At 71.2% G+C, this 42956-nt stretch carries 46 protein-coding genes, 3 tRNA genes and 1 pseudogene; 35 read left to right on the top strand and 15 right to left on the bottom strand.

All coding sequences use genetic code 11. The features are described 5' to 3' along the window. Positions 1 to 130, bottom strand: a pseudogene (locus tag K228_RS30430) (IS5 family transposase); the annotation flags it as partial. Between the two features lie 322 nt (positions 131 to 452). Between K228_RS30430 and K228_RS0117685 the strand changes: the two are divergent. The 5 genes from K228_RS0117685 to arfB all read left to right on the top strand — a co-directional run bounded on the left by K228_RS0117685 (position 453) and on the right by arfB (position 4902). Next, complete coding sequence (locus K228_RS0117685) at positions 453 to 1499, top strand: AAA family ATPase (protein ID WP_025619638.1); 1047 nt, start codon at positions 453 to 455, stop codon at positions 1497 to 1499. A gap of 26 nt (positions 1500 to 1525) precedes the next feature. After that, a complete protein-coding gene (locus tag K228_RS0117690) occupies positions 1526 to 2512 on the top strand; it encodes a DUF58 domain-containing protein (protein WP_025619639.1) in 987 nt (328 codons plus the stop codon). Then, positions 2509 to 3468, top strand: a complete 960-nt coding sequence (locus tag K228_RS0117695; protein WP_025619640.1) for a VWA domain-containing protein — start codon at positions 2509 to 2511, stop codon at positions 3466 to 3468. The genes K228_RS0117690 and K228_RS0117695 overlap by 4 nt, the downstream gene beginning before the upstream one ends. Positions 3469 to 3520: 52 nt before the next feature. Then, complete coding sequence (locus K228_RS0117700) at positions 3521 to 4384, top strand: S1C family serine protease (RefSeq protein ID WP_025619641.1); 864 nt, start codon at positions 3521 to 3523, stop codon at positions 4382 to 4384. Between the two features lie 92 nt (positions 4385 to 4476). Beyond that, positions 4477 to 4902, top strand: coding sequence for an alternative ribosome rescue aminoacyl-tRNA hydrolase ArfB (gene arfB, locus K228_RS0117705; protein WP_018220777.1), 426 nt, complete (start codon positions 4477 to 4479; stop codon positions 4900 to 4902). A 9-nt stretch (positions 4903 to 4911) separates the two neighbouring features. On the opposite strand, the gene K228_RS0117710 is transcribed toward arfB, so the two are convergent. Beyond that, positions 4912 to 5793 carry a hypothetical protein gene (locus K228_RS0117710; RefSeq protein WP_025619643.1) on the bottom strand — a complete coding sequence of 294 codons (882 nt, stop codon included), beginning with the start codon at positions 5791 to 5793 and terminating at the stop codon, positions 4912 to 4914. A gap of 181 nt (positions 5794 to 5974) precedes the next feature. Between K228_RS0117710 and K228_RS0117715 the strand changes: the two genes are divergently transcribed. The 5 genes from K228_RS0117715 (at position 5975) to trpS (ending at position 9766) form a co-directional block, all read left to right on the top strand. After that, positions 5975 to 6577, top strand: coding sequence for a TetR/AcrR family transcriptional regulator (locus K228_RS0117715; protein ID WP_025619644.1), 603 nt, complete (start codon positions 5975 to 5977; stop codon positions 6575 to 6577). Between the two features lie 2 nt (positions 6578 to 6579). Next, positions 6580 to 7746: an FAD-dependent monooxygenase gene (locus K228_RS0117720; protein ID WP_025619645.1), complete on the top strand. Its 1167-nt coding sequence runs from the start codon at positions 6580 to 6582 to the stop codon at positions 7744 to 7746. A gap of 119 nt (positions 7747 to 7865) precedes the next feature. Beyond that, complete coding sequence (locus tag K228_RS0117725) at positions 7866 to 8342, top strand: hypothetical protein (protein WP_025619646.1); 477 nt, start codon at positions 7866 to 7868, stop codon at positions 8340 to 8342. Between the two features lie 78 nt (positions 8343 to 8420). Continuing rightward, positions 8421 to 8657 carry a hypothetical protein gene (locus K228_RS0117730; protein WP_025619647.1) on the top strand — a complete coding sequence of 79 codons (237 nt, stop codon included), beginning with the start codon at positions 8421 to 8423 and terminating at the stop codon, positions 8655 to 8657. Positions 8658 to 8707: 50 nt separating this feature from the next. After that, positions 8708 to 9766, top strand: a complete 1059-nt coding sequence (gene trpS / locus K228_RS0117735; protein WP_025619648.1) for a tryptophan--tRNA ligase — start codon at positions 8708 to 8710, stop codon at positions 9764 to 9766. A gap of 4 nt (positions 9767 to 9770) precedes the next feature. Here trpS and K228_RS0117740 read toward each other — a convergent pair whose 3' ends face one another. Then, on the bottom strand, positions 9771 to 11090 hold the full coding sequence (locus K228_RS0117740; RefSeq protein ID WP_025619649.1) for a hypothetical protein: 1320 nt from the start codon (positions 11088 to 11090) through the stop codon (positions 9771 to 9773). Between the two features lie 164 nt (positions 11091 to 11254). Between K228_RS0117740 and K228_RS0117745 the strand changes: the two genes are divergently transcribed. The 4 genes from K228_RS0117745 (at position 11255) to K228_RS0117760 (ending at position 12724) form a co-directional block, all read left to right on the top strand. After that, complete coding sequence (locus tag K228_RS0117745; RefSeq protein WP_080671627.1) at positions 11255 to 12058, top strand: fumarylacetoacetate hydrolase family protein; 804 nt, start codon at positions 11255 to 11257, stop codon at positions 12056 to 12058. Between the two features lie 102 nt (positions 12059 to 12160). Continuing rightward, positions 12161 to 12232, top strand: a tRNA-Gln gene (locus tag K228_RS0117750). Between the two features lie 101 nt (positions 12233 to 12333). Next, positions 12334 to 12406: transfer RNA gene (locus K228_RS0117755), tRNA-Glu, on the top strand. Positions 12407 to 12651: 245 nt separating this feature from the next. After that, a tRNA-Glu gene (locus K228_RS0117760) sits at positions 12652 to 12724 on the top strand. A 70-nt stretch (positions 12725 to 12794) separates the two neighbouring features. On the opposite strand, the gene K228_RS0117765 is transcribed toward K228_RS0117760, so the two are convergent. Continuing rightward, positions 12795 to 13481, bottom strand: a complete 687-nt coding sequence (locus K228_RS0117765; RefSeq protein ID WP_025619651.1) for an IclR family transcriptional regulator — start codon at positions 13479 to 13481, stop codon at positions 12795 to 12797. 49 nt (positions 13482 to 13530) lie between these two features. Between K228_RS0117765 and leuC the strand changes: the two genes are divergently transcribed. From leuC to K228_RS27400, 3 genes are all read left to right on the top strand, one after another. Continuing rightward, on the top strand, positions 13531 to 14976 hold the full coding sequence (gene leuC / locus K228_RS0117770; RefSeq protein WP_025619652.1) for a 3-isopropylmalate dehydratase large subunit: 1446 nt from the start codon (positions 13531 to 13533) through the stop codon (positions 14974 to 14976). Between the two features lie 15 nt (positions 14977 to 14991). Further along, entirely contained in the window at positions 14992 to 15579 is a 588-nt protein-coding gene (gene leuD / locus K228_RS0117775) for a 3-isopropylmalate dehydratase small subunit (protein WP_025619653.1), read from the top strand. 172 nt (positions 15580 to 15751) lie between these two features. Further along, positions 15752 to 16405 (top strand): HU family DNA-binding protein, encoded by a 654-nt coding sequence (locus K228_RS27400; protein WP_025619654.1) that lies wholly within the window; start codon positions 15752 to 15754, stop codon positions 16403 to 16405. Positions 16406 to 16454: 49 nt separating this feature from the next. Here the strand turns inward: K228_RS27400 and K228_RS0117785 are convergent, their stop codons facing one another. From K228_RS0117785 to cofC, 4 genes are read right to left on the bottom strand one after another with little or no spacing between them, the layout of a single operon-like run. Next, complete coding sequence (locus tag K228_RS0117785; RefSeq protein ID WP_029723714.1) at positions 16455 to 17324, bottom strand: bifunctional NUDIX hydrolase/histidine phosphatase family protein; 870 nt, start codon at positions 17322 to 17324, stop codon at positions 16455 to 16457. Positions 17325 to 17328: 4 nt separating this feature from the next. After that, the gene (locus K228_RS0117790; RefSeq protein WP_025619656.1) at positions 17329 to 19653 is read right to left on the bottom strand and encodes an RNA degradosome polyphosphate kinase; all 2325 of its coding nucleotides are present in this window, start codon (positions 19651 to 19653) and stop codon (positions 17329 to 17331) included. 53 nt (positions 19654 to 19706) lie between these two features. After that, complete coding sequence (locus K228_RS28910) at positions 19707 to 19904, bottom strand: hypothetical protein (protein ID WP_018740399.1); 198 nt, start codon at positions 19902 to 19904, stop codon at positions 19707 to 19709. A gap of 10 nt (positions 19905 to 19914) precedes the next feature. Continuing rightward, positions 19915 to 20550 (bottom strand): 2-phospho-L-lactate guanylyltransferase, encoded by a 636-nt coding sequence (gene cofC / locus K228_RS0117800; RefSeq protein WP_025619657.1) that lies wholly within the window; start codon positions 20548 to 20550, stop codon positions 19915 to 19917. Between the two features lie 136 nt (positions 20551 to 20686). Between cofC and K228_RS0117805 the strand changes: the two genes are divergently transcribed. From K228_RS0117805 to K228_RS0117820, 4 genes are all read left to right on the top strand, one after another. Then, positions 20687 to 21412 carry a lysophospholipid acyltransferase family protein gene (locus K228_RS0117805; protein ID WP_025619658.1) on the top strand — a complete coding sequence of 242 codons (726 nt, stop codon included), beginning with the start codon at positions 20687 to 20689 and terminating at the stop codon, positions 21410 to 21412. Then, complete coding sequence (locus K228_RS0117810) at positions 21409 to 22407, top strand: NAD(P)H-dependent glycerol-3-phosphate dehydrogenase (RefSeq protein WP_025619659.1); 999 nt, start codon at positions 21409 to 21411, stop codon at positions 22405 to 22407. Before K228_RS0117805 ends, K228_RS0117810 begins: the two co-directional genes overlap by 4 nt. A 4-nt stretch (positions 22408 to 22411) precedes the next feature. Further along, positions 22412 to 23527, top strand: a complete 1116-nt coding sequence (locus K228_RS0117815; RefSeq protein ID WP_025619660.1) for a cystathionine gamma-lyase — start codon at positions 22412 to 22414, stop codon at positions 23525 to 23527. A 101-nt stretch (positions 23528 to 23628) separates the two neighbouring features. Beyond that, entirely contained in the window at positions 23629 to 24636 is a 1008-nt protein-coding gene (locus K228_RS0117820; protein ID WP_025619661.1) for an ROK family protein, read from the top strand. Positions 24637 to 24700: 64 nt separating this feature from the next. Here the strand turns inward: K228_RS0117820 and K228_RS0117825 are convergent, their stop codons facing one another. Both K228_RS0117825 and K228_RS0117830 read right to left on the bottom strand, forming a co-directional pair. Further along, the gene (locus K228_RS0117825) at positions 24701 to 24901 is read right to left on the bottom strand and encodes a DUF397 domain-containing protein (RefSeq protein WP_025619662.1); all 201 of its coding nucleotides are present in this window, start codon (positions 24899 to 24901) and stop codon (positions 24701 to 24703) included. 4 nt (positions 24902 to 24905) lie between these two features. Further along, the gene (locus K228_RS0117830) at positions 24906 to 25751 is read right to left on the bottom strand and encodes a helix-turn-helix domain-containing protein (protein ID WP_025619663.1); all 846 of its coding nucleotides are present in this window, start codon (positions 25749 to 25751) and stop codon (positions 24906 to 24908) included. Between the two features lie 229 nt (positions 25752 to 25980). Here K228_RS0117830 and K228_RS0117835 point away from each other — a divergent pair, with 229 nt between their 5' ends. After that, complete coding sequence (locus tag K228_RS0117835) at positions 25981 to 26256, top strand: hypothetical protein (protein WP_025619664.1); 276 nt, start codon at positions 25981 to 25983, stop codon at positions 26254 to 26256. Positions 26257 to 26482: 226 nt separating this feature from the next. After that, the gene (locus tag K228_RS0117840; RefSeq protein ID WP_025619665.1) at positions 26483 to 27589 is read left to right on the top strand and encodes a D-alanine--D-alanine ligase family protein; all 1107 of its coding nucleotides are present in this window, start codon (positions 26483 to 26485) and stop codon (positions 27587 to 27589) included. Between the two features lie 63 nt (positions 27590 to 27652). Here the strand turns inward: K228_RS0117840 and K228_RS0117845 are convergent, their stop codons facing one another. Both K228_RS0117845 and K228_RS0117850 read right to left on the bottom strand, forming a co-directional pair. Then, complete coding sequence (locus tag K228_RS0117845) at positions 27653 to 28342, bottom strand: DUF3515 family protein (RefSeq protein ID WP_025619666.1); 690 nt, start codon at positions 28340 to 28342, stop codon at positions 27653 to 27655. Further along, on the bottom strand, positions 28343 to 28576 hold the full coding sequence (locus K228_RS0117850; protein ID WP_018218919.1) for an Lrp/AsnC ligand binding domain-containing protein: 234 nt from the start codon (positions 28574 to 28576) through the stop codon (positions 28343 to 28345). Between the two features lie 96 nt (positions 28577 to 28672). On the opposite strand from K228_RS0117850, the gene K228_RS0117855 reads away from it, so the two are divergent. Beyond that, positions 28673 to 29626: a thiamine-phosphate kinase gene (locus tag K228_RS0117855; protein WP_025619667.1), complete on the top strand. Its 954-nt coding sequence runs from the start codon at positions 28673 to 28675 to the stop codon at positions 29624 to 29626. 29 nt (positions 29627 to 29655) lie between these two features. Beyond that, complete coding sequence (locus tag K228_RS0117860; RefSeq protein WP_025619668.1) at positions 29656 to 30123, top strand: GNAT family N-acetyltransferase; 468 nt, start codon at positions 29656 to 29658, stop codon at positions 30121 to 30123. A gap of 117 nt (positions 30124 to 30240) precedes the next feature. Here the strand turns inward: K228_RS0117860 and rpmB are convergent, their stop codons facing one another. Beyond that, the gene (gene rpmB, locus K228_RS0117865) at positions 30241 to 30432 is read right to left on the bottom strand and encodes a 50S ribosomal protein L28 (protein ID WP_011905179.1); all 192 of its coding nucleotides are present in this window, start codon (positions 30430 to 30432) and stop codon (positions 30241 to 30243) included. Positions 30433 to 30639: 207 nt separating this feature from the next. Between rpmB and K228_RS0117870 the strand changes: the two genes are divergently transcribed. Both K228_RS0117870 and recG read left to right on the top strand, forming a co-directional pair. Continuing rightward, positions 30640 to 32280 (top strand): DAK2 domain-containing protein, encoded by a 1641-nt coding sequence (locus K228_RS0117870; protein WP_025619669.1) that lies wholly within the window; start codon positions 30640 to 30642, stop codon positions 32278 to 32280. Continuing rightward, positions 32277 to 34478: an ATP-dependent DNA helicase RecG gene (gene recG / locus K228_RS0117875; protein WP_025619670.1), complete on the top strand. Its 2202-nt coding sequence runs from the start codon at positions 32277 to 32279 to the stop codon at positions 34476 to 34478. Before K228_RS0117870 ends, recG begins: the two co-directional genes overlap by 4 nt. 134 nt (positions 34479 to 34612) lie before the next feature. On the opposite strand, the gene K228_RS0117880 is transcribed toward recG, so the two are convergent. Beyond that, entirely contained in the window at positions 34613 to 35800 is a 1188-nt protein-coding gene (locus K228_RS0117880; RefSeq protein WP_025619671.1) for a hypothetical protein, read from the bottom strand. 337 nt (positions 35801 to 36137) lie between these two features. Between K228_RS0117880 and rsmD the strand changes: the two genes are divergently transcribed. The 8 genes from rsmD to mutM all read left to right on the top strand — a co-directional run bounded on the left by rsmD (position 36138) and on the right by mutM (position 41500). Further along, positions 36138 to 36701: a 16S rRNA (guanine(966)-N(2))-methyltransferase RsmD gene (rsmD, locus tag K228_RS0117885; protein ID WP_025619672.1), complete on the top strand. Its 564-nt coding sequence runs from the start codon at positions 36138 to 36140 to the stop codon at positions 36699 to 36701. Beyond that, positions 36698 to 37186, top strand: coding sequence for a pantetheine-phosphate adenylyltransferase (gene coaD / locus K228_RS0117890; RefSeq protein WP_025619673.1), 489 nt, complete (start codon positions 36698 to 36700; stop codon positions 37184 to 37186). Before rsmD ends, coaD begins: the two co-directional genes overlap by 4 nt. A 212-nt stretch (positions 37187 to 37398) precedes the next feature. Beyond that, positions 37399 to 37896: an SPFH domain-containing protein gene (locus tag K228_RS0117895; protein ID WP_025619674.1), complete on the top strand. Its 498-nt coding sequence runs from the start codon at positions 37399 to 37401 to the stop codon at positions 37894 to 37896. A gap of 146 nt (positions 37897 to 38042) precedes the next feature. Next, positions 38043 to 38606 carry a YceD family protein gene (locus K228_RS0117900; RefSeq protein WP_025619675.1) on the top strand — a complete coding sequence of 188 codons (564 nt, stop codon included), beginning with the start codon at positions 38043 to 38045 and terminating at the stop codon, positions 38604 to 38606. A 5-nt stretch (positions 38607 to 38611) separates the two neighbouring features. After that, a complete protein-coding gene (gene rpmF / locus K228_RS0117905; RefSeq protein WP_012181392.1) occupies positions 38612 to 38785 on the top strand; it encodes a 50S ribosomal protein L32 in 174 nt (57 codons plus the stop codon). A 114-nt stretch (positions 38786 to 38899) separates the two neighbouring features. Next, the gene (locus K228_RS0117910) at positions 38900 to 39880 is read left to right on the top strand and encodes a fatty acid synthesis plsX protein (RefSeq protein ID WP_025619676.1); all 981 of its coding nucleotides are present in this window, start codon (positions 38900 to 38902) and stop codon (positions 39878 to 39880) included. Continuing rightward, complete coding sequence (gene rnc / locus K228_RS0117915) at positions 39877 to 40644, top strand: ribonuclease III (protein ID WP_025619677.1); 768 nt, start codon at positions 39877 to 39879, stop codon at positions 40642 to 40644. The genes K228_RS0117910 and rnc overlap by 4 nt, the downstream gene beginning before the upstream one ends. Continuing rightward, positions 40637 to 41500 carry a bifunctional DNA-formamidopyrimidine glycosylase/DNA-(apurinic or apyrimidinic site) lyase gene (mutM, locus tag K228_RS0117920; RefSeq protein WP_025619678.1) on the top strand — a complete coding sequence of 288 codons (864 nt, stop codon included), beginning with the start codon at positions 40637 to 40639 and terminating at the stop codon, positions 41498 to 41500. Before rnc ends, mutM begins: the two co-directional genes overlap by 8 nt. 84 nt (positions 41501 to 41584) lie before the next feature. On the opposite strand, the gene K228_RS0117925 is transcribed toward mutM, so the two are convergent. Then, positions 41585 to 42956, bottom strand: a 1372-nt coding sequence (locus tag K228_RS0117925; protein WP_025619679.1) for a CAP domain-containing protein, incomplete at its 5' end; no start/stop codon positions are given.

The raw sequence follows: 42956 nt of genomic DNA on the forward strand, positions 1-42956 counted from the left end.
GGTCGTGGGTGGGGGTACGTCCGCTGACGCCGGCGTCGGTGCGGGCTTGCCGCCAGGCGGTGAGGCGGGGTGCGATGAGGGCCCAGCGGGCGTCGGACAGGTCGGACGGGTAGGGGCGCCGTTCGGTCATGAAGCAGGCGTACGGTGTTGGGGCCTCGACCTGGCGGACGTCATGTCCGTCAGTGCGGGATGAAAGTGAACCAGACACGATCCCGGGGTGATATGCGCTGAAACCGGGTAGGCCTATGTCCACCGATATGTTTTCTTTCTAGGTCGGGTCGGGTATTTCGCGCTACCGAGGTCGAGGCGCGAATCGGCCATTACCGGCCCGAAGATGAAGCAAACGTCCAGTAACGAGTTGTTTGTTCGATACTGAGTGGAATAATGGATAGTGGGCTACTCAGTGCGGTAAGTCCGACGTTTGCCGACGGTCGGTGCGGGAAGCAAGCACCGTGACGGACATCTCGGACACCTTGGCCCCCGAGCCCAGCCCGGTCGATCCCGACGCAGCCGGCACCGAGTTACGACAGACTCTCGCCGAGGTCCGGCGCGTGATCGTTGGGCAGGACCGGCTGGTGGAGCGCCTGCTCACCGCACTTATCGCCGACGGGCACTGCCTCCTGGAAGGGGTGCCCGGCGTCGCGAAGACGCTCGCCGCGCAGACCCTCGCCACCGTTGTCGGCGGCAGCTTCTCCCGCATCCAGTTCACCCCGGACCTGGTTCCCTCCGACATCGTCGGCACCCGCGTCTATCGGGCCTCCCGGGAGACCTTCGATGTCGAGCTGGGTCCGGTCATGGCCAACCTGCTCCTCGCCGACGAGATCAATCGGGCTCCGGCGAAGGTGCAGTCCGCGCTGCTGGAGGCGATGGCCGAACGTCAGGTCTCGATCGGCGGGCGGAGCTGGGAGGTCCCGGCGCCGTTTCTGGTGCTGGCCACCCAGAACCCGATCGAGTCTGAGGGGGTCTACCAGCTGCCGGAGGCGCAGCGGGACCGGTTCCTGATGAAGGTGGTGGTGGACTACCCGAGCGACGCCGACGAACTCGCGATCCTCTACCGGATGAGCAGCGACCGGCCGACGCCCGAGCAGGTGCTCGACCCGCAACGGCTGCTCGACCTCCAGGCCCGGGCGAGCCGGGTCTTCGTGCACCACGCGCTGGCTGAGTACGTGGTCCGGCTGATCCTGGCCACCCGAGACCCGGGCCGGTTCGGCCTGCCCGACGTCGCCCCGCTGCTCGCCTACGGGGCGAGCCCGCGCGCCACCCTTGGCCTGGTCGCCGCCGCCCGAGCCCAGGCCCTGCTGCGCGGCCGGGAGTACGTGCTGCCCGAGGATGTCCGCGAGTTGGCGGCCGACGTGCTCGCCCACCGGCTGGTCCTCTCCTTCGACGCGGTCGCCGACGGGGTGTCGGCCGAGTCGGTCGTCCGGCGGCTGGTCAACGCGGTACCGCCGCCTCGGGTCGCCGGGGTAACCGAACCCGCGCCCAACCTGGCGGCGGCGTGAGGTGGCGCGGCCGGCCCGCCGGGCCGGTGCCGCCGGACCCCGGCCTGGCCGACCTGGCCGGGGATCGGCGGCTACGCCGGCTCGAGCTGGCCGTGACCCGGCGGCTCGACGGTCTGCTGCACGGCCGATACCAAGGGCTGCTCCCCGGGCCGGGCAGCGAACCGGCTGGCAGTCGGGAGTACCGGCCCGGTGAGGACGAGGTCCGCCGGATGGACTGGGCGGTGACCGCCCGGACCACCGTTCCGCACGTGCGTCAGCTCGACGCCGACCGGGAACTCACCACCTGGCTCCTGGTCGACGCCAGCGTCAGCATGGAGTACGGCACGGCCGAGCTGGACAAGCGGGAACTCGCGGTAGCCGCCGTCGCGGCGGTGGGCTTCCTCACCGCCGGAGTGGGCAACCGGCTCGGCGCGTCGGTGCTCACCCCGACCGGGCTCCGCCGACACGCCCTCGGCAGCGGCCGTACCCATCTGTTCGGGCTGCTCCGAATGTTGCTGGCCGCCCCCCGACACGGCGGCTACGACCAGGACACCGCACCGCTCGCGCCCCCCGATCTGGCCACCGCGCTGGACGGCGTACGCCGGGTGGCCACCCGCCGTGGGCTCGTGGTGGTGATCTCGGACTTCCTGGATGGCCTGCCCGAATCGCCCGGCCGACCCGCCCCCTGGGAACAGCACCTGCGGCGGCTCGCCGTTGCGCACCAGGTGCTCGCCGTGGAGGTAACCGACCCGCGGGAGTGGGAGCTACCCGACGTTGGCCTGGTCACCCTGGTTGACCCGGAGAGCGGCCGGCGGCGGGAGGTCTGGACCGGCGACCCCCGGCTGCGCCAGCGGTACGCCGCGGCGGCCACCGCCCAGCGGGATCAGGTACGCCAGGCGCTACGCCGTGGCGGTGCGGCGCACCTGCCGCTGCGGACCGACCGGGACTGGGTCGCCGACATCGTGCGGCACGTGCACCAACAACGCCGGCTGGCGACCGCTCCGGTCCCGGCCGGGAGGGGAGGTGGCGGGTGATCTGGCTCTCGCCGGCCCGGCTGTGGCTGCTGCTCGCCGTGCTCGGACTGGCCGCCGGCTACGCCCTGCTACAGCGCCGCCGGAGCCAGTACGCGGTGCGGTTCACGAACCTGCGGCTGCTGGACCGGGTGGCCCCACAGCGACCGGCCTGGCGCCGGCACGTCCCCGCCGGACTCTTCCTGGCGATGCTCGCGTTGCTGGTGGTCGGCTTCGCTCGGCCCACCGCCGAGGTGCGGGTCCCCCGGGAACGGGCGACCGTGATGGTGGCGGTGGATGTCTCCACCTCGATGCTCGCCGGGGACGTGGAGCCGGACCGGCTCACCGCCGCCAAGGAGTCGGCCCGTCGCTTCGTGGATGGTCTCCCCGACGAGTTCAACGTGGGCCTGGTCGCCTTCGCCGGCAGCGCCGCTGTCCTGGTGCCGCCCGACACCGACCGGGAGGCGCTGGACGAGGGGATCGATCGGTTGGTCGAGGGGGCGACCGGGGTGCAGGGCACCGCGATCGGAGAGGCGATCAACACCTCGCTCGGAGCGGTGAAGGCACTGGACGGCGAGGCGGCGACGGACCCGCCGCCGGCCCGGGTCGTGCTGCTCTCCGACGGGGCCAACACCTCCGGCATGGACCCGATGGAGGCGGCGGCCGACGCGGTGGAGATGGAGGTCCCCGTCCACACCATCGCCTTCGGCACCGCCTCCGGCTACGTGGACCGGGGTGGTCGGCCGATCCAGGTGCCGGTGGACGGGCAAACCCTCGACGCCGTCGCCCGCGAGACCGGCGGACAGTTCCACGAGGCGGTCAGCGTCGAGGAGCTGCGGGCGGTGTACGACGACATCGGCAGCTCGGTGGGGTACCGCACCAAGCGGCAGGACGTCTCGGCCCGATTCATCGGCCTCAGCCTGGTCTTCGCGCTGGGCGCGGCGGCCGGCTCAATGCGTTGGTTCTCCCGCCTGCCCTGAGCCCGCCGGGTGGCTGGGGCGCAGGTGGCCGATCGACACGAGGAGCGTACGTATGGCAGTGCAGAGCGGGCTGGGCGAACCGCGTGGCCCCTGGTTCATCTCGCCCGAGCTGGGCCCGGACGGGCGGCCCCGGCCAGACGAGTCCGGATCGGCCCGGGCGGGCGGGGCGCGCCGTTGGCACCACCGGCTGCTGGTCGGGTTGGCGCTGGTGGCCATCTCCAGCGTCTCCGGCGCCGCGGCCGGTGGTCTGGTGGCGAGCCAGGACGGGGCGCCCGGGGCAGCCTCCGCCTCGGCCGCGCCGGTGCCGGCGGAGCTGGTGACCGCCGCCGAGCAGACCGTCCCGGGGGTGGTCTCGGTGCTGGCCGCCGGCGCCGATGGCGCCTCCGCGACCGGCTCCGGCTTCGCGGTCGACGACCAGCAGCACATCATCACCAACGACCACATCCTGGCGAAGGGGGGAAGTGGTTCGGTGACGGTGGAGTTGCCCGACGGGCGACGGTTCGACGCCGAGGTGGCGGGCCGGGAGCCCCGCAGTGACCTCGCGGTGTTGCGGGTGCCGTCGTCCGCGGGGCTGGCGGCACTGCCGCTGGCCAAGCCGGGGACGACCCGGGTCGGTGAGCCGGTGCTGGCGGTGGGCTCGCCCCTCGGCCTCGCCGGCACGGTGACCGCCGGCATCGTGAGCGCCGTGGACCGGCAGGTGCGCCTCGGTGACAACCGGCACACGGCGGTGCAGACGGATGCCTCGATCAACCCGGGGAACTCCGGCGGACCACTGGTGAACGCCCGGGGTGAGGTAGTCGGGGTGAACACGGCGATCGCCACGATCGACGGCAACGGCTCGATCGGGATCGGCTTCGCCATCCCCATCGAGCAGGTTCAGCAGACCGCCGACACGATCATCGGTAAGGGTGGCTGAGGTCTGCGGGGCCGGCCCCGGAGCGACTCCGCCTGCCCCGGTTCACCTGCCTGCCCGGTGCGCCCCGGGGCCCAGGCGTTAGCCTCGGGAGCGTGGACAGTGGGCTGCGGGTGCACGATCGGTGGGTGGTGCCCGAGGCCGAGCTGCGGGAACGCTTCTCCCGGTCGTCCGGGCCCGGTGGTCAGGGGGTCAACACGACCGACTCCCGGGTGGAGCTGAGCTTCGATCTGGCTGCCTCACCGGGCCTCCCGGAGCCGCTGCGCGCCCGGGCCCTCGACCGCCTCGCCGGGCGACTCGTCAACGGCGTCCTCACCGTGACCGCCAGCGAGCACCGCGCCCAACTCGCCAACCGGGAGGCCGCCCGGGAGCGGATGGCGGCGCTGCTCCGCGCGGCGATCGCACCGCCGCCGAAGCGTCGTCGCCCGACCCGGCCCTCCCGCGCCGCCAAGGAGCGTCGACTGGCCGAGAAGAAGCGGCGGTCCCAGCGCAAGCGGGACCGCCGCGTTGACGGCGACTGACCGGATCACCTACGTGTCGCACCTGTCTATCGCCTCGAGCAGTTGGGCGCGCAGCTGGGCGGCTCGTCCGGCGAAACCGCGCTGGGCGGCCGCGTACTCCACCCGCCCCGCTGGGGTCTCGACCGCAACCGGGGGGTAGCCCAGCGCGGCCAGGTCGTACGGCGAGGCGCGCATGTCGAGGGCGCGGATCTGTCCGGCCAACTCGAAGCACTCCGCCACCAGCTCGGACGGAACCAGCGGGGAGAGTTTGTACGCCCACTTGTAGAGATCCATGTTGGCGTGCAGGCAGCCGGGCTGCTCCAGATCGTGCTGGCTGTCCCGGGTTGGCTGGAGGAGGTTCAGCGGCCGGGCCGGCGTGGTGAAGAAGCGGTACGCGTCGAAGTGGCTGCACCGCACTCCCCGCTCCTCGACGACCGTGGCGACCTGCGCCGGGCTCAACCGCAGCGGCCAGGCGTTGTGCCGGACCTCCTCCTGGGTCTGCCGGTAGACCATCGCCCACTCGTGCATGCCGAAGCAGCCGAACTGTGCCGGTCGGCCCGCCGTGGCGCTCAACAGGGTCCGGATCCAGGTGATCGATTCGGCCCGCCGGGCGCGTACCGCCGAGGTGTCGAGGGTGGCGCCGGCGGCGCTGGCGCGGTAGTCCGGCCCGAAGTCGGCCGGGTCCGCGGCGCGCAGCACCGCCCCCGCGCCGGGGTGCCAGCGGCGGAGCCGGGCCGGCCGGTACGAGTAGTAGGTGAAGAGGAAGTCCTGCACTGGATGCTTCTCGCCCCGGCGGCGGCGGGCCAGGTGTGGGGCCAGCCACGCGTCGATCCGCTCCTGGTGGGCTCGGCGCCGGGCCTGCCAGGTCGCCGGTTCGAGCACGGTGCCGAGTGCGGGGAGGGCGGCTGTCACCTGCCCAGGGTACGGCCGTCCCCGCTCTTGGGGCCGAGTGTGTCTACCCGCGGTCCGGCCACGCCGCACTCTGCCGCTACCGGGCCAGGTTTGTCCGCACAGCCGGTTGAGGGTTGCTGCCCCAGCGCGCCACGAGTAGTATTTGGTCGAGCGTCCAAGGCGATCGCCCAAGGAGGCCATCGTGGGTGAGACCAACATCGAACGGGGCCGAAACGCGCGAGCGCGCCTGTTGGCGGCCGCCCGGGAGCTGATCGGCGAGCTCGGTTGGAATGCGGTCAGCACCCGGACGCTGGCCGAGCGGGCTGGCGTCCGTTCCGGGCTGGTGCACTACCACTTCGACTCGCTGCAGGCGCTGCTGCGTCATGCCGCCCTGGCTGAGGTCCAACGGATGCTCGACGGCACCAGCGCGCTCCTTGCCGGGGCCGCGAGCCCGAGCGACGGCATCGAGCGGATGTTGCTCGACCTCGACCAGTACAACGGTTCTGACTCGGCGTCGCTGCTCTTCGTCGAGACCTACCTCGCCGCCACCCGCGACCACGAACTGCGCCAGGGGATGAGTGCACTGGTCGCCGACTTCCGTAGCTCGCTGACCGAAGCGCTCACCCGCTCCGGACACCCCAGACCGCAAGCCGCCGCGAGCATGGTATTGGCGCTCTTCGACGGCTTCGTCCTGCACAGGGGCCTCGACCAGGGCCTGTCCGCGGAGCACATCGCCCCGCTACTGCGCCGAATCACCAACACCGAAGAGAGTCGCATCACCAACACCGAAGAGGACGGAGAATAGCGATGAAAGCCTTCATCTGCGGCGCCGGCATCGCCGGGCTGGCCCTCGCCCACCGCCTGCACCACCACGGTTGGGAGGTCCAGGTCGTCGACCACGCTCCAGGGCCGCGCGAACAGGGGTACATGATCGATTTCTTTGGCCCGGGGTACGAGGCGCTGACAGCGATGGGTCTACGGCCGAACCTTCGGCGGTTCGCCAGTTCGGTCGACTCCTTCCGCTACATCGACTCCCGCGGCCGGACGACTGTCAGCGTTGACTACACGTTCTTCGCCCGGGCCCTCGACGGCGAATTCGCCAGCATCATGCGGCCTGCCATCGAACGCATGCTCCACGAATCGCTCAACGACCAGGTCGACATCCGCTACGGCGTCACGATCGACCGGATCAGCGGTAACCGGGCAGAGCTTTCCGACGGCACTGCTGTCGAGGCGGACGTGATCGTGGGCGCCGACGGCATCCACTCCCACGTCCGCTCGCTCGTCTTCGGCCCCGAGCGCAACTACCTCCGCTACCTCGGCATGCATACGGCGGCGTACGTCTTCGAGGATCCCGTGGTGTTCGAGCAGGTTCGGGGTCAGTTCGTGCTCACCGAGACCCTCAACCGTCAGCTGGGCCTCTACGGGCTCGCCGATGGCCGGGTCGCGGTGTTCGCCCTGCACCGAATGGATGACGCCCGCCTACCCGAGGACCCACGCGAGGCGTTGTATCAGACCTACACCGGCATGGGTGACCTGGTGGAGCGGGCCGTGGCCAACTGCCCACCGCCGGAGGCGGTCTACTACGACCAGGTCGCCCAGATCGACGCTTCGCGCTGGACCGATGGGCGGGTCGCGCTGGTCGGTGACGCCGCGCACGCGGTGTCCCTGATCGCCGGGCAGGGCGCCTCACTGGGAATCGCCGGCGCCTACCTGCTGACCGAGCGGCTGCATGCCACCGGGTCGGTCCAGGAGGGACTGGCCGACTACGAGCGCCGCTGGAGGCCGATCATCCGCACCACGCAGCAGGCGGCCCGAGATCGGGTCACCGAGTGGTTCCTGCCGACGTCGTCGGCCAAGCTCCTGGCCCGGCGCTGGGGATTCAGGGCGATGCGCGTGCCGGGCCTCGATCGACTTTTGGTCGGCACGCTGTTCCCGAAGAGCCACCGGAACATTGCCGAACTCGCGAGGTAGGAACCGCGAGTTCCCGAAGTGAGGCGGAAATCGGTCCTCCGGGTGTCAACCTTCTATGCTCGGTCGGTGGCGAGAAATGAGGGGGGCGCGAAATGGTAACGCCAGCAGACTACGTGGAAATGGTTCGGCAACGGCTGGTGGCCGACGGATGCGCGGTGACCGATGAGCGCCTTGGTGCTGACTCCGTGATGGTTGGTTACCGGGCTCATTTTCGGGCGTTGACCAGGATTCACTTTTTCACGGTCGTCACGAGGATGGATCAGGTTGTCGAGGAAGATCTACGATCCTTTGTCAACAATGTGGTAGGGCTGGGGCTGGAACGAAAAGGCCGATGGCTCGGCGTGCAGACGGGCATCATCGTGCTGCCGGTGCTCGTGACCGAGGCGGCGGACCCCGCCGCGACGGCGCTGACCCAGAAGGCGTACCGGCTAAAGCGGTCCGGCTTCGCGGTCATGACCCAGCCCACCATCGTGGACGTCAAGGCGGGCAAGGTCTGGACTTTCCGGGGTACCCGGGTCTGGGGTTTCGTCTACAACTCGTTGATCAAGAAAAAGTACGAGGCGTACCTGCCGGAGCCGTCGGCCGCGGCCGACTGATCCGTGGCCCCTGTGGGTCGATGAAAATCATCCGCACAGAGATCGATGTTGACCACCGAGAACGGCTACGGTGGTTCCATGGCACATCTCCGCACGCCGACGTCAAGACCCGATGCGGGTCGGGACGCGGCGGAGGCGCGCCGATCGCGGTCTGGGAGGTCGGACGCGGCCTTCTTCCGGACCGATCTCGGGGACCGGCAGGATCAGATCCTCGCTCTGCTGCGTGCCCGCGGGCTGCGGTTCCGGGACGGCTCGCGGTGGCGGGAGGCGACGAAGACCCAGGTCCATCGCATCGGCGAGGCGACCGTCGCCTGATTGGCGCCTGCGCCTCCTCGATCCGTCACTCCCGCGAAAGGCCCATCGTCATGACCGCTGCGCGGATGCTCACCGGAGACCGCCCCACCGGAAAGCTGCACCTCGGCCACTACGTCGGCAGCATCGCCAACCGAGTGCAGCTGCACCGGCGCTACGAGAGCTTCTTCATCATCGCCGACCTGCACATGCTGACCACCAAGAACACCCGGGACGACGTCGCGCGGGCCACCCAGAACGCCCGGGACATGGTCCTCGACTCCCTCGCCGCCGGAATCGACCCCGACCTCGCCACCTTCTACCTCCAGTCGGCGATCCAGGAGGTCGGAGATCTCAACACCCTCTTCCAGAACCTGGTCACCGTGCCGCGGCTGGAACGAGTGCCCTCCCTCAAGGAGATGTCCCGCGACGCCGGGAAGGACGAGATGCCGTACGGCCTGCTCGGCTACCCGGTGCTGCAGGCCGCCGACATCCTCTGCGTCAAGGCCAACGTGGTGCCCGTCGGCAAGGACAACGCCGCGCACGTCGAGGTCACCAGGGAGATCGCCCGCCGCTTCAACCATCTCTACGGCGAGGTCTTCCCCGTCCCCGACCTGGTCAGCGCCGAGACACCCACCCTGGTCGGCACCGACGGCCAGGCCAAGATGAGCAAGAGTCGAGGTAACGCCATCGCCCTCTCCGACGAGCCGGCCGAGGTTCGCCGCAAGGTCATGGGCATGTACACCGACCCGAACCGGGTACGCGCGGATGTGCCGGGCACGGTCGAGGGGAACCCGGTTTTCCAGTACCACGACGTCTTCAATCCGAACCGGGCGGAGGTCGATGACCTCAAGGGTCGGTATCGCGGAGGCAAGGTCGGCGATGTCGAGGTCAAGGAGCGGCTGGCGACCGCCTTGAACGCCTTCCTCGACCCCATGCGCGAGCGGCGCGCCCGCTACGAGGCGGACCGGGGTCGAGTCGACGAACTGATCGTGGAAGGCACGGAACGCACCCGGCGGGCGGTGCAGCAGACCGTCTTCGAGGCGCGGAAGGCGATGGGCCTCACCGGCGTCTACACCCAGCTGCGCCGCAAGGCCGAACGGTCCCGAAAATCCGCGGCCACGATCGGGTAGCGGGTCACGGCACGTCCACCCGTACCCCGGCGGAGAACACCCCACTGCGTAGCTCGAGTTGGGTCGGCGGCTGCTGGCCGTGCACGGTGAAGACCAGCGGGAGGACCATTCGGCTGCCGCCGGCCAGCGGCTTGGCGAACACGTCCCGGCCCTGGTTCGCCCGGCGGGTCGCCTGCTCGTCGGTACTGACGAAGTTGCCGTCGGCGAGGTACGCCCGCTGCAGTGGACCGTGCCAGCTCTGCTGTTCCGGGGTGCGGTTGTGGACCCCGACGGTCGCGGCACAGGTGTGTGCCGCCGAGGTCGGCTGGCAGCTGATCCGGTAGACGGTGAACTCGAACGCCGCCTCCCGGAGCGGCTCCCCGATCGCCCCGGCGGCTCCGGTGCCGACCCAGGCGCCGCTGGTGGGGTGGGAGTCGGTGTCGACGGCAGCGGCCTTCCGGGTGGCCGTCCAGGTCGCTGTGCCCACGGTGCCGGCCAGTACCACCGCGGCGACCGGGACGAGCAGCCAGGTCGAGGGCCGGCGGCGGCGCGCCGGCGTGGTCGGTGCCGCCGGTCGTGGATAGATGGTCCCGCGACCCCCCTGCGGGGGTGGTGGGAGCTGCGTCGGGCGTCGCCGCCGCTGCCAGGTCCACCAGCCGCCGACGGCGAGCGCGGCGAATCCACCGAGGCCGGTGAGGAGGGCCGCCGGCCGCTGCCACACCGGTGGTTCCGGCTCGGCCGCCGCTGGCGCCGGTGCCGACTGCCAGGTCGCGGTCGCGCAGTCGTACGGGCGCTCGCCGCCGACGGCGAAGGCGCAGGCGGGCGCGGTCAGGGGCGCACCCGGTGGCGCGGAGAGCTCGGTGCTGAGCGTGGTGGTACTCCGGGCGGGCAGCCGCAGGTTCCAGGTGACCTCTGTTCCGGCCGTGCCGCCGTGGTGGCTGGGTCGGCCGCCGTCGGTGATCGAGGTCGCCGAGGTGCCCGGCGGGAGTTCCTGACGGACGGTGGTGGCGATCGGCCGGTTCCCGTCGTTGCGGACCTGGATCCGGTATCTCGGCGCGGCGGTGTTCTCCGGCGCGACCTGTACGGTGACCGGCGGCTTCGGTGGTGGGACCGCCGCCCGGGTCGGGCGTGGCAGCGCCGGCGGCGCGGATGGTCGGCCCGGCTCTGCAGAGGCCTCGGCGGACGGCTGGCCGGCGGGTGCCGTGGCTGCCGCGGGCGGGGCCGGCGGTCGGGCGGCCGGCGGCTGTGCGGCGGCCGGTCCGGGTAGCGCCGGTACGGCGGCGAGTATGCCGAGGCAGTGGACGAGCACTGCGAGGGCTCTGTGGTGTCGTGTCGATGCAGGCATGCGAACGAACCTCCGGAGCCGACGTTAGGGCGGTGTCACGCCGGGCGGTAGGAAGTGGCGAAGCCGGCCCCCGCCGGGTGGTGATGGCGTAGGCTGCGCGGCGCGCCACGCGGCATCCGACCTGCGGCTGCGCCCGCACGGCAGGCCGGGGATAGATTGGCCCGGTGCGTATCGCTCGTTTCGCTCATACCAAGGGAATGTCGTTCGGAGTCGTCGAGGGGGAGCCGGAGGCGGGTCCGCAGGGGCTGACCGTCGCTGAGGTCGAGGGGCATCCGTTCGGACGGATCACCTTCTCCGGCGCGCGCTGGGCCCTCTCCGACGTCCGGCTGCTCTCGCCGATCCTGCCGAGCAAGGTTGTCTGCGTCGGCCGTAACTACGCCGAGCACGCGGCGGAGCACGGTGCCGAGGTGCCTCAGGAACCGTTGCTCTTTCTCAAGCCGTCCACCTCGGTGATCGGGCCGCGGGACGCGATCCGGCTGCCGGCGCTGTCGAAGCAGGTCGAGCATGAGGCCGAGTTGGCCGTGGTGATCGGGGCGCCCGGTGCCCGGCGGGCCGACCGGGCCGCCGCTGCCCGCGCGGTCTTCGGCTACACCTGCGCCAACGATGTCACGGCGCGGGACCTGCAACGGGCGGACGGGCAGTGGACCCGGGCCAAGGGCTTCGACTCGTTCTGCCCGATCGGTCCCTGGATCACCACCGGCCTGGACGTCACCGACCTGGAGATCCGGTGTGAGGTGGGTCGCGATCCGGAGGAGATGGAGGTCCGCCAGCTGGGCCGGACCCGGGACATGGTCTTCGACGTGCCGGCCCTGGTGTCGTACGTCTCACATGTGATGACGCTGCTTCCCGGCGATGTGATCCTGACCGGCACGCCGGCCGGGGTTAGTCCGCTCGTGGATGGGGATACGGTCACCGTGCGGATCGAGGGGGTCGGTCAGCTGACCAACCCGGTGCTGCCGGCCAGCTGATCCGGTGCGAGGTTTTCGCAGCTCAAGGGCGTTCTGTCGGGGGCGATTTGGCCCTGCGGCGGGAGGAGGGTAATGTTTGTGCCCGGCGCTGCGAGGCGCCGATGGGGTATGGGGTAATTGGCAGCCCGACTGATTCTGGTTCAGTTAGTCTAGGTTCGAGTCCTGGTACCCCAGCGCTGTCTCGGCTCGGTTGAGTCGTGACCGCTGGTTTTCAGCGGAGGTTCTGCCTCCGGTGGAAATGCTTCCCACCCATTGGGTGGGGAGCAGCAGGTTCTGGCCCCGTCGTCTAGCGGCCCAGGACGCCGCCCTCTCAAGGCGGTAGCGCCGGTTCGAATCCGGTCGGGGCTACAGAAGCGGTGTGAGCCCGTCCCGTTGCCGGGGCGGGCTTTTCCGTTTCCCGGACCGGGATCACCGTTCACCCCCCCCCCAGGGCCGGGTTTGCCCCGGCCGGGGTGTGCCCGCCGTGGGTGCGCCCCTCGCCCGGGGTGGCTGCCCCCAGCACGGGTCGTCCTGCCCCCGGCGTGGGTCGTCCGGCCGGTGCCGGTAGACTATCTCCGTACCGCTCAGCCGGGCGGTCGTTTGGGAAATTTCCTGGCCCCGTCGTCTAGCGGCCCAGGACGCCGCCCTCTCAAGGCGGTAGCGCCGGTTCGAATCCGGTCGGGGCTACTCATCCGCAACCGGCCCGTCTCGCCACGGCGAGACGGGCCGGTTGGTTTTGGGCCACCAGGGCGGTGGGCTACAGGCCGGAGAGCCGCTGACCGGCTCGGACGACCGCCATCGCGTGGCGCTCGCCGGGACGGCGGCCGAGCCGTTCGATGGGACCGCTGACACTGACGGCGGCGATGACTCGTCCGGTGCGATCCCGAATCGGCGCGGAGACGCTCGCCACCCCCGCCTCCCGTTCCGCCACGCTCTGTGCCCAGCCGCGGCGCCGGACCTCGGCGAGCGCCCGACCGGTGAACTTCGAGCGGGGCAGGAGCGGCATGATCGCCTCCGGCGGCTCCCAGGCCAGCAGGATCTGCGCCGCGGAGCCGGCGGTCATGGGTAGCACCGAGCCGACCGGCACGGTGTCCCGCAGGCCGCTGGCCCGCTCGGCGGCGGCGACGCAGACCCGCTCGTCGGCCCGACGTAGGTAGAGCTGTGCGCTCTCTCCGGTGGCGTCCCGGAGCGCGCAGAGCAGGGGCTCGGCCGCGGTCAGCAGCACGTCGGGCGCGGCGTTGGCCAGCTCCCCCAGGCGGGGGCCGGGGCGCCACCGTCCCTGGGTGTCGCGTACCAGCATTCGGTGGATCTCCAATGCCTGTGCCAACCGGTGTGCTGTTGCCCGGGGCAGCTTCGTGCGTTCAACGAGTTCGGCCAGGCTGGCGCCGTCCACGCAGGCGGCCAGGATGACCACCGCCTTGTCGAGAACGCCGACACCGCTCATACTGTGTCCCACAAACCGAAACCTACCTCCCAGAATTTAGGATGTCCAGATGGTGGGAGTCACTCCTGAGCCGAGGACCCTGGCCGAGAAGGTCTGGGCCTCGCACGTCGTCCGATCCGCCGCGGGCGAGCCCGACCTGCTCTTCATCGACCTGCACCTGCTCCACGAGGTGACCAGCCCGCAAGCCTTCGACGGGCTGCGCCTCGCTGGCCGCCGGGTGCGCCGCACCGATCTGACGATCGCGACCGAGGACCACAACACCCCCACCGGGTACGCGGACCCGTCGTATCAGTCCCGCCGCGGTGACCTGTTGACGATCGCCGATCCCACCTCTCGGACGCAGATCGAGACGCTGCGTCGCAACTGCGCCGAGTTCGGCGTACGGCTGCATCCGCTGGGCGACCGGAACCAGGGAATCGTCCACGTCATCGGCCCGCAGTTGGGCCTGACCCAACCGGGGATGACGATCGTCTGCGGTGACTCGCACACCGCCACGCACGGGGCCTTCGGCGCGCTGGCCTTCGGAATCGGCACCAGTGAGGTCGAGCACGTACTCGCCACCCAGACGCTGCCGCAGGCCCGACCGAAGACGATGGCGGTGAACGTCGTCGGTGAGCTCGCGCCGGGCGTTACCGCGAAGGACCTGGTGCTCGCGCTGATCGCCCAGGTCGGTACGGGTGGTGGCCGCGGGTATGTCGTGGAGTACCGGGGTGAGGCGATCCGGAAGCTGTCCATGGAGGGGCGGATGACCGTCGCCAACATGTCCATCGAGTGGGGCGCCAAGGCCGGGTTGATCGCCCCGGACGAGACGACCTTCGACTACCTCAGGGGACGGCCGAACGCGCCCTCGGGCGCCGACTGGGAGGCGGCGGTCGCGCACTGGCGGACGCTACCCACCGATGCGGGCGCGACGTTCGACTCCGAGGTGACCCTGCACGCCAGCCAGATCACGCCGTTCGTGACCTGGGGCACCAACCCAGGGCAGGGCGCACCACTGGACGCGCGGGTGCCGAACCCGGAGGAGTTTGTCACCGAGCCGGAGCGGGCGGCCGCCCGTCGGGCCCTGGAGTACATGGACCTCGCCGTGGGCACTCCGCTGCGGGACCTCACCGTTGACGTGGTCTTCGTCGGCTCCTGCACCAACGGCCGGATTGAGGACCTGCGGGTGGCCGCTGACGTGCTGCGCGGGCGCCGGGTGGCCCCGGGCGTACGGATGCTCGTCGTGCCGGGCTCCGCCGCGGTGCGGGAGAGCGCCGAGGCGGAGGGGCTGGACAAGGTCTTCACCGAGGCGGGTGCTGAGTGGCGCTTCGCGGGCTGCTCGATGTGTCTGGGGATGAACCCGGACACGCTCCGGCCGGGCCAGCGTGCCGCCTCGACCTCGAACCGTAACTTCGAGGGCCGCCAGGGCCGGGGTGGACGTACCCACCTGGTCTCCCCGCCGGTCGCCGCCGCCACCGCGGTGGCGGGCCGGCTGGCGGCTCCCGCCGATCTGTAGCAGGGGATACCACTGATGGAGAAGTTCACCATCCACACCGGCACTGCCGTACCACTGCGATTTTCTAATGTGGACACAGATCAGATTATCCCAGCCGTGCATCTGAAGCGGGTAACGCGAACAGGTTTCGCGGATGCCTTGTTCAGTGCTTGGCGGGAGGATCGGGCGTTTGTCCTCAATAATGAATCATATTCTGGTGCCTCGATTCTCGTTGCTGGCCCCGAGTTCGGCACCGGCTCCTCCCGAGAGCATGCCGTCTGGGCCTTGCGGGACTGGGGGTTCCGGGCCGTGCTGGCCCCGCGCTTCGGGGACATCTTCCGGGGTAACGCGCTCAAGGGAGGGCTGCTGCCGGTTGAGTTGGAATTGGAAGTGGTCGAAGAGATCTGGGGTCGCGTCGAGGCCGATCCCAGCACGCCGATCACCGTCGACCTCGCCGCCCGCCGGGTCCGGGTAGCGGATGCGACCTGGGCGTTCCCGCTGGACGAGTTCAGCCGCTGGCGGCTGATGGAGGGCTTGGACGACATTGGACTCACCCTTCGGCACGAACCCCTGATCGGTGCCTTCGAGGCATCTCGGCGGCCGTTCCTACCGACCATCACATAGCCGCCGCCCCGCCCCGCGAGGGAAAGTCGCCCCCACCGGCGTCGCTGGTGGGGGCGAATCTGTTGCGACACAAGGGCCTTTTTCTGTCGAATGTTTGTGTAGCGCCAGCGCAGGGCATAACGTGCGCGCAGAATGGCTCGCGTCGAGTCAGTTGCACAATCGGGAGGAAGTCGTGAACAAGGCCGAGCTTATCGAGACGCTCGCCGTTCGCCTGGGGGACCGGAAGACAGCGACGGCCGCGCTCGACGCGGTCCTCACTGAGGTCCAGGCGGCGGTTACCAAGGGTGAGAAGGTATCGATCACCGGCTTCGGAGCGTTCGAGAAGCGTGTCCGGGGAGCCCGAACAGCGCGCAATCCACGGACCGGCGAGGCGGTGAAGGTCAAGAAGACCTCCGTCCCGACGTTCCGCCCGGGTACCGGGTTCAAGGAGATGGTGGCCAGCGGCAAGGTGCCGAAGGCCACGGCGGCGAAGAAGACCACCGCCGCCAAGGCGGCCGGGGCCAGGACCACTGGTGCCGCGGCCAAGAAGACCACCGCGGCCAAGACCACCGCGGCCAAGAAGACGACCGCCGCGAAGGCCACCGCGGCGAAGAAGGCCACCGTGGCGAAGAAGACCACCGCGGCGAAGAAGACGACCGCGAGCAAGGCGGCTCCGGCGAAGAAGACCACCGCGGCGAAGAAGACCACCGCGGCCAAGACCGCTCCGGCGAAGAAGGCCACCGCGACGAAGGCCACGGCGGCGCGGAAGTCCGCGACGAAGAAGGCGGCACCGGCCACGAAGTCCACCGCGCGGAAGGCGCCGGCGAAGCGGGCGACCAAGCGCTGAGCCGGCACCGTCGGGGGCGTCCACCAGCACGGTGGGCGCCCCCGACGCGTTACAGGGGGTCGGGGGTGAGGAGAGCCGCGCCAGAGAAGGCGAGCAGCCAACCACCCCCGTGCGCGGTGGTGAAGTCCGCGCAGCGGCCAGAGAGGCGCCCCAGCGCCCCCGAAACTGTCGAGCCCTGGCTACACACCACGGCCGACGTACCGGCCGTGCCGAAGGCGGCCAGGCGGGCGGCAGCGGCCAACGCGCACTCGTCCGGGCTCTGGCCCGCCCGTGGCCCGTCCAGATCCCCGGTTACCGCAATGGGCAGGTCGAGAAGGTCCGCCACCGGGCTGAGGGTCTGGACGCAGCGCCGGGCCGACGCGGCGAGCAGGCGTACCGGCGCAACCACGGCCACCAGCGGCGCCAGCTGTCGTGCCTGGGCCCAACCGGCAACGGAGAGCGGCCGGCCGCTCTGGGACCCGGCCCAGCTGCTCCGTCCACCCGTGTCCGCATGCCGCACCAGCATGACCGTCGCGGTCACCGGTGGCAGGGCCGCGAACGCGCGCACCACCGCCGTGTCGTGTGGGTAACTGGCCAGCCGCACCGCCTTGTCCACCGCGAGCCAGCGCACCTCGTCAACCTCGGTGTCGGGTTGAAAGCCACCGGTCGCGACCGCCCGCATCGACCAGTAGCCGACCACCTTCGGCCGGTCCTGGCTGCGGTAGCGCACGCTCGGCAGCCGGGCCTGCGGCACCGCTCTCACGTCGGTCTCCTCGGCGACCTCCCGCAGGGCGGCGCGCAGCGGGTGCTCGCCCGGCTCGAGCTTTCCCTTCGGCAGCGACCAGTCGCCGTAGCGGGGGCGGTGCACCAGGCAGACCTCGATACCGCTCCGGCCCGGCCGCCAGAGGACCCCGCCGGCCGCTCGGATCCCGCTCGCCATCTGGTCAGCGTACGGCCGTGCCGCCAACCCGGCGAAGTAGCAACTCCTGCAGGTGCGCCCGGGGGGCGTCCCCGGTGCCGGAGCGCCGGTGCCAGTTGCCCTCCGCGTCCAGCTCGAACGCCTCCACGTCGGGGCTGAACGCGGCGGTCAGCACGTGATCCAGCTCGGCTCGAGCCACCGGGTCAGTGACCCGTACCAGCGCCTCGACCCGCCGGTCCAGGTTGCGGTGCATCAGATCGGCCGAGCCCATCCAGAACTCGGCGTCGCCGTCGTTGCCGAACCGGAAGATCCGTGAATGCTCCAGGAACCGGCCGAGGACCGACCGGACCCGGATGTTCTCTGACAGGCCCGGGACCCCGGGACGGAGCGTGCACATGCCCCGAATCAGCAGGTCCACGTGGACGCCGGCCTGGGAGGCCCGGTAGAGCGCGTCGGTGATCTCCTCGTCAACCAGCGAGTTCACCTTGAACTGGACCAGCCCCGACAGGCCGAGCCGGACATTCGAGATCTCTCGCTCGATCCGCTCGATCAGGCCGCTGCGGATTCCCTGCGGCGCCACGAGCAGCTGCCGGTACGCCGTCTGCCGGCTGTAACCGGTCAGCACGTTGAACAGGTCGGTCAGGTCGGCGCCGATCTCCGGATCGGCGGTGAGTAGGCCGAAGTCCTCGTAGAGCCGGGCGGTCTTGGGATGGTAGTTGCCGGTGCCGATATGGCAGTAGCGGCGGATCTGGTTGCCTTCCTGTCGGACCACCAACGCCGTCTTGCAGTGCGTCTTGAGCCCCACCAGGCCGTAGACGACGTGGCACCCGGCGCGTTCGAGCGTCCGCGCCCAGCCGATGTTGGCGATCTCGTCGAACCGGGCCTTCAACTCGACCAGCACCACCACCTGTTTGCCGGCCTCCGCCGCGTCTACCAGGGCGTCCACGATGGGGGAGTCCCCGCTGGTGCGGTAGAGGGTCTGCTTGATGGCCAGCACGTTCGGGTCCGCGGCGGCCTGCTCGATGAAGCGCTGCACACTGGTGGCGAAGGAGCGGTACGGGTGGTGCACCAGCACGTCTCCATCGCGCAGGGTGGCGAAGACGCTGCGCGGCACCTCGCCCTCGGCGAGCCGCGGGTGGGTGGCCGGCACGAACGGCGGATCCTTCAGGTCCGGCCGATCCGCCTCGCCGTAGAGCTGCCACAGCGCCGATAGGTCGAGTAGGCCGTTGACCCGCTGGACATCCTGGGCGTCCATGTCCAGTTCGCGGACGAGGAGCTCCAGCATGTGCTCGGAGATCGAGGCGGCAACCTCCAGGCGTACCGACGGGCCGAATCTACGCCGGGCGAGTTCCCGTTCGAGGGCCTGCAACAGGTCTTCGTCCCGGTCCTCGTCAACCTCCACTTCGGCGTTGCGGGTCACCCGGAAAAGATGGCACTCCACCACCTGCATCCCGGAGAAGAGCTGGCCCAGGTGCACCGAGATCAGATCCTCCACCGGCAGCACCTGGACGCCGGGCTGGTCGCGGTGGACGCGGACGAACCGGGGCACGTTGTTGGGCACCTTGACCCGGGCGAACAGCTCCGATCCGCCGTCTGGGGCGCAGACGGAGACCGCCAGGTTGAGGGAGCGTCCGGAGATGTACGGGAACGGGTGCGCCGGGTCGACCGCGAGGGGGGTGAGTACGGGGAAGATGTGCTCACCGAAGTAGGTGCGCAACCGGGTGTGTTCGGCGTCGGTCAGGTCACCCCAGCGGAGGATGCGCAAACCCGTGGCGGCCAGCTTCGGCAGGAGGTCGTCAACGAAGCAGGCGGCCTGTCGGGAAACCAGGGTGGCGGTCTTCTCCGCGATCAGCTCGAGCTGGGTGCGCAGCGGCATCCGGTCACCACCGCGGACCGGCAGCCCTGCGGAGAGCCGTCGCTTCAGCCCGGCGACCCGCACCATGTAGAACTCGTCGAGGTTGCTGGCGAAGATGGCCAGAAACTTCGCCCGTTCCAGCAGCGGGGTGCGCGGGTCCTCGGCGAGCGCGAGGACCCGCGCGTTGAAGTCCAGCCAGGAGAGCTCCCGGTTGAGGAACCGGTCGTCTGGCAGCGGTTGCGCGGCGGGCGGTTCGGCGGGCGGCGCCGACTGGTCTGGCGCCGGCTGGTCCGGCACCGGGTCGAGTACCTCCTCCAGACCGGCTGCGGTGTCGACCGGGTCGGCGCTGCTCGGCTCGGGCGGGGAGTCGGTGGTGTCGGTGCCCCGGGCGGACAGGAAGCGGCCGTTGGCCCCGCGGGCGCGGGAGCCGTTGTGGGATGGGACCGCCGGTTGGCCGGCGACGGAGTCAGCGGGGTGCTCGCCAGGGGTGCTCACCCGCCCATCTTGACCTGAGCCCGGTTAACGCCAAATGAACTTGGCCGGGTTGCTCAGCTCATCGTCGGCAACGTCACGCGAATCACCGTTCCCGCCCCGTCGGTCTCCACCCGCAGCCGTTGGCCGAGGCGGAGCAGCCGCAGGCCGGAGGCGTCGAAGGCCGGCGCCGGAAACGCCAGTTCGGTGCCGTCGTCGAGGAGGAGTACGCCGCTGCGGGTCGTCGCGTCGTAGGTGGCCACCGTGCCCTGCATGACCGGCACGCTACACCGGCCGGCTGGCGGTGGGGGTGGCCGTGCCGCACAGCGACGCGGTGCGCGCCCCCAGCCCGAGCCGGGTGGCCGCGGCCAGATCGGCGGCGGTGTCGACATCCCGACGCAGGCTCGGCCAGTCACCGAGCAGGGGGAGCGCGCCACTGGCCGCGTGGGCGGCCGCAGAGCTGCCACCGAAGCGTGGATCCAGGGGTACGCCGGGCGGCGTGGCCAGCAGCACGGTGCCGGTGCCGGGGGCGTCGGGCACGTACCGGCGGGTCGTGGGAGCGGACCGCGCCGCCGACAGGGCGGCCGCCAGCTCGACCGGGCGTAGCGCGGGAAGGTCCGCGGTGAGGCCCGCGACCCAGCCGGCCCCGGCAGCCGCCGCGCCGTATCGGAAGGCGGCGTTGAGCCCGGCGGCGGGGCGGTCCGGCACCACTCGGGCGCCGATCGCCGCCGTCACCGCCGGGTCGTCCGTCACCACCAGCACCTCGGCAACCACCGGACAGGCCTGTACCGCCTCGACCGTGTCGACCGCCAACGCCAGCGCCAACGCCGCGTGGGGGCGGCCTGGCAGCGCGCCGCGGAGCCGGCTCTTCGCCGCGTCCAGCCGCTTCACCGGCACCACTACGGTCCACACCTGGGTCACCCCGCCATCCTGCCAGCCCGGTGCCGGTACCCTCACTGGCCGGACCCGGGGGGAGCAGGCATGATTTCACCTCGCGGGCGTTGAACCGGGTGGGGCGTACCGGCGGGCCGGACGGTGGCGGTAGAAGGAGGCACGGGTGGCGCGGCGCAGGATCGGGTTCTGGCCACGGTTCGCCGTGGTGCTGGTCAAGTCCGTGATGACGATCTGGACGCGTCGGAGTTGGCGCGGCATGGAACACCTCCGTCGCTCCGGCGGGATGATCATCGTGCCGAACCACATCTCGCACGCCGATCCGCTGGTCGCCGCGCACTTCGTATACGACTCCGGGCGTTGGCCGCGGTTTCTCGGCAAGGCCAGCCTGTTCCGAATTCCGCTGGTCGGCCGGATCCTGCGCCGCTGCTGGCAGATCCCGGTCGAGCGCGGCACCGCGGCTGCGGTCCAGTCGTTGGACCTCCTGGTCGAGGTGGTGAACGGCGGCGGTGCGGTGGTGATCTACCCGGAGGGGACCACGACCCGGGAACCCGAGCTGTGGCCGATGAAGGCCAAGACCGGCGCGGCGCGGCTCGCCCTGGCCACCGGTGCCCCGGTGGTTCCGGTGGCGATGTGGGGGCCCGAGCGGATGTTCGATCCCCGGACCGCCCGGCTGAACCCGCGTCCCCGAATTCCGGTGACCGTCGTCGCCGGGCCCCCGGTCGACCTGGACCAGTGGGCCGGCGTCCCTCCGACGAAGGCGGTGCTTGAGGAGATGACCGAGGTCATCATGCTGCGTCTGCGCGATCTGCTGGCCGAGGTCCGGCAGGCCGCGCCGCCGGAGCTCTGGGAACGCCCCCGCCGCACCGAGCGCCCGGGAGCAGCGGCATGAGCGGGCACGTGGCGGTGTTGGGGGCCGGGTCCTGGGGAACGGCCTTCGCCAAGATCCTCGGTGATGCGGGCCGGGAGGTCACCCTCTGGGCCCGGCGACAGTCGGTCGTGGCGGCGCTGCGGGCCGAGCGGACCAACCCGGAGTACCTGCCGGGTCTGGTCCTGCCGGAGCGGGTAGCGGCCACCGGTGACGCCGGGGAGGCGATCACGGGTGCCGAGTTGGTGGTGCTGGCGGTCCCGTCGCAGACACTGCGCGGCAATCTCGCCGAGTGGCTCCCGTACCTGCACCGCGACGCCACGTTGGTCTCCCTGATGAAGGGGATCGAACTCGGCACCACCAAGCGGATGAGCGAGGTGGTCATGGAGACCGCCCGCGTCCCCGCCGACCGGGTGGTCGTGGTCTCCGGGCCGAACCTGGCCCCCGAGATCGCTGCCGAGCAGCCCGCCGCCACCGTGGTCGCCTGCCCCGACGTTGACCGGGCCACCCTCGTGCAGCGGTCGATCACCACCCCGTACTTTCGCCCGTACACCAACGACGACGTGATCGGCTGCGAGCTGGGAGGTGCAGTCAAGAACGTCATCGCCCTCGCGTACGGCATCGCCACCGCGATGGGCTTCGGCCACAACACCCGGGCGATGCTGGTCACCCGCGGGCTGGCTGAGACCGCCCGGCTCGGGGTAGCGCTCGGCGCCGACCCGCTCACCTTCGCCGGCCTCGCCGGCATGGGCGATCTGGTGGCGTCCTGCTCCTCCCCGTCGGCTCGCAACCGCACCTTCGGCGAGCACCTCGGCCGGGGGGCAACCCTGGAGGAGGCCCGGATCGCTACCCGGCAGACCGCCGAGGGGGTCAAGAGCGCGCTGGCCATCCGGGATCTGGCCCGGGCACACGAGATCGAGATGCCGATCACCGAGCAGGTCGAGGTGGTCTGCCACGAGGGTGGGGACCCGCGACGTGCGGTCGCGGCGCTGATGAGTCGTACGACGAAGCCGGAGTGAGGCGGTGCTGGCCGACCGCGACGGAACCCGCTGTGTCCGCGCCGGGCTGCCGGAGCCCGTACCCGGGGAGCCGTTCCTGCCCGGCCCGGTCTTTGCCGCGCCGTACCACCTCGACCCGTGGGCCGGGCCGGCGGGCACGCCGAACGGCTACGGTCGGTCGGACAATCCGACCCGGCGGCGGTTGGAGGCGGCGATTGGTGAGCTGGAGGGGGGCGACTGCCGGGTCTTCGCCAGCGGCCAGGCGGCGATCACCGGGCTGCTGCTGAGTGTGTTGCGCCCCGGCGACACGGTGCTGCTCCCCGCCGACGGCTACTTCTCGGTGCGGGCATTCGCGACCGAGACCCTGGCCGGCATCGGGGTACGGGTGCTCCTCGCGCCGACCGCCGGGCCGTATCCGGACCTCGCCGGCGTACGTCTGGTGTTGGTGGAGACCCCGGCGAACCCGGGCCTCGACGTCGTTGACCTGCCCGCGTTGGCGGCGCGGGCGCGGGCGGCTGGGGCCTTGCTGGTGGTGGACAACACCACCGCGACCCCCCTTGGGCAGCGTCCGTTGGAACTCGGCGCCGACCTGGTGGTGGCCTCCGGTACGAAGGCGCTCACCGGCCACTCGGACCTGCTGCTCGGCTATGTCGGTACCCGGTCGGCCGAGTTGCTCGCGGCGGTGACCCGGTGGCGGGACCACACCGGGGCGGTCCCGGGCGCCTTCGACGCCTGGCTGGCGCACCGATCCCTGGCCACCCTCGACCTGCGGCTGGCCCGGCAGACCGCGAACGCCGCGGCCCTCGCGGGGTTGCTGGCGAAGCAACCGGGAGTGACCGGGCTGCGCTGGCCGGGCCGGCCGGAGGACCCGGCCTACCCGGTGGCGGTGGCGCAGCTGCGCCGGATGCCGGGGGTGCTCTCGTTTGATCTCGGCGACGCCGACCGCGTCGCCCGCTTCGTCGCCGCGGCCCGGCTGGTGTCGGCGGCCACCTCGTTTGGCGGGCTGCACACCACGGCCGACCGGCGGGCCCAGTGGGGTGACGACACGCCGCCCGGCTTCGTCCGGCTCTCCTGCGGCGTCGAGGACACCGCCGACCTGGTAGCTGACGTGGCTGCCGCGCTGCGGGTCGTTGACGGCTGACCACTGCCGGTTTGCCGATGGCGGGTCACCGGCGCGGGAACTAGCCTCACGTCATCGTCTCCGGAGTGGGAGGGCGGAACGTGGGCAGCGCGGCAACGCCGGTGGTCGTTGGTCTGGACAACGGCGGCACCAGCAACAACGCCACTGTGCTGACGGTGGATGGACGCTTCCTCGTGGATGGGTTGCTCGAGAGCCCGAGCGAGGTCCAGGCCGGTCCACAGGCAGCGATCGAGGCCCTCGCGGATGCCTTTACCGGGGCATTGGCGTCGGTCGGTGTAACTCGGGATCTGGTCCGGGCGGTGGGGCTGGACACCCCCGGTCCGGCCAGCGCCGCCGGGGTGATCTCCTCGCGTGGTTCGACCAACTTCTCCCAGCCGCAGTGGCGGGGCTACGACGTGCGGGGTGCGCTTCAGCAGCGGCTCGGCCTGCCGGTGGTGTATCTCAACGATGGCAACGCCGCCGCCCTGTACGCGCACCAATCGCACTTTGGCGCGGACGCGGCGCATCGCTCGTCGGTCTCCGTGGTGGTCGGTACCGGCCTCGGTGGCGGGCTGGTCGAAGGAGGGCGGGTGATCGCCGGTGCGGCCGGCATGGCGGGGGAGTTGGGGCACGTGCAGCTACCACTGACCGGCCTGCTCGGCCCCGGCCAGCCGGATCCGGTCTGTGGCTGTGGGTTCGTCGGGGACGCGGAGAGCGTCGCGTCGCTGACCGGGATCGCCCGTAACCTGCTGCCGTACTGGCTGACCCGGTTTCCCGGGCATCCGCTGGCCACCGAGCCGCTGGCGCGGGCGGCGAAGCTGGTCCGCGGGCTTGGTGAGCGGGGTGACCCGCTGGCCCGGGAGATCTTCACCCAGCAGGCGAAGGCGATCGGCCGGCTGTTCACCCTCGTGGCGAATCTGGCTGATCCGCATGCGTACTTCGTCGGTGGGGGCGTGGTGGAGGCGGCTCCGGAGTTTCGCGACTGGTTCCTCGCCACCGTCCGCGAGCACACCGTGCTGCGGAAGGAACAGGCGGCGGCGACGTTTGCGCTGGTGCCGGAGCGGGACATGGCCGGGGCTCGCGGGGTGGCCCTCGCGGCGCTGCGGGTGTCGTCGGCACCGGGGCGATGACGGGTGGCCGGAGCTGGCTTCCGGTGGTCGGGCGACGGTGGGACCGGTACCGCCGCCCGACCGGTCACCGGCGGGGTGGCGCGGCGGCGAAGGTCGTCCAGGCTGCGGGGGTGAAGAGCAGCGCCGGCCCGCCTCGGTCCTTCGAGTCGCGCACGCCCACCGCCTGTGGCAGCGCCGCGACCTCGACGCACGCCCCCTCGTCTCCGCTGTGGCTGCTGGTGTGCCAGTGGGCCCGGGTCAGCTCCGCGCCGATCGTCGGGGTCATTGTCCTACCGTCCCTCCATGAGGTGCCGAAGCTGGTCCTGGCTGTCTGCCGGGCTGAGGGCCACGCTCCGCAGGTGTTCCATGATCTTGGTGCAGGTGCGGAGGTCGCCGGGGCGGTCGAGGACCATCTGGCCGGCGACCGTCTCCACCGAGGCGATGAAGGGGTCTTCGGGGTCCGCGAACTCCAGGATGTGTAGCGAGCCGCGGGTGCCACGGTGGTAGCCGGCGGCCAGTGGGATCACCTGGACGGTGACGTTGGGCAACTCGCTTGCCTTCAGGAGGTGGCCCAGCTGCGCCGCCATCACCGTCCGGTCGCCCACCGGTCGCAGTAGGGCGCCTTCGTCGATGATGGCGTCGAGGATCGGCGGGTGTGGTGCGGTGAGCCGCTGTTGTCGGTCGAGCCGGAGCTGGACTCGCTGCTCGACCTCGTCATCAGTCAGGGTGTGCGGGCCGCCCCGCATCACTCCGCGGATGTAGTCGGCGGTCTGGAGCAGGCCGGGCACCACGGAGGGCTCGAAGTTGGCGATCGCGGTGGCCTCGGCCTCCAGCGCGATGAAGTCGATGGTGCGTCGGTCGAGAAGGTACGAGTAGGAGACCCACCAGCCGGGCTTGCGTGCGTCCTTGGCGAGCTGCGTTGCGGCCGCGATCTCGTCTGGTGCGACCCCGTAAACGGTCAGGAGCGCGCGGACGACCGCCGGGCTCACCAGCGTCTGCGCGTTCTCGTAGCGGGACAGGGTGCTGCGGGTGCTGCTGATTTCGTCCGCCGCGGCCTCCAGGGTGAGGCCGGCGGCCTCCCGGTGCATGCGCAGGGCGATGCCCAGCCGACGGGCGCGGGCGGTTTTCGGGGCCATGTATCGATCCTTGCACATCTTTGGGAGGCGGTAAATGAGAGAACGTGGGTGAGAGTTGCATTCACGGCTGTCGCAGTGTCACCCTGTTGCAAGGTCCTCGCTGACGGTTGTCGTGGCGACGGTGGCGGCGAGCGACTCGGAGGGATGAGGCACGCGGTGGTCGGGTTACCTCCCCCGGACCCGGTTGCCGCGTGCCGCCCCGATGGCTCGCCGTTCGGAGGGACTCGACATGCGAACTGCCCAGCTGCCCCGACAGGGCCGCAGCGCCACCGATTCCGGCCCGGTGGCGCTGAACCGGTTCCTGGTGGTGCTCACCGATGTGCGCGCCCAGGACTGTGGTCGGGACGAACGGGCCAGCCCGGAGCGGCGTCGGCAGGTGGTGGGCGCGAGTAGCCGGGAGGCGGCCGAGCGCATCGCGGGAGCGTTCATGGCGCTGGGCATGGTGCGGGCGGGTCGGCAGCGGGTCAAACTGATCGCGATCGGCCGGCGGCGCGGTCGCCGATAGTCGACGGCCCGGCGGGCTGCCGGAAACCGGCGGGGGCCGTCTCCTTCCTGCCCAGCTAAACCGACACATCCCCACAATCCGGTTACCCACCGTATTGTGGGGCGGCTAGTTGCTCGGCCCGCGCGTTCTCAATGGGGTATCGCCCGCCGGCGTTCGCCACGCACAGTAAGGTCACCAAGGTGAGCGCCCCGGCAGATGCGACGAGCCGACGAAGAGGTGAGGGCCAGTGACCACCCCAGGCAAGACCCGCGTGGCGGTCGTGTTCGGCGGACGTAGCCCGGAGCACGGCATTTCCTGTGTTAGCGCCGGCAGCGTGCTGGCGGCGCTCGACCCCGACGAGTACGAGGTTGTGCCGGTCGGGATCAGCCGCGCCGGCCAGTGGGTGTTGACCGGAGGTGATCCGGATCAGCTCGCGATCGATGCCCGGCGGTTGCCGGAGATCACCGCGGAGTGCGGGGACGCCATCATGCTGAACGCTGACCCGAGCAACAGGGGGCTGCTGGTGCTCGACGCGGCCGCGGGGCCCCGGGCCCTCGCCGACGTGGACGTGGTGTTTCCGGTCCTGCACGGAGCGTACGGGGAGGACGGCAGTATCCAGGGAATGCTGGAGATGGCCGGCATCCCATACGTCGGGGCGAACGTCTTCGCCTCCGCCGCCGCCATGGACAAGGAGTTCACCAAGAAGCTCTGCGCCGCCGAGGGGATTCCGGTGGGCCCGTACGCGGTGCTGCGCAGCGGCATGACCTTGACCGAGCAGGAGAAGCAGCGCCTCGGCCTGCCGGTCTTCATCAAGCCCTCCCGGGCCGGCTCGTCCTTCGGGATCACCAAGATCAGCGACTGGGCGGACCTGGACGACGCGGTCGCCACTGCCCGGGAGATCGACACCAAGGTCCTCGTCGAGGGCGCGGTCGTCGGCCGCGAGATCGAATGCGGGGTGCTGGAAGGCGAGGCCGGTGGGGCGCCGGAAGCGTCCGTGCTCGCCGAGATCCGGGTGGTCGGGGAGCGCGACTTCTACGACTTCGAGGCGAAGTATATCGACGCTGATCTCTCATCCGAGCACGACATCCCCGCCGACCTGCCGGAGCGGGTGACCCGTCAGGTCCAGGAGTACGCGGTCCGCGCCTTCACCGCGCTCGACTGCGCGGGGCTGGCCCGGGCCGACTTCTTCATCACCCCCGAGCTGGATGTCTACCTCAACGAGGTAAACACGATGCCCGGCTTCACCCCGTCGTCGATGTTCCCGCGGATGTGGGCGGCCGCCGGTCTGGAGTACCCGAAGCTGATCAACCGGCTCATCCGGACCGCCCTGCATCGTGGGGGCGGCCTGCGTTGAGCCGGCTCGCCGCCACGCTTCGGGTTGCCGGTCCGGAGCGCGGCGGCGGCCCGTTGGCCGGGTCTACCCGGGGCGGCAGCCCGTCGGAGCGTCGTCGACGGAGGGGACCGTAGCGATGATCGTCTCCGAGATGGGGGAGACCCACTGGAGCGGCTGGTCGTAATCGTCGGGCACCCGGACCGTGACCGTCGTCTCCCGGTCGACGGTGCTCAGCACGGTACTGCCCGCCGCCTCGCTGCCGTACCAGCAGACCCGGTTGACCAACCAGAGCTTGTCGGTGTCGGCGAAGGTCGGTGCCGCGTCGCCGCAGGCCACAGTGAGGGCTGGGTCACCGTACGCGGCGTTCTGCTCGGGACCGGCGGTGACCGGACGCTGCGGCAGCTCCCGGATCGTCGGCGGAAGCTGGGAGAGCAGGGCGCGACAGACGGTGGCGGGACGCTCGGCCAGGGCCGGAGCGGCCATCTCCACCGCGGCGGTCGACAGCGGTGTGGGGGTCGTCGCCGAATTCGGCTCGGCTTCCAGCTGGTCCGGGGCGAACTGGTTGAACGCCAGGACGCCGGCCAGCACGGTCGCCGGGAGCGCGACCGCCGTCGCGATCAGGGCCGCGCCGCGGTTGGAGCGGTCCCGGCCGCCCTCCGGGGACCCGTCGGCGCCGTCGGTGGCCGCCTGGCGGGCAGTGGTGTCGTCCCCGGGGGCGGGTGCGTCGTGGCGGGCAGTGGTGGTGGTATCGGATGAGTCGGGCAGCCTGCTCACTTAGAGACGCACCACCGAACAGGTGAGGGTGCGGGTGATTCCGGGCACCATCTGCACCTTGCTGACGATGAGGTCGCCGAGTTCGTCCACGGTCGGTGCCTCACAGAGCAGCACCACGTCGTAGGGCCCGGTGACGGCGTCGACGCGGACAACGCCGGTAATCTTCGCGATCTGACCGGCCACGTCACGTGCCTGGCCGACCTCTGTCTGGATGAGTATGTACGCCTGTACCACGTTCGACCTCCCTCCGTCGCCGCTGAATAAGCGGCCCGAAGGGAGAAAATACCCTACCGACCAGGCCGGATTCCGATCGGCGGAGAAGGAGAAGCGGTGAGCGAACGCGGCAACGGCGTCGTGGGGCTGGGGGAGTTCGGTCTGATCGACCGAGTAACCGCTCGGTTGTCGTACGGACCGACCGTCCTGCTCGGCCCGGGGGACGACGCGGCGGTGGTGGCCGCCGCGGACGCCCGGGTTGTCGCCTCCACCGACGTGCTGGTGGAGGGGCGGCACTTTCGCCGGGACTGGTCCGCGGCGCAGGACATCGGCCACCGGGCAGCCGCGGCGAACCTCGCCGACATCGCGGCGATGGGTGCGCGCGCGACTGCCCTGCTGGTCGCCCTCTGCATGCCACCGGAGCTGCCGCCCGGGTGGGCGGAGGAGCTCGCCGACGGCCTGGCCGCGGAGGCCGCCATCGTGGGGGCCAGCGTGGTGGGCGGGGACATGTCGTCGAGTCCCACCCTGACCATCGCGGTGACCGCACTCGGTGATCTCGGCGGCCGGGCGCCGGTGACCCGGGCCGGGGCCCAGCCCGGCGACATTGTGGCTCTCGCCGGTCGGACCGGGTACGCGGCGGCCGGCCTCACCGTCCTGTCCCGAGGCTTCCGGACACCGCGGCTGCTGGTCGAGGCGCACCGACGACCCGAGGTGCCGTACCAGGCCGGACCGGCGGCGGCCACGGCCGGGGCGACCGCGATGATCGACGTCTCAGACGGGCTCCTCGCCGACCTGGGGCATGTGTCCCAGGCGAGCGGGGTGGCGGTGGATGTGCGGCGGGACGCCTTCGCGGTGCCCCGGCAGATGCGCGACGCGGCCCAGGCGCTCGGCGTTGACCCGTACACCTGGTTGTTGACCGGCGGGGACGACCACGCCCTCGCGGCGACCTTCCCCCCGACGGCGGCGTTGCCGGCGGGTTGGCAGCCGATCGGTGAGGTCACCGCTGGCTCCGGGGTGACTGTTGACCATCGGCCGTGGGAGGGCCCCGCCGGCTGGGACCACTTCCGGTAGGCACACCGGGACGGTCGTACCCTGCACTGGTGCGGAACCTGAAGATTTACCCCACCCGATTCGACTCGCCGACGGCACAGCGGCTGATCAAGGCGGCCCTCGCCGACCTGGGCGTGCGATACGGCGGCAGCGGCGACGAGACTCCGGTGGACGCCGCCGAGTTCGAGCCGCCCGGCGGGACCTTCCTCATCGCCCACCTCGACGGCGAGTCGGTGGCCTGTGGCGGCTGGCGCAGCCACGGTGGGTCGGTCGAGACAGCCGAGCTGAAGCGGATGTATGTGGCACCACACGCCCGGGGGCGGGGCGTGGCCCGAGCGGTCCTGGCGGCGGTGGAACAGTCCGCGCGCGAGCAGGGCCGTCAGCGGATTGTCCTGGAGTGCGGCGATCGGCAGCCCGAGGCGCTCGCGCTGTACCGTTCATCCGGCTACGCGCAGATCCCGAACTTTGGCTTCTACAAGGATGCCCCGGGCTGCGTCTCGTTCGGCCGTACGCTCTGAACCCGCGCTCCGCTCGGGAGGCGCGGCCCAGGCTTCGCACGGGTGGCGCCCGGCCCAGCAACGCAAAACCGGCGGACCCCAACGGGTCCGCCGGCTCGGTCGGGCTGGGTTCCCGCGTCAGGCGCGGGTGACCTTGCCGGCCTTGATGCAGGACGTGCAGACCTTCAGCTTCTTGGTGTTGCCACCACCGGCCGGGGTGCGCACCGACTGGATGTTCGGGTTCCAGCGGCGGTTGGTCCGCCGGTGCGAGTGGGACACGTTGTGGCCGAAGCCCGGCCCCTTACCACAGACGTCGCACACGCTAGCCACGGGATACTCCTGGGATTGATCCGTTCATGAGGTCGTCACCAGGCGCTGCCCGGGCAACCTGGCCAGGTTACCCGATGCCTGCTGGCGGTGCCCAACCCCCCTCCGACCCACCGGCCCGGCGCGGATTCGCCCCGGCCCTGCGGGGACACGCCCGGCGCGCGTCGCCGGACCAGACGCGGGTCGGAGCGCGCCAGTAGGCTACTTCCCGTGCTGGACACCCTCGATGCCGCCGCGGTCCGCCGTTGGTGCGCGGATGGGCTGGTCGCGTTGAAGCGCCACCAGGGCGAGATCGACCACCTCAATGTCTACCCGGTGCCCGACGGTGATACCGGCACCAACCTGGTGCTCACCCTCACCTCGGCGCAGCAGGCGTTGGCGATGGAGCTGGACACGCTGCCGGACGACGGACCCACCCCGCACGGGCAGGCACTCCGGCTGATGGCCCGGGGCGCGTTGCTCGGTGCCCGGGGCAACTCGGGGGTGATCCTGGCGCAGATCCTGCGCGGCTTTGCTGACGCGCTGGCCGCGGTTCCGGTGGTGCGGGGCCGGGCGCTGGCCACCGCCCTGCGCGCCGCCGCCACCGCCGCCTACGCCGCCGTCGCCGCTCCGGTCGAGGGGACGCTGCTCAGCGTGGCCGCCGCCGCGGCGCGTGCCGCCGAGCGGGCCGGCCGGGACGAGCTGGGCACTGTGGTCCGGGCCGCGGCCGACGAGGCCGCCCAGGCCCTCGGCCGAACGCCCCAGCAGCTACCGGCGTTGGCCCGTGCCAGCGTGGTTGACGCCGGTGGGCGGGGCCTCTGTCTGCTGCTCGACGCCTTGGTCGAGGTGGTCACCGGGGAGCGCCCGGCGCGTCCGGAACTAACCGGGGAGCGCCCGGAGCTCACCGACAGGTCGCTCCAGCTGCCGGCCGACGAATCCCGCGAGCGCAGCTGGTCGACGTACGCCTACGAGGTGCAGTACCTGCTCGACGCCGAGCCGGCGGCGGTGGCCCGGCTGCGTGAGGAGCTCGGTGCCCTGGGCGACTCGCTGGCGGTCGTCGGCGACGGCGCGGTCGGCACCTGGAACGTGCACGTGCACGTCGACGATGTCGGCGCGGCAATCGAGGCAGGAGTGGTCGCCGGTCGTCCGCATCGGATCGTGGTGACCCGCTTCGCCGACCTGCCCCGGTCGAGCGCCTCGCCGGATCCCGATCCGGCTCCGGACCGCCGGGCGGCGGTGGTGGTGGCCACCGGGGTTGGCATCGTCGAGCTCTGCACCGCGGCGGAGGCGACGGTGCTGGAGGGTGTCTCCTCCGCCGAGGAGCTGTTGACCGCGGTCCGTGCCACCGGCGCTGCCCACGTCGTGGTGCTGCCCAACGACCCGGACACCCGGGCGATGGTGAACGACGCGGCCCGGGCGGCGTCGCAGCTCGGCGTCAAGGTCAGCGTGGTCCCGACCCGGTCGCCGGTGCAGGCGCTCGCCGCGCTCGCCGTCCGGGACCCGGGTCGGCGCTTCGAGGACGACGTGATCGCGATGGCCGAGGCCGCCGGTGCCTGCCGGTACGCGGAGGTCTGCCACGCCAGCCGGGCGGCCCTGACCGTCGCCGGCCCCTGCCGGCCGGGAGACGTGCTCGCCCTGGTCGACGGTGAGGTGCACCTCATCGGGGCGGACCTGTTCGACACCTGTACCGCCGTGGTCGACCGGATGCTCGGCGGCGGTGGTGAGCTGGTGACCCTGCTGTTCGGGGCGGACGCCCCCGCCGGCCTGACCGAGGCGGTCCGTGAGCACGTGGTCCGCTCCTGGCCGTTCGTCGAGGTGCAGGTGTACCTGGGCGGGCAGCCGCACTACCCGCTCCTGGTGGGGGTCGAATGACCTCCGACCAGACCACCGTCGACACTCCGTTGGGTAAGTTGGTCGGGGCGAAGACGGCCAAGGCCCTGGCCACCCACCTCGACCTGCACACCGCGGGCGACCTGCTCTACCACGTCCCCCGCCGGTACGACGAGCGCGGTGAGCACACCGACATTCGGTCGCTTGATGTCGGTGAGCAGGTCACCGTGTTGGCCCAGGTGCAGCGTACCGCCGTACGTCCGATGCGCCAGCGCCGTGGAAATCTGCTGGAGGTGACGGTCGGCGACGGCTCGGGGGGCGCGTTGACCCTGACCTTCTTCGGTAACCAGGTCTGGCGTGAGCGGGATCTGCGCCCCGGCCGGTGGGGGCTGTTCGCCGGCAAGGTCACCGAGTTTCGGGGCCGCCGGCAGCTCAACGGCCCGGAGTACGTGCTTCTCGGCGCCGGTGACGAGGGTGAGGTGGCGGCCAGCGAGGAGGTCGAGGAGTTCGCGGGTGCGTTGATCCCGGTCTACCCGGCCGCCGCGGCGGTGCCGACGTGGGTGATCGCCCGGTGTGTGCGGGTCGTACTGGACACTGTCGACCCACCGGCGGATCCGGTACCGACTACCGTGCGGAGCGCTCGTAACCTGGTCGGCCTCGGCGTCGCCCTGCGCGAGGTGCACCGGCCCACCAGTAAGGAGGCGCTCTACCGGGCCCGCCGCCGGCTCAAGTGGGACGAGGCCTTCGCGGTGCAGCTCACCCTGGTGCGACGCAAGCGGCAGGCCGCCGACCGTCCAGCCCGACCACGACCCGGGGTGGACGGTGGTCTGCGGGACGCCTTCGACGCCCGCCTTCCCTACCAGCTGACCATCGGCCAACAGGAGGTCGGCACCGAGATCGCCACGGACCTGGCCACTGCCCACCCGATGCACCGGCTGCTGCAGGGCGAGGTCGGTTCCGGCAAGACGGTGGTCGCCCTGCGCGCGATGCTGCAGGTGGTGGACGCCGGTGGGCAGGCCGCGCTGCTGGCCCCGACCGAGGTGCTCGCCGCCCAGCACTACCGCGGCATCCTCGACCTGCTCGGGGCGCTGGGGCGGGCGGGCGAGCTGGACGCCGCCGAGCACGCCACGCGGGTGGAGCTGGTCACCGGATCGTTGGGTGCCGCGGCCCGCCGCCGGGCGCTGGGCGAGGTGCGCAGCGGCGCCGCCGGCATCGTGCTGGGCACGCACGCCCTGCTGTACGAGGGCGTCGACTTCGCCGACCTCGGTCTGGTGGTGGTGGACGAGCAGCACCGCTTCGGTGTCGAGCAGCGGGACGCGCTGCGGGCCAAGGCTCAGCAGCCGCCGCACGTGCTGGTCATGACGGCCACCCCGATTCCGCGTACGGTGGCCATGACCGTCTATGGAGATCTGGAGGTCTCCACCCTGTCGCAGCTGCCGCGGGGGCGTTCCCCGATCGCGTCGCATGTGGTTCCGGCCGCGGAGAAGCCGGCTTTCCTGGACCGGGCGTGGCGCCGGCTGCGGGAGGAGGTCACCGCCGGCCATCAGGCGTACGTGGTGTGCCCGCGCATCGGCGATGGTCCCTCCTCCGACGAGGAGGCGGCGCCGGCGGACGACGGTGCGCGGCGGCCACCGCTCGCGGTGACCGAGGTGGCGCCGCTGCTCGCCGAGGGGCCGCTGCATGGGCTGCGGATCGGGGTGCTGCACGGTCGGCTTCCCGCGGAGGAGAAGGACGCGGTGATGCGTTCGTTCGCCGCCGGTGAGCTCGATGTGCTGGTGGCCACCACCGTGGTCGAGGTCGGGGTGGACGTTCCCAACGCCACGGTGATGATCGTGCTGGACGCCGACCGGTTCGGGGTGTCCCAACTGCACCAGCTGCGCGGTCGGGTCGGCCGTGGCTCCGCGGCGGGGCTCTGCCTGCTGGTGACCGAGGCGGTGGAGGGCAGCTCGGCGCGGGAGCGGCTGGACGCGGTGGGGTCGACAACGGATGGTTTCAAGCTCGCCGAGCTCGATCTGGAGCAGCGCCGCGAGGGCGACGTGCTCGGCGCCACCCAATCTGGTCGCCGCTCGCACCTGCGGCTGCTGTCGCTGCTGCGGGACGCGGACCTGATCCGCGACGCCCGGACCGAGGCGATCAACCTGGTCGAGGAGGATCCGGAGCTGGTGCGCCATCCGGCGTTGGCGGCGTCGGTGGCGGCCCTGGTGGACGCGGACCGCGCCGAGTATCTGGAGAAGGGGTAGCCGCGCCAAAGCGGTGAGGCGCCGGGCGGGATCGGGTCTGCGGACGATCTGGTCGTGCTGCCCGGGCTGGCCCAACTACCAAGGGCGGGCCGACCAGCTGGTCGGCCCGCCCTCAGCGGTCAGTAACCCTTAGCTCAGGCGGTGAACCGGAGCTTGCGACGACGGGCCATGACGAACAGGCCGCCACCGACGGCCAGCAGCACGGCGGCGCCGGCGGCGATGCCGCCAGCCGCGGCACCGGTCAGCGGCAGGCTCGGCTCGCCGCCGCCCTCACCGGGGGTGCAGTCCGCGGGCTTCTCCCAGGCGATCGGCTTGGGGTCTTCGATGCCCTCGCCGCTCGGCGTGACGATCAGGCCCTCCTCGGCCGGGAAGGACACGGTGCCGCTCATGCCCGGCTCGACGGTCAGCGTCTGCGGCTCACCCTTGTTCGGGGTGAAGGTCGCGGTGGTGGTCTCGCCGTCCTCGGGGTTGTTGATCTCGAAGATCAGCTCGTCGCAGGTGGACTTGAAGGCGCCGGTCGGCTCGCCCGGCTTGACGCAGTTGTCGGCCGGCTCCGGATCACCCTCGAAGAGCGGGTCCTTGCTGCCGTTGACGGTCACCTTGATATCGGTCGCGTGCTCCGCCGGAACCTTCACCGTGGTGCTCTCACCGGGCTTGAGGCCTACCTTCTCGGTGAAGGCGCCGCCATTGGCTTCGACGGTGAACTTCGCCGGAGCGGTCGCGTCGTCGGCGTTGTTGAGGGTGACGTGGGCGACGCCCTCGCAGTCAGCCTGGATGCTCGCCGACGGGTTGGGGGCCGTCGGAGTCGGCGGCTCGGGGGTCGGCGTCGGAGCCGGCGGCTCGGAGGCCGACGGGCTCGGAGTCGGCTTCGGTGGCATGCAGGTGCTGCAGAACTTGACCTTGACCGGGCGCAGTCGGTCTTCGGCGAAACCGTTGTCCCACTCGACCCGGACGGCCAGCGACGCCTTGGTGACGTCGCCGTCCACCCGCTGGGTGGCGGTCAGCGTTTTCTTGACCGAGTGCGGGTACTTGTCGCCGTCGGTGACGGCGAGTTCGGGGATGGTGACCTTGGTGGCCTTCCCCCCGACGTAGGTCTTGGCGACCACCTCGACCAGCTTGAACTTCTTGACGTTCTTCGGGGTGCTTGCGCTCTCGACGTTCCAGGTGACAACCCACTCGCCGGCCTCGCACTTGGCCGTGCCCGTGACGTTGCTGTGGTGGGCGCTGGCGGGGGTGGCGAAGATCGCCACCCCGGTGAGACCGAGCAGTGTGCCAGCGGCGACGGCGCTGGCACGCCGGAATAGGGCATGGAGACGGTTCACGTCTGCTCCTGAATGAGGGATCGGACGACGTGCCGGGCGAAACGGGAGTTAGCGGCGATGTTGGCGTGGACCGCGGGCTCACGGCGCTCGCCTGGGCACAGGCTGCGCTCGCCAGAGCGGGCGCACAGATGGTGACTGTACTGGTTTGTGATCAATCTCGGGGGCCGAGATGAGGGGGTTCACATGATGTTGTCGATTCGTGATCATTGATTGGCGGAGGGTTGTCGAGTGATGACTGTCCGATGTGTGGGGTCAGGTGGCTTCTGGCCCGGTTCGGCCCGGAAGCGCTTGGCCCGGCACAGGTGACGTAGCGTCGCATCATGACCAGGAGCAGGCGTTGACGCGCATCGTGGCGGGCGCGTTCGGTGGACGCCGGATCACCGCCCCGCCCGGCGCCGGCACGCGGCCGACCTCCGACCGGGTCCGGGAGGCGCTGTTCAGTGCCCTTGAGGCGGCCGTCGACCTGACGGGAGTTCGCTTCGCCGACCTCTACGCCGGGTCCGGGGCGGTGGGGCTGGAGGCGCTCTCCCGGGGCGCCGCGCACGTGCTGCTGGTCGAGTCGAACCCGCGGGCCGCCCGGACGATCCGGGCGAACATGGCCGCCCTGCGGGCCGGTCCGGCTGCCCGCCTGGTAGCCGGGAAAGCCGCCACCGTGCTCGCCGCCGGCCCCGAAGGGGACCCGTACGACGTGATCTTCGCCGACCCGCCCTACCCGGTGTCGGAAGAGGAGGTCTCCGCCATGCTCGCCGCGCTCGTCGGCAACGGGTGGCTGGCGCCCGAGGCCCTCGTCGTGGTGGAGCGGTCGAGTCGCAGCGCCCCGGTCGGCTGGGTGCCAGGTGTCACCGGCGAGCGCAGCCGCCGGTACGGCGAAACCATTCTTTGGTACGGTCGCCGATCATGAGGCGTGCGGTCTGTCCCGGCTCGTTCGACCCGGTCACCAACGGTCATCTCGACATCATCGGCCGGGCCAGTCGGCTCTTCGATGAAGTGATCGTCGGAGTGTTGATTAACCAGTCGAAGACCGGTCTGTTCACCGTCGACGAGCGCATCGACATGCTCCGTGAGGTGATCTCGTCGTACGACAACGTTCGGGTGAAGTCGTTCCGTGGTCTGTTGGTGGACTTCTGTCATGCGCAACAGGCCAGTGTCCTGATCAAGGGGCTCCGGGCGGTCAGTGACTTCGACTACGAGTTGCAGATGGCCCAGATGAACATCGGTCTGGCCGGCGTGGAGACGCTCTTCATGCCGACCAACCCGCTCTACTCGTTTCTCTCCTCAAGTCTGGTCAAGGATGTGGCGAAGTGGGGCGGTGACATCTCCGCCCACGTGCCGGAGGTGGTCCGCGAAGCCCTGCTGGCGCGACTCGACCCGCCGTCGCGTCCCTAATCCGTCGTCGGTGTCCCGGTTTCGTCGTTGGCGTCCCGGTTCGGTGGTTGGTGTCGCGGTTCGGTCCGTGATGTCAACCCCTCCCGGCGACGCGCCGGGAGGGGGCATGATGCGCCGGTGGATGGCACAGCGCATCATGTGTGGGGGCGCCGAATCCAGGGTTCAACCCGCATCATTGAGATCGGCCGACGAACGACAGGAGTGAGGTACCAGTGGACCCGCTCGATCGCATCGACGAACTGATCACCATGGTGGAGCAGGCCCGCTCCGTGCCGATGTCCCGCAACAACTGCATGTTCGACCGGGGAGAGCTGATCGCCGTCCTCGACGAACTGCGCGCCGAGTTGCCCGCGGACCTGCGCCGGGCCGCCGCGTTGCTCGATGAGCGAGACAAGATCATGGAAGCCGGGAAGCGTGAGGCCGACCGGATCATCGCCGAGGGGGAGACGGAGCATGCCCGGCTCGTGTCGGTGAACGAGATCACCGTCTCAGCCGAGCACGAGGGGGCGCGGATTGTCGCCGAGGCGCGGGCCGAGGCGCAGCGGCTCCGGGACGAGGTGGACGACTACGTCGACACCGCGCTCGCCAACTTCGAGCAGTTCCTCACCCGAGCGCTCGCCTCGATCGAGCGGGGCCGGGACAAGATGCACGCGCTCCGGGAGATCGGCACGTTCAGCGGAGAAGAGGCCGAGCGGCCGTTGAACTTCTAGGGCCGGCCGCCAGAACCGCGGGATGGGCCGCGCCGGAACCGGCGCGGTACACCGCAGCTGTGGGGTGAGAACGCCCCCGGTTCGACGCTGCGGGGACCACCCAGGTAATCTCGGGTGTCGGCCCTCCTACCGGCCGGAGTCTAACTATGCCCAAGCACACGCCTGCACCACTCGACCCCAGGGCGCCGCTGGTCCTCGACACGAGAGACCTGCCGCGTCGCCCTGGCGCGTTGCGTACGGTCCGGCGGGTGGCGGCGGCACCGGCGGACCTCGGCGTGGAGTTGATCGGCGTGCCGGAGGGTGCTGACCTCGACCTCGACCTGAGGTTGGAGTCGGTATCCGAGGGGGTGCTTGTCTCCGGGACCATCAGTGGTCCCATCAAGGGCGAGTGCAGCCGCTGCCTGCGCGAGATCGACGACGTCGTGGCCGTCCCGGTCCAGGAGCTGTACGCGTACGAGAACAGCACCACGGACATGACGGCCGACGAGGACGAGGTGGGCCGGATGCAGGGCGATCTGATCGACCTGGAGCCGGTGCTGCGGGACGCGGTGGTGTTGACGCTGCCGACCAACCCGCTCTGCCGGGAGGACTGCCCAGGCCTGTGCCCCGACTGTGGGGTGGGCTGGGCCGAGCTGCCGGCCGATCACAGCCACCAGCAGGTCGACCCACGTTGGGCGGCCCTGTCGCAACTGACCCGTAAAGAGGAGTAAGAACCGTGGCCGTCCCCAAGCGCAAGATGTCGCGCAGCAACACCCGGTCCCGTCGGGCGCAGTGGAAGACCGCGGCGGTTGCGACCGTGGCCTGCCCGCAGTGCAAGTCCGCCAAGCTGCCGCACGCCGCCTGCTCCGTCTGCGGCACCTACAACGGCCGTCAGGTCCTTGAGGTCTGACCTGGACGACGAGTGACGCCCCCGACCTCTGGTCGGGCGGCGCGTGCGCCCCGGCGCTCGCCCGATGTCCCGGCTCCCATCGCCGCCGGCTGGCCTGTTCCGGTCGAGGTACCGGTGGAGTCGGGCATCGTGCGGATCGCCGTCGACCTCCTCGGCGGGGACGACGCTCCCGCCGTCGTGGTTGACGGCGCTCTGCGGGCCGTCCGTGCCGACCCCGACCTACACGTCCTGCTCATCGGCCCGCCCGAAGCACTCGGCGAGCTGACCGCCGCCCTCGATCCGGCGCAGCGCGCCCGGATCGAGATTCGCCCCGCTGAGCGGGGAGACCACGCCACCGCGCGAGCCAACTCCACCGTTGGCGCCGCCGTGGACGCCGTCCGTGACGGCACCGCCGACGCGTTGGTCTCCGCCGGCTCGACCGGTGCCACCGTCACCGCCGCCGCCCTCGGTCTTGGCCGCTGGCCCAACGTCCGGCAGCCGGCCCTGGCCGCCACCCTGCCCGGGGTGAACGGCCCGGTGGTCCTCCTTGACGTCGGCGGCTCATTGGAGCCCCGTCCGGCTACCCTCGCCCGGCACGCGGCGCTCGGTGCCGCGTACGCCGCCGTCACGCACGCGCTCGAGTCGCCGCGGGTCGGGCTGCTCTCGATCGGCACCGAGCCCGGGAAGGGCGACCGCGCGCGACGGCTGGCCGATCCCGCCCTCGCCACGGCGCCGCTGCCCTGCGCCGCTCGCTACGTCGGGCTGGTCGAGGGGTACGACGTTGCGTCCGGCGCGCGCGCCGATGTGGTGGTTACTGATGGATTCACCGGTAACGTGCTGCTCAAGGCGATCGAGGGCGCGTACGCGCTGACCGGTGGCCCACCGGCCGGCGGCCGGGCTCCCCGGGCCGCTGCCCTGCTCGGCGTCGGTGGCACGGTGGTGGTGTGCCACGGTGCTGCCCACGGAGGGGACATCGCCTCGGGTATCGCGTTGGCCGCCCACCTGGCCCGACGTGGGGCCGCCGACCAGGTCCGTGCGCTCCTCTCCGATATCGGCGCGGAAGCTTACCCGGACCGTTACGACCGCATCACCGACACCGAGGTACGCACATCATGAGCATCGACAAGCATCGGCGGCCGGCCGTCGGACACCTGGAGGCGGCGTTCGGCGTGACGCTGGACCCGGAGCTGCTGGAGCGGGCGCTGACCCACCGCTCGTACGCGTACGAGAACGGCGGTCTGCCCACCAACGAGCGGCTGGAGTTTCTCGGCGACTCGGTGCTCGGCGTGGTGATCACCACCGCGTTGTTCCACAACCATCCCGACCTGCCCGAGGGGCAGCTGGCGAAGCTGCGTGCCAGCGTGGTCAACATGCGGGCCCTCGCCGAGGTGGCCCGCGGTCTGGGGCCTACCGGCCTCGGCCCGTACCTGCTGCTCGGCAAGGGGGAGGAGAGCACCGGCGGGCGGGACAAGGCGAGCATCCTCGCCGACACGCTGGAGGCGCTGCTTGGTGCGATCTATCTCGAGAGCGGCCTGGAGACCGTGGCGAGCGTCATCCACCATCTCTTCGACCCGCTGATGGCCGAGTCGGCCGGGCGGGGCGCGGCGCTGGACTGGAAGACCAGCCTGCAGGAGTTGACCGCCGCCCAGGGGCTGGGTGTCCCGGAGTACCGGATCGAGGGCACCGGGCCAGACCACCTGAAGACCTTCACCGCCTGGGTGGTGGTGGCGGGCCGGCGTTACGGCGGCGCGGAGGGGCGGAGCAAGAAGGAGGCCGAGCAGCGGGCCGCCGAAGCGGCCTGGCGGACGCTGACCGAGCAGGCGGAGCAGTCGGAGCAGGAGCCGGCCAGCGCCGGCAGCGGGGCGGCCGGCAGTGCCTGAGCTGCCGGAGGTCGAGACCGTCCGGCAGGGGCTGGCGCAGTGGGTGATCGGGCGGCGGATCGCCGAGGTGCAGGTGCTGCACCCGCGCGCGGTGCGCCGACACCCGGCCGGCGCCGCCCACTTCGCGGACGTGCTCGTCTCGACGACGGTCCGGGACGTGCGGCGGCGCGGAAAGTATCTGTGGCTACCGCTGGACAGCGGCGATGCGGTGATCGGGCACCTCGGTATGTCGGGGCAGTTGCTCCTGCAGCCGGCTGCGGCACCGGACGAACCCCACCTCCGGGTCCGGTTCCGGTTCGCTGATGACGGACCCGAGTTGCGCTTCGTCGACCAGCGGACGTTCGGCGGGTTGTCGGTCAGCGCCGGGGGTGCGGAACTACCCATGGAGATCGCCCACATCGCCCGGGACCCGCTGGACCCGGAGTTCTCCGACGCCACCTTCGTCGCGGCGCTACGCCGCCGCCGTACCGAGATCAAGCGGGCTCTGCTGGACCAGACGCTACTCTCCGGCGTGGGCAACATCTACGCCGATGAGGCCCTCTGGCGGGCTCGGTTGCACGGTGCTCGGCCCGCCGACGGGCTGTCCGGCCCGGCCGCACTGCGCCTGCTCGGGCACGTCCGGGACGTGCTCGGCGAGGCGATCAAGGAGGGCGGAACGAGCTTCGACGCCCTGTACGTCAACGTCAACGGCGAGAGCGGCTACTTTGACCGGGCGCTGAACGTGTATGGGCGGGCGGACCAGCCGTGCCGGCGGTGCGGTGCGCCGGTGCGCCGCGAGGCGTTCATGAACCGCTCGTCGTTCAGCTGTCCGCGCTGCCAGCCGCGGCCCCGTGGGCCGGCACCGACTCGCCGCTGAACCGAAAGTGCCCGGTCGAGGTACGCCGTTCGGCGTTGCTCAACCGGGCACCCGGGTGGGGATGGGGCGGACGACGACCCGTGGTCAACGGGGCGCGGCGAAGACCTGCGTCCAGTAGGGTCCGTTGCTGCTCGCGATGCCGACCCCGATCTCGGTGAAGGAGCAGTTCAGGATGTTCGCCTTGTGGCCGGGGCTGTTCATCCAGGCCTTCATCACCGCAGCCGGCGACTGCTGGTTCCAGGCGACGTTCTCCCCATAGGTGCGCCACTGGTAGCCGACATCGTCGAGTCGGTCGCCGGGGCTACTGCCGTTGCTGCCGTCGTGCGACATCTTCTTGTTGTCGGCCTGGTCCTGGCTGTGCCGCTGGGCGGCGGTCATCAGCTTGTCGTCGATGCTCAACGCCGCGCAGCCGGCCGCCTCGCGCTCGACGTTGGCCAGGCGAACCACCTCGGCGGCGTCTTCGCTGACGTCTCCGTTGGCGGGCGTGGTGGTGGTGTTGCTGGTGGGGGGCGTGGTGGTACGGCTCGGGGCGGGCCGGGAGGTGGCGGTGGAGCGCGACGCCGTCGGGCTTGGCTTGCGACTCGGCGTGACCGACGGCGACGGTGTGGGCGACGTCGTGGTCGGCGTGGCGCTGGGGCTGGCCGAGGTCGGCGTCGCGCTGGGGAGCGTGCTCTCCTCGATCGGGTTCGTCGCCACGATGTCGTCGATGGCCGAGGTGGGGCGGGCCGTACCGCCACCGGAGAGGGTGACGGCGCCGACCCCGAGACTCACCACCAGCGTGGCTGCCGCCGCGGCTCCGCCGATGAGCAGTGGTCGTCTGATCCGACGTCCGGGCCGATCCTCGCCGGCTGGCAGGTCACCGGCTGGTGTGGCATCCACGACGGGCGGCATGCTGGTCGTCGGTTCGTCGGCGTACCAGCCGGCCGACTTCGGGGCCGGCCACTGGCCGGTGGGCTCCCCGTGTTGCCAGCTCGGGGGGGCTTGCCAGCCCTGCGTGGGCTGCTCGTGGTGGGGATCACCGGCGCGTCCGTGGCGCGGGTGATCCGCGGCTCCCCAGCCCCGGGCGGGCTCGCCGTCGGGCTGCCAGTGCGCGGTCGGCTGCTGCTGGTCCCACTCGTTGGCGGGCCGGTCCCACTGGTCAGTGGGCCGGTCCCATCGGTCGGCGGGTCGGTCCCACTCGTTGGCGGGCTGCCCCCATCGGTCGGTGGGCCGGTCCCACTCGTTGGCGGGCTGCCCCCATCGGTCGGTGGGCCGGTCCCACTCGTTGGCGGGCTGCCCCCATCGGTCGGCGGGCCGGTCCCACTGGCTGGTGGGCTGCTCCCATCGGTCGGCGGGCTGCTCCCGGCCACCGGAGGGGCTGTCCGGTTCGTCGCCGAACAGGTAGGCGGAGCGCGGCTCCGGGCGGTCTGTCGGCCATGCTGGTTCGTCGGCCGCCGGTTCGGGTTGCCGACGGCTA

The sequence above is a fragment of the Salinispora cortesiana genome, assembly GCF_000484695.1.
Lineage (GTDB): Bacteria > Actinomycetota > Actinomycetes > Mycobacteriales > Micromonosporaceae > Micromonospora > Micromonospora cortesiana.

Excerpts from the sequence above, each read along its gene's own strand:
- K228_RS0117700 (WP_025619641.1), top strand. The coding sequence starts at position 3,521 with ATGGCAGTGCAGAGCGGGCTGGGCGAACCGCGTGGCCCCTGGTTCATC.
- K228_RS0117720 (WP_025619645.1), top strand. The coding sequence starts at position 6,580 with ATGAAAGCCTTCATCTGCGGCGCCGGCATCGCCGGGCTGGCCCTCGCC.
- K228_RS0117725 (WP_025619646.1), top strand. The coding sequence starts at position 7,866 with ATGGTTCGGCAACGGCTGGTGGCCGACGGATGCGCGGTGACCGATGAG.
- K228_RS0117730 (WP_025619647.1), top strand. The coding sequence starts at position 8,421 with ATGGCACATCTCCGCACGCCGACGTCAAGACCCGATGCGGGTCGGGAC.
- trpS (WP_025619648.1), top strand. The coding sequence starts at position 8,708 with ATGACCGCTGCGCGGATGCTCACCGGAGACCGCCCCACCGGAAAGCTG.
- K228_RS0117740 (WP_025619649.1), bottom strand. The coding sequence starts at position 11,090 with ATGCCTGCATCGACACGACACCACAGAGCCCTCGCAGTGCTCGTCCAC.
- K228_RS0117765 (WP_025619651.1), bottom strand. The coding sequence starts at position 13,481 with ATGAGCGGTGTCGGCGTTCTCGACAAGGCGGTGGTCATCCTGGCCGCC.
- leuC (WP_025619652.1), top strand. The coding sequence starts at position 13,531 with ATGGTGGGAGTCACTCCTGAGCCGAGGACCCTGGCCGAGAAGGTCTGG.
- leuD (WP_025619653.1), top strand. The coding sequence starts at position 14,992 with ATGGAGAAGTTCACCATCCACACCGGCACTGCCGTACCACTGCGATTT.
- K228_RS0117785 (WP_029723714.1), bottom strand. The coding sequence starts at position 17,324 with ATGGCGAGCGGGATCCGAGCGGCCGGCGGGGTCCTCTGGCGGCCGGGC.
- K228_RS28910 (WP_018740399.1), bottom strand. The coding sequence starts at position 19,904 with ATGCAGGGCACGGTGGCCACCTACGACGCGACGACCCGCAGCGGCGTA.
- K228_RS0117810 (WP_025619659.1), top strand. The coding sequence starts at position 21,409 with ATGAGCGGGCACGTGGCGGTGTTGGGGGCCGGGTCCTGGGGAACGGCC.
- K228_RS0117825 (WP_025619662.1), bottom strand. The coding sequence starts at position 24,901 with ATGACCCCGACGATCGGCGCGGAGCTGACCCGGGCCCACTGGCACACC.
- K228_RS0117830 (WP_025619663.1), bottom strand. The coding sequence starts at position 25,751 with ATGGCCCCGAAAACCGCCCGCGCCCGTCGGCTGGGCATCGCCCTGCGC.
- K228_RS0117835 (WP_025619664.1), top strand. The coding sequence starts at position 25,981 with ATGCGAACTGCCCAGCTGCCCCGACAGGGCCGCAGCGCCACCGATTCC.
- recG (WP_025619670.1), top strand. The coding sequence starts at position 32,277 with ATGACCTCCGACCAGACCACCGTCGACACTCCGTTGGGTAAGTTGGTC.
- coaD (WP_025619673.1), top strand. The coding sequence starts at position 36,698 with ATGAGGCGTGCGGTCTGTCCCGGCTCGTTCGACCCGGTCACCAACGGT.
- K228_RS0117900 (WP_025619675.1), top strand. The coding sequence starts at position 38,043 with ATGCCCAAGCACACGCCTGCACCACTCGACCCCAGGGCGCCGCTGGTC.
- rnc (WP_025619677.1), top strand. The coding sequence starts at position 39,877 with ATGAGCATCGACAAGCATCGGCGGCCGGCCGTCGGACACCTGGAGGCG.